This is a genomic window from bacterium (assembly GCA_021108215.1).
Classification (GTDB): domain Bacteria; phylum Oederibacteriota; class JAAXVQ01; order JAAXVQ01; family JAUVAV01; genus JAIORK01.
The window spans coordinates 1-42,832 of the sequence record JAIORK010000022.1 but is presented as its reverse complement, the minus strand read 5'-3'; the positions used below and the strand labels follow the sequence as shown (position 1 = coordinate 42,832).

General features: G+C 46.3%; 30 protein-coding genes and 1 pseudogene. All 31 read left to right on the top strand.

The window, feature by feature from the left end:
• Window positions 1-372: 372 nt before the first annotated feature.
• A complete protein-coding gene (locus K8S19_04370; GenBank protein ID MCD4812907.1) occupies window positions 373-1,389 on the top strand; it encodes a HEAT repeat domain-containing protein in 1,017 nt (338 codons plus the stop codon).
• 1 nt (window position 1,390) lies between these two features.
• Window positions 1,391-2,716 carry an amidase domain-containing protein gene (locus K8S19_04365; GenBank protein ID MCD4812906.1) on the top strand — a complete coding sequence of 442 codons (1,326 nt, stop codon included), beginning with the start codon at window positions 1,391-1,393 and terminating at the stop codon, window positions 2,714-2,716.
• Between the two features lie 32 nt (window positions 2,717-2,748).
• Window positions 2,749-3,684, top strand: a complete 936-nt coding sequence (locus K8S19_04360) for a PorV/PorQ family protein (GenBank protein ID MCD4812905.1) — start codon at window positions 2,749-2,751, stop codon at window positions 3,682-3,684.
• 14 nt (window positions 3,685-3,698) lie between these two features.
• Window positions 3,699-4,364, top strand: coding sequence for a hypothetical protein (locus K8S19_04355; protein MCD4812904.1), 666 nt, complete (start codon window positions 3,699-3,701; stop codon window positions 4,362-4,364).
• A 649-nt stretch (window positions 4,365-5,013) separates the two neighbouring features.
• Complete coding sequence (locus K8S19_04350) at window positions 5,014-7,296, top strand: integrin alpha (protein MCD4812903.1); 2,283 nt, start codon at window positions 5,014-5,016, stop codon at window positions 7,294-7,296.
• Complete coding sequence (locus K8S19_04345) at window positions 7,247-9,133, top strand: FG-GAP-like repeat-containing protein (GenBank protein ID MCD4812902.1); 1,887 nt, start codon at window positions 7,247-7,249, stop codon at window positions 9,131-9,133. Before K8S19_04350 ends, K8S19_04345 begins: the two co-directional genes overlap by 50 nt.
• 84 nt (window positions 9,134-9,217) lie before the next feature.
• Window positions 9,218-9,649: a YbaN family protein gene (locus K8S19_04340; protein ID MCD4812901.1), complete on the top strand. Its 432-nt coding sequence runs from the start codon at window positions 9,218-9,220 to the stop codon at window positions 9,647-9,649.
• Window positions 9,650-9,892: 243 nt separating this feature from the next.
• Window positions 9,893-11,842: a glycosyltransferase family 39 protein gene (locus K8S19_04335; GenBank protein ID MCD4812900.1), complete on the top strand. Its 1,950-nt coding sequence runs from the start codon at window positions 9,893-9,895 to the stop codon at window positions 11,840-11,842.
• A 79-nt stretch (window positions 11,843-11,921) separates the two neighbouring features.
• Window positions 11,922-13,400: a flippase gene (locus K8S19_04330; GenBank protein ID MCD4812899.1), complete on the top strand. Its 1,479-nt coding sequence runs from the start codon at window positions 11,922-11,924 to the stop codon at window positions 13,398-13,400.
• On the top strand, window positions 13,397-14,419 hold the full coding sequence (locus tag K8S19_04325) for a glycosyltransferase family 2 protein (protein ID MCD4812898.1): 1,023 nt from the start codon (window positions 13,397-13,399) through the stop codon (window positions 14,417-14,419). Before K8S19_04330 ends, K8S19_04325 begins: the two co-directional genes overlap by 4 nt.
• A complete protein-coding gene (locus K8S19_04320) occupies window positions 14,416-15,372 on the top strand; it encodes a glycosyltransferase family 2 protein (GenBank protein ID MCD4812897.1) in 957 nt (318 codons plus the stop codon). Before K8S19_04325 ends, K8S19_04320 begins: the two co-directional genes overlap by 4 nt.
• Window positions 15,369-16,493, top strand: coding sequence for a glycosyltransferase (locus K8S19_04315; protein ID MCD4812896.1), 1,125 nt, complete (start codon window positions 15,369-15,371; stop codon window positions 16,491-16,493). Before K8S19_04320 ends, K8S19_04315 begins: the two co-directional genes overlap by 4 nt.
• Window positions 16,493-17,662, top strand: a complete 1,170-nt coding sequence (locus K8S19_04310; protein ID MCD4812895.1) for a glycosyltransferase — start codon at window positions 16,493-16,495, stop codon at window positions 17,660-17,662. The genes K8S19_04315 and K8S19_04310 overlap by 1 nt, the downstream gene beginning before the upstream one ends.
• Window positions 17,662-19,137: a B12-binding domain-containing radical SAM protein gene (locus K8S19_04305; protein MCD4812894.1), complete on the top strand. Its 1,476-nt coding sequence runs from the start codon at window positions 17,662-17,664 to the stop codon at window positions 19,135-19,137. Before K8S19_04310 ends, K8S19_04305 begins: the two co-directional genes overlap by 1 nt.
• Entirely contained in the window at window positions 19,134-20,282 is a 1,149-nt protein-coding gene (locus tag K8S19_04300) for a glycosyltransferase family 4 protein (GenBank protein MCD4812893.1), read from the top strand. Before K8S19_04305 ends, K8S19_04300 begins: the two co-directional genes overlap by 4 nt.
• 31 nt (window positions 20,283-20,313) lie before the next feature.
• The gene (locus tag K8S19_04295) at window positions 20,314-20,778 is read left to right on the top strand and encodes a cyclic nucleotide-binding domain-containing protein (protein ID MCD4812892.1); all 465 of its coding nucleotides are present in this window, start codon (window positions 20,314-20,316) and stop codon (window positions 20,776-20,778) included.
• Window positions 20,779-20,924: 146 nt separating this feature from the next.
• On the top strand, window positions 20,925-22,670 hold the full coding sequence (dnaX, locus tag K8S19_04290) for a DNA polymerase III subunit gamma/tau (protein ID MCD4812891.1): 1,746 nt from the start codon (window positions 20,925-20,927) through the stop codon (window positions 22,668-22,670).
• Entirely contained in the window at window positions 22,667-22,978 is a 312-nt protein-coding gene (locus K8S19_04285; GenBank protein MCD4812890.1) for a YbaB/EbfC family nucleoid-associated protein, read from the top strand. The genes dnaX and K8S19_04285 overlap by 4 nt, the downstream gene beginning before the upstream one ends.
• Window positions 22,979-22,989: 11 nt before the next feature.
• Window positions 22,990-23,583, top strand: a complete 594-nt coding sequence (gene recR, locus K8S19_04280) for a recombination mediator RecR (protein ID MCD4812889.1) — start codon at window positions 22,990-22,992, stop codon at window positions 23,581-23,583.
• 363 nt (window positions 23,584-23,946) lie between these two features.
• Window positions 23,947-27,468: a pyruvate:ferredoxin (flavodoxin) oxidoreductase gene (nifJ, locus tag K8S19_04275; protein MCD4812888.1), complete on the top strand. Its 3,522-nt coding sequence runs from the start codon at window positions 23,947-23,949 to the stop codon at window positions 27,466-27,468.
• A gap of 397 nt (window positions 27,469-27,865) precedes the next feature.
• Window positions 27,866-28,168 (top strand): nucleotidyltransferase domain-containing protein, encoded by a 303-nt coding sequence (locus K8S19_04270; GenBank protein MCD4812887.1) that lies wholly within the window; start codon window positions 27,866-27,868, stop codon window positions 28,166-28,168.
• On the top strand, window positions 28,158-28,544 hold the full coding sequence (locus tag K8S19_04265) for a HEPN domain-containing protein (GenBank protein ID MCD4812886.1): 387 nt from the start codon (window positions 28,158-28,160) through the stop codon (window positions 28,542-28,544). Before K8S19_04270 ends, K8S19_04265 begins: the two co-directional genes overlap by 11 nt.
• Before the next feature lie 693 nt (window positions 28,545-29,237).
• Entirely contained in the window at window positions 29,238-29,594 is a 357-nt protein-coding gene (locus tag K8S19_04260; protein MCD4812885.1) for a helix-turn-helix domain-containing protein, read from the top strand.
• A 1,282-nt stretch (window positions 29,595-30,876) separates the two neighbouring features.
• Window positions 30,877-33,129, top strand: coding sequence for a helix-turn-helix domain-containing protein (locus tag K8S19_04255; protein MCD4812884.1), 2,253 nt, complete (start codon window positions 30,877-30,879; stop codon window positions 33,127-33,129).
• Between the two features lie 145 nt (window positions 33,130-33,274).
• Window positions 33,275-34,027, top strand: a complete 753-nt coding sequence (locus tag K8S19_04250; protein MCD4812883.1) for a Fic family protein — start codon at window positions 33,275-33,277, stop codon at window positions 34,025-34,027.
• A gap of 144 nt (window positions 34,028-34,171) precedes the next feature.
• Entirely contained in the window at window positions 34,172-35,356 is a 1,185-nt protein-coding gene (locus K8S19_04245) for an ATP-binding protein (protein ID MCD4812882.1), read from the top strand.
• A gap of 221 nt (window positions 35,357-35,577) precedes the next feature.
• Window positions 35,578-36,342 (top strand): class I SAM-dependent methyltransferase, encoded by a 765-nt coding sequence (locus K8S19_04240; GenBank protein MCD4812881.1) that lies wholly within the window; start codon window positions 35,578-35,580, stop codon window positions 36,340-36,342.
• 21 nt (window positions 36,343-36,363) lie between these two features.
• Window positions 36,364-36,636, top strand: a complete 273-nt coding sequence (locus tag K8S19_04235) for a hypothetical protein (GenBank protein ID MCD4812880.1) — start codon at window positions 36,364-36,366, stop codon at window positions 36,634-36,636.
• Between the two features lie 953 nt (window positions 36,637-37,589).
• Window positions 37,590-38,402: an SDR family oxidoreductase gene (locus tag K8S19_04230; protein ID MCD4812879.1), complete on the top strand. Its 813-nt coding sequence runs from the start codon at window positions 37,590-37,592 to the stop codon at window positions 38,400-38,402.
• A 400-nt stretch (window positions 38,403-38,802) separates the two neighbouring features.
• A pseudogene (locus tag K8S19_04225) lies at window positions 38,803-39,882 on the top strand (IS630 family transposase).
• A gap of 432 nt (window positions 39,883-40,314) precedes the next feature.
• Entirely contained in the window at window positions 40,315-42,780 is a 2,466-nt protein-coding gene (locus K8S19_04220; protein MCD4812878.1) for a hypothetical protein, read from the top strand.
• Window positions 42,781-42,832 lie beyond the last annotated feature (52 nt).

Below are 42,832 nucleotides of genomic sequence, written 5' to 3'. Positions count from 1 at the left end.
GATACGCTGCTCAAAAAGCCACGGAAGGACTTGGTGACATTAGTCACGTTAGTAAATGAGCGCCAAGCAAGCTGGTGCCTGATTAGGCAGTTGCATGAATCCGGGTGATCGCTATGAAAGTCATATATCATATCTGTGATAAAATATTAAAAAAAACGCATGGATTTTGATGAAAATTAGTCAAAAGAAATAGGAGAAAAAGCGTCACGCTAAGCTGTGAAGTAAAAAATGAAAAAGTAAAAGGGTAGTCTATGAACGGACACGAAAAGACGTGAATAATGCAAGGGTATAAAATGTTGGCGGGTGAGCGATTTTTGACGAAAAATAGGACGAGTGTCACTGGATTGAATATTTTTTAAAAGGAGCATAATTGTGAAATCAAAAAAAACCACAAAAGTAATCCTCTATAGCGTGTTGGTGTTTGTTCTGGCATTGGCAGTCTATGCTTTTGCCGGACAGAAAATGTCGTTTGAAGAGGCGATTCAGAAAAAAAATCGTACAGTAGTCAAAAAACAAAAAAACCATATTCAAAATGCGAGTATAAAAGCAATGTCCAGGGAGGAGCGACAAAAGCAGTATATACAAACATTGCGAAGGAAAGCTGAACAGACGGCAAATGGGAATTATGCATATCTAAAACAAAAGTATGAACTGGGAACACTTCATATGTTTGATGCTGAAACCATTATGCAGCTTGGTTTTGCACGAAGCATGAAATCAGTTTCGTTACTTTGTAATATGTTGACAACTTATCATGGCGCCGAGATTCGGATTGCTTCAGCAAAAGCTCTGGGAAGCATCGGAGATTTGAAAGCGATTCCTGTATTGATTGAAGCACTTGCGCACGAAGACTACCTAACACGGGTGGCCGCAGCCGGTGCTTTGGTCAAACTTGGCAAATCGGACGAAGCTTTTGCAGTATTGGCTGAAGTAGCACAGAAACAGAACGTTGAAAAATGGAAAATTGATGTTGAAGACAGAGTGGAACAATATTCCGGAAAAATCAAAGAACAAAAAAGGGAAGAATATGCAAGTAGTTTTCGCAATGCATCTTTGCCAAGAAAAGCGATCACGCATTTGGGAAAAATCGGGAGCGAACAGGCTTTGGATGCAGTTGAACCGGCATTATATGATGTGGATGAATTTGTGCGCTTAAGAGCAGGTGGTGTATTGATGGAATCAGAAAGGAAGGGGAAAGCGATCCCGGTGCTGGAAGCTATTGTTTCTAATCCCATGATTACAAAATCAGTCCGTTCGGCAGCGTTGTCTGCCATAGCGAGCGGAAAAGGAAAAAAGGAACGGGCAATACTTGAAAAATATAAAAAATCTTCCAATCGCTATTTATCCGGAAAAGCTGAGAAATTAATAAAAAAAATAGCGGGCAAATAGAATGATATTTTTTTGGATCAAGAAAAAGTATTTTCGAAAATCACTATCAATTCTATTGCTGATATTATTTTTGACACCACTCGCAAATGCATATAATTTCGAGGAAGCTGTGTATTATGCAAATAAATGGTGGGATGGAAGAAATACAAGAGATTACGCGGACTATTCAAATGTAGGCGGTGACTGTGCGAATTTTGTATCACAATGCTTAATTGATGGTGGGATGGATTTGGTTCAAGACGGAAATATACCTTCGGGTCATATTGGTATAGGTGGAACGATAACCTGGTGTGATTCTCTTCATGCGCATTTAAAGAATTTCCAACATGCTGAAGTTACTTTTGGGGAAAATGCGGGTCAAGCACCCTTCAATTTATCGCCGGGGGATGTCGTGATTTTTGGCCGTGATGACGATATATATAGTCACGCTGCAATTGTTGCAACCGGAAATGGTGGAAATGTCTTGTTGGCAGCTCATTCTGGAGATCATAATGACCTTACAATTGATGGGTATCTGAGCTGGCTAAGGAATAAGTTTGGAAGTGGTCATATAACATTTTACCATTTTCCCACATACTCAGAAATTGGTCGGGAACAAGTCTTTTATGGAACCAGTAATTATGTTGGGGAAAAATCACTCATCTCTGTTGTGTATCAATCCGGTACCAATTACGAAGGCTATATTGTCGATTCAACAGATGATAGTGATCAGGATTTGGTGGTGGGTGATAGCACCACCGCTTTAAATGGCTGCGCGCATTATATCAGTGCCTATTGCACGGATGCGCATAAAGGTATTCCGAGTGACGGCCAGACTTTCGGGCAGCCCTGGACTAGTGAGACATCTAATCATTGGGCATATTGGGTACGAAAGGGTATTCAATATGCCAATCAACATGACTATTCCAGTTTGGATGTTTTAAGTGCTGTTTGGTACATCACTGACCGTACCGGGTATTACAATTCCATTCTTTCGGGAATCGCTTATCCGCTTAACGGACCTACGAAAAATGCGGCGAATGCTCAAACTGCGATTGGAAATAATTCCTTGCGGCTTGTACATAATGAATGTCATCCCATAAAAGGGGAAGAAGTGACTATTTTATATAATATTGCTTCTCCCGGGAAGATCAGTATCAAAATATATACTGTGGATGGTGTGTTGGTCAGAACAGTCGTTGATGGTTCCAGACAGGCGGGCGGTGCGCATGTTGAAACCTGGGATGGCAGAAATACGCGAGGAACGTTTGTGGCCAGTGGCATATACCTGCTGCATCTTGAAGCTCCGGGATGGCGGCAAACTAAAAAAATATGTATTATCAAATGAGGGATTGCTACACTTTGCTGAAAGGGAAAGTCATGAGATGCAAATTTTCACGAAAATATATTCTGTTAACATATTTTTCACTCGTTTGTGTATTTTTTGGGATTTTGAATGTTTGGGGAAGCGACCAGGGAGAAAGCGGCGCACGAGTATTAACCCAGGGGATGAGTGCGAGGGCATTGGGTATGGGTGAAGCTTATGTAGCTGTGGCGGATGATATGCAGACACTTTATTACAATCCGGCTGGGCTGGGACGTTTGGTGCATCAGGAAACAGGTCTCATGTACAACCGGAGCCTGATGGATACTTATTACGGTTATCTCGGTTATGTTAGTCCGCTTTTTCAGGGAACGCTGGGCGCAAGTTTGGCAACTTTTCAGGGTGGGGAAATTGAACTCATTGCCGATGACGGAAGCTCTCGCATATCAAACGCGGAACAGGATTTTGTGTTTTCATTGGGATATGGTTTGGATTTAAAGGAACTGTTTTTAGGCGTTGTAACGAAAATGGTTTACTCGACCTTGATCGAGGAATATCATGCACGAGCTTTCGCTATAGATGTTGGTGGTTTATTTGTGTCTCCGAATGAAAAATTCACCTTGGGAGTTGTGGTTCAAAATATCGGGACGCAATTGAAATACTCAGAGGTAGGTGATTCATTGCCGTTATCTGTTGGAATCGGAGGGACATACCAAGTTAAATGGAATGGTGATTATTGTTTGCTGACGTCCTTGGATATTGTGAATATTAATATTTTGCAGATGCATTCCGGTATTGAAATTGCTTGGGGAGAAATAATGAAGGGGCGAATCGGATATAAATATGGGTATGATTTAGAATCTTTTTCTTTTGGTTTAGGTGCGCGTTTGGGCGCGTTTCAACTGGATTACGCTCTTGGACTGATGGGAGAATTGGGAATGAAGCATTATCTTTCGCTCAATATTCATGGACCGGAGAACAAGAAAAGATAAGGAATGGTGAAAGCATGAAAAAAATAATTTGGATTATATGTTTGTTAATTATGCCAAGTATGACCGGTGCGGAACATTTGATTCTAAAAGACGGGTTATATATTCGTGATGTTAAAATCATTGTTAATAAAAAAGGAATCATCCAATTCCGTCATGGCGGATCTGACAAAATGTGGGGTTTGGATTCCCGGCGGATTCAAAACGTATCCGATAGTATGCCTGCGAAGGGAAGGGAGATTCAACCAGTTGAGCGGAAGGAATATTTTACGGAAATAAAAAAAACAGGAGAAAAACAGCGGGAGGCGGAGCGGACGGTTTCTTTAAACAATTTAAGCGAAGCTTGCCGTCTCTACTCTGCGAACAGGAAAGAACCCATGCTGGCGATGAGTTGCGCGGCACTTTTGCCTTCTTCCGGTCATGCTTATGCAGGTGATTGGGGACGGGGATTTTTTTTCATGGTTCCGGAAATATTGTGTCTTGTGGTTGCTTTTGCACCTATAGAAGGAATTGATCCGACATTGAAGTCATTGTCGCTGTTTCCGGCTTTTTTAATTGTTAAAGGAATTGAAATGTACGATGCTGCGATGACGACGGAAGATTCAAATGAGCAATTACGTAAAAAACTGAAAATGGATCTGGGCGTGGATGAACGTGGAATACGCTTGGATCTGAAATTTTGATATGTTAACCGTAATTGGAACCTAGGAGACTGAGCAATTAGTCTGTTTCTGGTATTATTCGTCACCCCGGTGAAAACCGGGGTCCAGACGCTGAATAGGGCCCCCCGGGCTTGCCCGGGGGGAACCACAAAAAGCTTTGAAATTCAGATTTCTGGATACCGGCTTCCGTTGGTATGACGGCAAAATACAAATAATTCGACTAAATGCTCACACTACACTAATCAACGTCCCGGATTACAAAAAACGTTTCTCACAATGACAAATGTAAAATTATTCAAGCGACACTACACTAATAAACGTCCCGGATCACGGACAATTAAAGAATGAATTTTATTTTGACAAATCGTTTGTGAGGAGAGAAGATGCAAAAAAGAGATGTTTGAATATATTGAAATATTTCATAATCGACAAAGGTTGCACCAATCACTAAACTATTTCATGCCTGAAGAGGCAGAGAAAAAGCCGGTTGCAGCGTAATTAAAGTGTCTGTCAAACCAGGGGCATCCCAGGTCTTGAAATATTGATCCTAAATACGAGCGACCTTATTTATTGTTCCGTCGGTCGGATCCGGTGGCGTTGCCAAAGACGGAATGAAAGGCAAAGATGGCATTGCTTGCCATGATTAATTTAAATCCCGGAGGAAAAGCAAATGTCTGTAAACATTAAACGAATTATAACCATCATCATCATGGTGAGTGTGGTTGGTCTGATCAGTTTGGGCGCCTATATGGTGGTGCAAAAAAGCGATCACAGGCCACAAGATTCCAAGCAGTTAAGCGAGCCTGCGATTGATCCAAAAGCCGTGGCTGGCGGAGCAGATAAAGCGTGGCTCAGTCAAGCCATGGAAAAGATCAAAGCGCAGGAATATGAGCTCAGCAAAAATAAACAAGGCCTGCTCCAGGCGCCGAATCGAAAGCATAATTTCCGGATGACTGTGCATGAGAACAAGGTGGGATTTGAGCCGCGAACAATATCCTCTGAAAAAGAAGAGAAATCCAAAACCAAAAAATGGCAGTGGCAATGGGAGACTGATCAAATGGGCCGGCTGGGGAACATGGAATCAGTCGATAAGGGCGAAAGAAGCGTACAAGGGAATATGGTTACCTATGATCGCAAGCAGATGAAAGAGTGGTATGAGAACAAACCCGAAGGCATAGAGCAAGGATTTGTCATTTATAAAAAGCCGGTTGCAGGTCCCAAAAAGTCTTCCGGCAGCGATCCTTGGGTAATGATTCAGTCCTGCAGGATAGAGGGCTTGTGCTTGCGAATGGCAGCAGATCACAGCAGCATTGATTTTGTAGATGAGCATCAGGCAGTTATCATGAGATATGGGCAATTAAAAGTCAAAGATGCAACAGACAAGTTATTGCCCTCGGAAATAAGAGTGGAAGAAAACACGATCATTGTAGCGTACCAGGATGCCAATGCAAAATATCCGATAGTCATTGATCCCTTGATGACCAATCCCGGATGGACAGCAGAGAGTGATCAAGCGAATGCATCTTTTGGTTATTCAGTAGCAAGCGCCGGAGATGTAAATGGGGATGGTTATGGTGATGTGATCGTGGGAGCGTATGAATATGACAATGGTCATACAGATGAAGGCCGTGCTTATGTGTATCATGGCAGCAGCTCAGGATTAGCCGCTACAGATGCCTGGACCGCAGAGAGTGATCAAGCGAATGCATCTTTTGGTTATTCAGTGGCAAGCGCCGGAGATGTAAATGGAGATGGGTATAGTGATGTGATCGTGGGAGCGCCCTTTTATGATGATGATCATACAGATGAAGGCCGTGCGTATGTGTATCATGGCAGCAGCTCAGGGCTGGTCGCCATAGCATATTGGACAGCAGAGGGTAATCAAACATATGCATATTTTGGTTGTTCAGTGGCAAGCGCCGGAGATGTGAATGGAGATGGTTATAGTGAAGTGATCGTGGGAGCGTATGGTTATGACAATGGCGAGACAGATGAAGGCCGTGCTTATGTGTATCATGGTAGCAGTGGAGGGCTGGTAAATCCAGCTGCCTGGACAGCCGAGGGCGATCAAGCGAATGCTTATTTTGGCAGATCTGTGGCAAGTAGCGGAGATGTAAATGGGGATGGTTATAGTGATGTGATAGTGGGAGCGCATTTATATGACAATGGCGCGGATGATGAAGGCCGTGTTTTTGTGTATCAAGGCAGCAGCTTTGGGCTGGCAAGTACAGCTGCCTGGACAGCCGAGAGTGATCAAACATATGCCGAGTTTGGCATATCTGTGGCTAGTGCCGGCGATGTGAATGGAGATGGTTATAGTGATGTGATCGTGGGAGCGTATGGTTATAACAATGGAGAGCAGAATGAAGGCCGTGTTTTTGTGTATCAAGGCAGCAGCTTAGGGTTGGCAAATACAGCTGCCTGGACAGCAGAGAGTGATCAAACTCTCGCATATTTTGGCATATCTGTGGCAAGTGCGGGCGATGTGAATGGGGATGGTTATAGTGATGTGATCGTGGGAGCTTACTATTATGACAATGGCCAGACAAATGAAGGCCGTGCTTATGTGTATCAAGGCAGCAGCTCAGGGCTGGCAAATACAGCGGATTGGACAGCAGAGAGTGATCAAATTAGCGCAGAGTTTGGCAGATCTGTGGCCAGTGCCGGAGATGTGAATGGAGATGGGTATAGCGATGTAATCGTGGGAGCGCGTCGATATGACAATGGCCAGACAAATGAAGGCCGTGCCTATGTGTATCATGGCAGCAGCACAGGGCTGGCAAATACAGCCGCCTGGACAGCCGAGAGTGATCAAACGAGTGCATATTTTGGCCTATCTGTGGCCAGTGCCGGAGATGTGAATGGAGATGGTTATAGTGATGTAATCGTGGGAGCGTTTTGTTATGACAATGGCGAGAGTAATGAAGGCCGTGCTTTTATTTGGGTATGGTGATGTGATCGTGGGAGCGCGTTATTATCAAAATGGAGAGGCAGGTGAAGGTCGTGCTTATGTGTATCATGGCAGCAGCTCAGGTTTAGCTGCTACAGCAAATTGGACAGCCGAGAGTGATCAAGTGGATGCATATTTTGGCCTATCTGTGGCCAGTGCCGGCGATGTGAATGGGGATGGGTATAGTGATGTAATCGTGGGAGCGTTTTGTTATGACAATGGCGAGAGTAATGAAGGCCGTGCTTTTATTTATCATGGCAGCATCTCAGGGTTAGCTGCTACAGCAAATTGGATAGCCGAGAGTAATCAAGCGAATGCAGAGTTTGGTTATTCTGTAGCCAGTGCCGGCGATGTGAATGGCGATGGTTATAGTGATGTGATCGTGGGGGCGTATAGATATGACAATGGTGAGCCAGATGAAGGCCGTGCTTATGTGTATCATGGGAGCAGCTCAGGTTTAGCTGCTACAGCAAATTGGACCGCAGAGAGTGATCAAATTAGCGCAGAGTTTGGTTGTTCTGTGGCAAGCGCAGGTGATGTGAATGGAGACGGTTATAGTGATGTGATAGTGGGAGCGTATGGTTATGACAATGGCGAGAATAATGAAGGCCGTGCCTATGCGTATTATGGCAGCAGCTCAGGATTAACTGCTACAGCAAATTGGACAGCCGAGAGTGATCAAACGAGTGCATATTTTGGCAATTCTGTGGCAAGTAGCGGCGATGTGAATGGAGATGGCTATGGTGATGTGATCGTGGGAGCGCGTTATTATCAAAATGGAGAGGCAGGTGAAGGTCGTGCTTATGTGTATCATGGCAGCAGCTCAGGTTTAGCTGCTACAGCAAATTGGACAGCCGAGAGTGATCAAGTGGATGCATATTTTGGCATATCTGTTGCAGGTGCCGGCGATGTGAATGGAGATGGCTATAGTGATGTGATAGTGGGGTCGAATCGATATGACAATGGCGAGAGTAATGAAGGCCGTGCTTTTGTGTACTATGGTAATGATACTGTTGGTCTGTCAGTTATCCCTCGTCAGGCCAGAGCCGATGGTTCGCAATTAATCATGCCTGTGGGAATGGCTTCAGATTTGTTAAGCAATACAGCTTTTCGTGTACGTCTCTTTGGCCGTTCGACCCAGGGTCGTATACGCGCCAGATTGCAGGTACAAATCGCTGAGTCAGGGCAGTCCCTGGTATCGGGAACAATGCACACGCAGGCAGGGTATACGGATTTGGGTGTTCCCGGCGCTGAAATGGAATATCAAGTCAGTGGACTCAATGCACTTCAAGCCTATTATTGGCGAGCTCGGCTGCTGTATGATCCAGCCCAAGTAAACAATGGTCAACTACACAGTCCGTGGTTCAGGATTTCCAAAGGCAACCTGGAAGGAAACGCCGATATGCGAACCGGCCCAGAACCCCCTCTAACAGCTACCTCGACTATGAGTCCGACAGTCACGCTAACAGCAACAATAACACCTACTTTGACTGTTAGTCCGACAGCCACACCAACAGCAACTATCACGTTAACACCAACTGTGACCCAAACCTCAGGTTTGGCCAACATAGACCTGAAAGGCAAGGCAGTGCTGGCCTATCCCAATCCCGCGCAAAAGCAGATGAAATTTTTAATGCACCTGGACAAAGCCACAGATGTAGAAATAAATATATATAATCTGACTGGTGAACGTATTGCCAAGCTCAAGGAAAGCATGCCGGCCGGTCGAGGACAAGTACTTATCTGGAATTGCGCGGATATCGCGCCGGGGATTTATCTGGCCAAAGTTTATTTTAACAGTAAAGAGAAGCAGACGATCAAGCTGGCTGTGATGAGATAAAAAAAGTTTGAGGGGCGGTGTTAGGTAGTAAGGAAAATAAATTGAAAAAAATGCAGGAAAATCAGAAGAAATGCTATGAAAAAAATGAATACGATAAAAAAATATTTACTTATCAGCCTGGGGTTTGTTTCCCTGGGGCTGGGGATTGTCGGGATATTTCTACCGATTCTGCCTACGGCGCCTTTTTTAATACTGACGGCGTTTTGTTTTATGCAAACGTCGCAGCGGTTACATCATTGGTTGATTCACAATAAGATTGTCGGCAGTTATATTTTGGATTATTTTAAATATAGGGCGATTACCGGAAAAACAAAAATAATCGCTTTAATATGGTTGTGGGGGTCGATGGGGATTTCAATGTACTTGGTACCTCGTTTTTATATCAAACTATTACTGGCAGCAATCGCTGCGGGTGTCAGCTTCCATATTTTATCCTTGCGGTCCCGTCATGATGAAAAAATCAGCAATCCGGAGGTCGCGCCCGAGGCGTTGGATGACTGCGGCGGCAGGGATTGATCAAGTTAACAGTTTCAGAAATCCGGATTGAAAAAGACGGTTCTTAAGGGAATGAAAAAGTGCGTTGAAGGATTTTAAAATTTTGCAACATGTCCTCTTTTTTTTATCTTCAAATTCGTTTATAGTGGGAAATCCGGCAGTGACAATGGATAATTTGATGGCTGTTTTTTGAAATAACGGGAATGATTTTTTGAAGAATGAGTTGACAAAATAGGGGTTGGAGTATTGGGGAAGGAATCCTGAATGACTATTTCATATGGCATCATGGTACTCGCAGCGTTGGCGTGGCTGTTTATTCTTTTTGCCGCTGCCCATGGCTGCGGTACGTGGGTCCTCAAACGACTGTGCTTGCAAAAAAAGGATTCGCCGGGTGATGCTGTTATAGCCATCGGTATCGGTATGGCGGTTTTTTCCTATATGATATTTTTATTGGCGGCCCTGGGGCTGTTGTCTAAACCGGTTTTATTCGGCGCCGCTGCACTCTGGTCGCTGTGGCTGGTGCCGGAATTGTTGGGAAGGTTGCGCAGGGGCACGGCATGTTTGGACACGAACGGTAGGGGCACGGCACGCCGTGCCCCTACTTATATTGGCTGGTCGCTGTTTGCCCTGCTCGCGCTGCTTAATTTTATTCCTGCATTTGTGCCGGAGACCGGTTGGGACGGCATGGCCTATCATTTGGCACTGCCCAAACTCTATCTTCAGGCTGGAGGCTTTGTTTTCCGGCCGGATATTTTTCACAACCTCTTTCCTCAGTTTACCGAGATGTTTTATTTAGCGGGAATGATTTTTCCTTATGGCATGGCAGCCAAGGGAGTCCATTTTGCATTTGGTGGTTTGGTGGTTTTTATATTGTATTGTTTGGGTAAAGAGTTGGAAAATCCGCTTGCCGGGTTATTGGCCGGTCTGATATTTTATGCGCAGTATGTTGTACATATGGAATCCACCACCGCATTTATTGATTTGACCGTGGCAGCTTATGCTGCGCTGGGGTTACTTGCGGTGTTTAAATTTATTCAAAGCCGTGATATGCGCTGGCTGTATATGACAGCTTTTTTTCTGGGGATTATCGCTGCAAATAAATGGCATGGTCTCATCGTGCTGGTCTTGGCAGGCGGCGCAATCCTGCTGATGATTTGGAACCGGAAATCCTTGCGCCTGCAAGAGAAATTACGGCAGTCCGCCGGGGTGATGGGATGGGGCAGTCTGCCGGTGTTGCCGTACATGATTCGGGCCTGGATGATGGGAGGCAATCCGGCTTGGCCGCTCTTGTATCCGGTTTTTGGAGGGAAGTACTGGGATGCCCGGATTGCCGATCAGGTCCAAAAGCTGCATGCCTCATTTGCCGGGGGTGATCATGGATTTTTGGGGCTGATTCAATTACCCTATGATCTCATTGTCCGGGGTTCGTTGTTTGGGCTGGGGGGGGCGGAATTGCGCTGGCCCTTGGTGGGCATGCTTTTTATTGTGATTTGTACATTGTTTTTTTTGCGGTGGGATTATCAAGCCTCACCCTACCGGCTGCAAGGTATTCAAAAAATCACTTTGCCGGGAATTATGGGATTGTTTGTTATTATTTGGTTTTTTAGTTCACCTCAGATTAGGTTTCTCATGCCGCTGTTTCCTGTTGCAGCATGGCTGGCAGGATTGGTATTGGTTGCCTTGTGGAAGCAGGGGACGACGGTCAATCGTCTTTTGGCTGTGTCCATTGGGATGCTCTTTTTTCTTTTTCATCCTCCGATTCATCACGATACAGGCCGGCAGGTCAAAGTCCTCGCCAACCGGGTGCCGCCGGATATTTATTGTCATCAAAAAATTGATCATTATGCGGCAATGCGTTTTTTGAATAAAAATGTGCGTGCGGGTGAGAAGGTCCTGCTCTTTGGAGAAAATCGGGGATTTTACCTGGAGGTGGACTATCTTTGGGGAGACCCGATGATGCAAATGGTGATTGATTACCGAAAGTTTGAATCAGCAGGGGAGGCCGGCAGGTCGCCCCTGCTGCGCGAATTGCATAATCACAATGTAAGGTGGGTGCTGTTCCGTACAGACTTGTATGCTGAAACCTATCTCGATCCCAAGATTGTGACAATGATGGAGGCCGTGCTGACATCAGCCGGTGAAAAACAATTTGAAGACGGACCAGTCAGTGTGTATAAAATTTATGCGGACCGGCAGTTGGCATTAATCAGGTAGGGAATGGTCGCGACCATTCCCTACTAAAGCATGCTATAATATTGCGGTTTAAAGGATTATTTGATTTTCGGGGGCATGTGTGAGCACAGAGGAAAAAAAACCACAAATCAACAGTACCGCCCGGGTGGCCAAAAATTCACTGGTGCAGATGGCTGCGGGGGTGATTAATAAAATATTGGGCGTGGCGCTGATTATTTATGCCGCCCGCCAATTGGGGACGGAAGGGTTCGGGCAATATACGTTTGTGCTTTCATTGCACGCAATTTTTTATATTTTCACAGATTTTGGATTGGGGACGTTGACAACCCGCGATCTGGCCAAACACCCGGAAAAAGAGTCGACCTATTTTACAAATATTGCGGCGTTGCGGCTGTTCCTTTCGTTGTTTGCCGGAATTGCCATGATAGGCAGCGTGGCAATACTGGGACATCCACCGGAAATCATCAAGCTGACCGTCGTATTGGCGCTCTCCTTATTTTTTAACAGCAATATTGATACAGCATCGTCCATTTTTTATGCGCATCAACGGATGGAAATTACGTCCTCGGTTTCTGTAGTGGCCAATACCTTCCGTATCGGTGTTTCATTGGGCGCGTTGGCAGTCGGCGAGGGTGTTTTGGCATTGATTTGGATCCATTTTTTCTACTCGGTTTTGCACATGACGGTCCTGGTCGGGATTTTATTTTATTTCATCCGGCCGGAATTTAAATTGGATACCGGATTTTGGAAACAGATGCTTAAACAGGCCTATCCGCTGGCATTGGCAAATTTTTTCTCAATTATATATTTTCGGGTGGATACCGTGATGCTGGCTTCCATGAAAGGGCAGGAAGCGGTGGGACTTTATAATGCGGCGTTTCGTCTGCTGGAACTTACCCTGTTGCTGCCGGCTTATTATGGGGGAGCGATTTTTCCGGTAATTTCGCAGAGCTATAGTAATCATCAACAGCGTTTTTTGCTTATTTACCGGCGTTCCATGAAATATATGTTTTTGTTGTCTCTCCCATTGGCTGCCGGTGCAGCCCTGCTGGCACCGCAGTTTATTGACATCCTCTATAAGCAGGACTATGCCGCGAGTGTGCCGGTGCTCACAGTGCTGATGTGGTGTTTGGTTTTAATTGCGGTCAATAGCATCAATGCGCCTTACTTAATTGTCATGGGACGGCAAAAAATTGTCACCCGCCTGGTGATGATCGGCATGCTGCTCAACATTGGATTGAATGCCTATGCCATTCCGCGCTATGGCATGCTGGGTGCGGCCTGGGTAACCCTGATTTCCGAAGGGGTTACTATTGCGATGTTCATGCTGGCGTTGCGTCGCTCTCTGGAAATGCGTTTTCGTATGCTGCGTCATTTTTTGAAACCGGTTCTGGCCATGGCGGTGATGGCAGGGCTGCTGATTGTATTTCAATCCTGGGATATGGGATATAAAATTGTCATCGGCGGCATGGTTTATTTAAGTCTGCTTTGGGGTCTAAAAGTATTCGATGAGGTGGATATCGAGATTTTTACACGGATTATCCGCCCAACCAAAAGTGGAGGAATGAAATTGACATGAGACGGCCCAAAGTAAGCATGATTGTTTTAACCTACAACGGATGGAAATTGTTGGACGAGTGTTTGCAAAATGTTTTGCGCCAGGATTATTTGGACTTGGAAGTCTTGGTCGTGGACAATGGTTCGAATGACGGGACGCTGGAAAAAATGCAGCAGGTGCACCCGGACATCCGGGTGCTGGCACTGGAGAAGAATTCAGGCTTTGCCGGCGCCAACAATGCCGGTGTCCTGCATACACAAGGTGAGTATGTGGCCTTGGTTTCAAATGATGTGTATCTGCCGATCAATTTTGTCAGCAATCTGGTTGCGGCATTGGAAGCGGACCCGCAGGCAGCGCTCGCCGGGCCGGGTGTGTATAATTTGAAAATGAATATGGCGCATTATCCGTATGTGGGCAGCATGGGTTTGACAGGGACGATTATTCAGCATGTTTTTAAGGACACCACGCTCTCATTCGGTGCTGCCGGGTGTTCGCTCATGTTCCGGCGGTCCATGATTCCACTCCCCTTTGATGAAGATTATGGATTTTTTCATGAGGAAGTTTATTTGGCGTGGAAAGCCCGTTTGCAGGGATACAAGGTGCTGCGTCTTCCGGAAACAGTGGTGAAGCATATCGGCGGGGCCACGGTCGGCGGTATTGGTGATGAGAACCGTTTTTTAATTGAGCGCAACCGTTGGCTGAATTATTTGACCTTGTTTTCGGAGACAACCCGGAAGAAAATTTCGCCGCTGATGCAATTGTCACAATGGGTGGAAAGCTTGGCTGACCGCCGCGCAGGCCGGTCGCGCGCGCCGGTCAAAAAAGCGCATCACTGGATCAAGCAAAACCGTTCCTTGATTCAGGAAAAATTTATCGCCCTGCAAAAATTACGAAAAGTCAAGGATGAGGATATTATTGCCTGGATGAGCTATAAAATAACCACGCAGGATTCCCCGGCAGGCAGATTTATTAACTGCCTGGCATGGCGGTGGTGCCGGATCAGCGGGCTGAAACCACGGGAAATACTGGAAAAAAAATGACACAGACCGATCACTATCAACTTTCCCTGATTATTGTCAATTGGAATACCAAGGATATGCTGCTTGCGTGCCTGGCATCACTTGTGGCGCAATTAGGCAGTGAGGCTTTTGAGTGTATTGTGGTGGACAATGCTTCGCAGGATGGGAGCGTCGCAGCGGTGGCAGAGCAGTATCCGGCAGTGAAAGTGATTGCCAATCAAAGCAATCGCGGTTTTGCCGCTGCGACCAACCAAGGCATTGCGATTGCCACCGCACCGTTGGTGGGATTGCTGAATCCGGATACTCAGATCAAAGAGGATGCATTGACCTTTATGATCCGGGCGATGCTTGTCGATGAAACCCTTTTGGCGGTTGGGCCGCAATTGCTCAATAGTGACGGCAGTCTGCAACCCTCCGGCCGGCGGTTTCCCGGTTTTTTTCGGACCTTGCTGGAAGGATTGCTGCCGGAATTCGTGAAACAATCGCGCGGGTGGCGCAAAGCGGCTTTCGGGCGGACTGATTTTTATCAACCCGCAAAAGTCGATGAACTGTCCGGCGCCTGTTTTATCACGCGCCGTGAGGTGTTGGATAAAATCGGTTTGTTGGATGAAGGGTATTTTATTTATTTTGAAGAAATTGATTGGTTTCGGAGACTGCGGAAAATACCCGGATATGTTTTATACCAACCGGCGGCCCAGGTGGTGCATCATTGGGCTGCCAGTTTGTCGCAGTGCGGGGACCAGGCCTGGCGCTGGCACTATGACGCATTGTTTAGATATTGGCGTAAACATCATGGGTGGTTTTGGACAGTGGGCATTCGCAAGGTGGTTTTTTTTCACGCGCTGGTATGGAGCCTAGTGCAGCTGCTCAAGACAGTTTTTTTTCACAGCGCCTGGCGCAGTTTGCCGGGAAAGCTTAAACGCAATGGTCTGATTATGAGGATGGCCTTGAAAGGCGGGGAGGGTACAGCATGAAAATTGCCATGCTTACAACCTGGAGTGAACCTTGCGGTATTGCGGATTATGCCAAAGGTTTGGTGGCGGCACTCAAGCCGCAAGCTGCCGTGGATGTCATTGAAATAAAACACGGCCGGCACAAGCGTGATTATTTTCGCAAGCTTGGGCAGGCATGTGTCGGCTATGATCTGGTGCACATTCAGCATGAATATGTTTTTTTCGGCGGGCGCGATCCCTGGAATGCCGATTGGAAGGAATTGATACGCCACATAAAAGTCCCCTACATTGTGACCGTGCATACCTGGCTCAGACCTTTTTCCGGCGGGGGGTGGATCAAGCGTTCAGTGCGTGCGCTGCGTCTGGGCGTGTATACTCTGATCGGCTGGCAGCGCTATCTTGAGGCCGGACAATTTAAAGGGGCGGTAAAAGTAATCGTGCATACGCAGGCGTTTGCACAGGCGTTGATGAAAAAAGGAATTGCCCGGGAAAAAGTTCAGGTTATGGACCAGGGGATACCCGGTGCGCCTCAGTTTGCATCAGGGCTGCGGGCCAAAGCGCGCTGGGGGCTTGCCGGTCAGGTTGTGACGCTTTTTGGGTTTTTAATTCCGTCCAAAGGGCATCTGCTGGCCCTGGAAGCCTGGCAGCAAGCACCGGAAAATACCACCCTGATGATTGTCGGGAAACCCTTTTCCAAAGTAGATACGCTGTATGCAGAAAAAGTCAAAACGCAGGCAAATACTTTTCCGGGGACAGTAAAAATGACCGGTTATTTAGAGCCGGACGATTTGGCAGACCTTTTGCTGGCATCTGATCTTGTTATTTTGCCCTATACTGCGGGGACCGCCTCGTATTCACTCTCAGTGGTTTTGGCGCATGGCTGTGTTGCTTTGACCTCGGATATAGAATGCTTTCAGGAATTATCGCGGAATACCGCGATGCTTGAAACCTTCCCGAACCGGAACGCGGCTGCGCTTGCAACGCAGCTGAAGGGGTTGCTGCAAGACAGTGTGCGGCGTCAAAAGCTCCGGGAAAATGCCGCCAACTGGGTGCAGGCGCACCAATGGGAGATGATTGCATCCCTGCTGATTCATGTGTATACTGAAGTTATGCAGACACTGCAAAGCGACGATCACGTATAATGGATACAATGCCACGCTCGATTTTAATCATTTCAGGAACTTGGCCGCCCATGCGGTGCGGGGTGGGGGATTATACTTCGCGGCTCAGCGAGCATTTGGCTGCTTTGGCAGTCAAGGTACATGTCTTGACCTCGCGCGGCGCCAGAGCTGATTTTAGAATCGGCGGTGGGGCGGTGGTTGATGTTATACCGGTCATTGATCAATGGGACTGCGGGGCCTTGATCAAAATCGGAGAAACCGTTGCGGACATAAAACCGGATTTGGTCCTGTTGCAATGGCCGACCGCAGTTTACGGCCGTTTCATGGCAGTCAACCGGATCACCCTATTTTTGAAAAAAACATTTCCGGATCTTCCGGTGATCACCACACTGCATGAATACCGTTATTTTAACTGGTTTGGTCAATGGCGCGCACGCCGCTTGATCTCCGGTGCCGACCGGACAATTTTGGTGGACCCGCAGGACCTGGCATTGCTCCGGAAAAAAAGCGGTCAGGGAAATGAAGACCTGCAGCATATTCCCATTGGATCAAATATTCCAAGACAGGCCGGGACCTTTGACCGCGCGGCGAAGCGGAAACAGCTGGGATTTGAGGCGGGCCATTTTGTTGTGGTGTTTTTTGGCTTTGTCAATGAACCCAAAGGCGTGGAGACCCTGTTACATGCGGTTTCTCAATTGTCAGGAAATCACTGTGGACTGCGTTTGCTGTTTTTGGCCCAGCTGGATGAAAAAAACACCTACCACCGGAAAATTTCGGCATTGATGCGACAGTTGGATCTGGATAAAATAATGGTCCGGCCAAAATGGGAAGCCCCGCGCGAGGTTGCCGGGATGCTGGCAGCTGCTGATTGTGCGGTGCTGCCGTATACCGATGGGATTTCAATGAAGCGGGGTACGCTATTGGCCTGCCTTGAGCAATCCTTGTCGATCATTTCAACCCTGCCGGAGGCGGCCGGGCAAGTTCCTTTTATTGATGGACAAAATATGCTGCTGGTCCCGGCAAAAAACATATCAACCCTGAAGGCTGCGCTGGAAAAATATCTGCAAAACCCTGAGGTGCTTGCTGCGTTTTCCAAAGCAGCCGGTGATTTACGAGAGGCCTTTTCCTGGGAACGTATTGCGGAGCAGCATCTGGCCTTGTTTGAAGACGTTATTGAGGAGTATTGCTGATGCAGGACCATTTCAGTTCTGTGAGTTGGGATATTGCATTGATTGATCCGGATGGATTTGCGCAAGGCATGAAAAGGACCCGGCCTGGAAAAAAACTGTTTCCTCATATTGGTTTGGCCTATTTGGCGGCGAGCCTGGAGAAAAACGGAGATCGGGTTTCTGTCTTGGATGCCGGGATTGCCACGCAGCGCGAGATTCAGCGTTTTTTATCCCAGCCTTATAATATTGTCGGTATCACAGCAACCAGTTTTACATTTCGCGAGGCGTTAATAGTTGCCCGGGAAATTAAGAAACGGTATCCCTCGGTCCCGGTTTTGGTGGGCGGCCCGCATACATCCATTGATCCGCAGGGGTGTCTGGCTGATCCCGTGATTGATTTTGCCATCCGCGGGGAAGGCGAGGTGGCGGCAGTAGATTTTATCGAAGTTCTCAAGCATGCCGGTTGTGTTTCCCGTGAGTTGCTCGACCAGATTCCCGGTATTGTTTTTCGTGAGCACGGCACAGTCTATGCTGGTCAGCCGGCAGCCCGTATCCGCCAACTGGATGCGCTCCCGTATCCAGCCTGGCATTTGTTTCCCATGCGGCGTTACAAACAGCATGTGTTGCTCAGCAGTCGCGGCTGTCCCATGGATTGTTCGTTTTGTGCGATTAAAACCATTTGGGGTGTTCAATGGATTCGCCGAAATCCGAAAGAGGTTGTTGCGGAAATGGCCTGGATGGTCCAAAAGTGGGGGAGAAAATTGGTCCATATCAACGATGATAACCTCACTATGAATGCTGTTCATATTGAATCTTTTTGTGATGAAATCATCAAGCGCCGGCTCCAGGTTCAGTGGGTTGCCCAGGGCATGCGGGCGGATGCGGCCAGGATGGATAGTTTAAAAAAAATGCGGCGTGCCGGTTGCCATCGTGTTTCTTTGGGTATAGAATCAATTGATTCGGGTGTCTTGGATGCAGTGGGGAAAAAAGAGACGCCCGAAGACATGGCCCAGGCGATTGATTTGTGCAAACAAGTCGGGATTCAGGTGCTCGGCATGTTTATGATCGGCAATCAGAATGATACGCTGGAAACTGTTCGGAAATCAATTGTTTTTGCAAAGGAAAAAAAAATTGATCTTCCGGCTTTTTATATGGCGTTACCCTATCCCGGGACACGTTTATGGGAGTATGTGAAAACGCAGGGGAAATTCGTCAATGAAGATTATTTATCTTTTGACCATATGAGCACAGAACCGGTTTTTGAAACACGCGTGTTTACTTTGGAGCAAAGGCGGCAGGTCTACCGGGAAACAGAGCGCTTTTGCCGTGTTCAGCTGCTGAAATATCATTTGTTTTTTTGGTGGCTGCCAAGGGTGATCAAAAGAAATGCGTATGAAATCAGAACGGAGATTACTTTGTATTTAAAGGCGTTTTTTGCTCCTCTTAGACTGCTGCGCATGCTTTTCCAGCGTTGGACGCCTGGAGGAACAAAATGAAGCAATCCATCATGATTGACGGGAGACCGGCCCAAGGGAAGCTGCGGGGTGTCGGGGTCTATACGTCGCGTTTGATACGCGCTTTGGCTTCCATTGTGGATAAACCGGTTGATATTCATGTGGCCCTCAACCGGAAAAGCGGCGGGGACCCGTGGGAAGATCTGCCTGATTTGGTACGGGTATGGGGTACGGCCGGAAATCAGGCCCGCTGGGAGCAAGTCATTTTGCCCAGATTGGCACATCAGGCCAAAGCCGACTTGTTGCACTGTACTGCCAATAGTTCCCCCTTGCATTGTAAAATTCCGCATGTGGTCACAGTGCATGATGCCATTTTTATCAGACGGCTGCTTCAAATTTCAGGCACGATTTATCCGAAGCAGGTTTTGGCGCATTACTACCATCAATGGACCATTGGCAGGGGAGCCCGGCGGGCTGACTGCGTCATCACCGACTCGCAGTTTTCCAAATCGGAACTCATAAAGAAAATTCGACTGGATCCTGAAAAGGTTGATGTGATTCCCCTGGCGGATCCCCACCAGACACCGCCCTTGCCGGAAAGCAAGGTGAAGGAAATTATTGAACAGCATAAAATCAGACGTCCCTATCTGCTGGGATTCGGTGCCATTGATTTGAGAAAAAATACCGCCAATCTGGTGCGGGCGTTTGCGCGTTTGCCGCGATCGGCAGCCGATATGCTGGTGCTAACAGGATTTGAAAAACACGAGAAATCATTGGTGCCGAATTTGATAAAACAATTCGGCATGCATAACCGGATTAAAATTTTGGGGTATATCAGTGAAAAAGAACTGACCGCTTTGTTTCAGGCGGCGGCAGCGTTTGTGTATCCCTCCAAGATGGAAGGATTTGGGCTCCCGATTCTTCAGGCTTTTCGTCTGGGCGTTCCTGTGATTACCACGAATGCAGGGTCGATTCCCGAAGTCGCGGGGAATGCCGTCCGTTTGGTGGAGCCGGATGATCCCCGGAGTATCTGTCAGGCAATTCTCACGGTTTTAATTGATTCCAATGAGGCGCATCGCCTGGCGCTGACGGGCTACCTTCAGGCCAAGAAGTTCACCTGGGAAAAGACCGCCCAAAGTACCCTGGAGGTCTATGCCAGGGTATTGCACTACAGAAAAAAGGAATAGCCGGTTTAGGTTTTTTTTGAAGGAGTCTGTCATGGAAATGATGATTCGGATTCTCAAGACGCATGCCATGTTTGAGGAATTTTCTGATGAAGAATTTTTGCTGATTATGAACATGTGTGAACGGCAGGAATATAAAAAAGGCGACCGGGTATTTGAAGAAGCGCAAGCGGATCACGGAGTCTATTTTATTGAAGAGGGAATTGTGAGAATCACCAAGATCAATTCAGGCAAAGAAAAAGTTATTGCCATGTTTGGGATGGGGAATATTTTTGGTGAAATGTCTTTTTTGGATATGCACCCCCGTTCCGCCACCGTCACGGTGGATGAAGATGCGGTTTTATTCTGCCTCCGGCCTGAGCAGTTGACCAGTTTGGAGAAAAACACCCCCCGTACCGCCGTGAAACTTTTAAGGGTTTTTATTGAAAAATTGACCGCGCGTCTCAGGCAGACCGATGACGCGCTGGTGGAACAGGCAGATAGGATTATTATTACTTGAGCGGCGGTTTCTGTAAAAGCCCGGTTGGTTGCGGTTTTCCCGCCCGGACAGTCCTTGACGCAGCCAGGTGCCCGTAGTAGAATAACGGCCCGTCTGAAACCCTATTGAATACGACAGTTGAGATTCCAATTTTTGAGGTAACCAAGATGTCCTATGTAGTGATGGCAAGAAAATGGCGGCCCCGCACGTTTGATACCGTGGTAGGCCAGGATCATGTTGTGCGCACATTAAAGAATGCCATTTCGGCAAACCGAATTTCCCATGCCTACCTGTTTACCGGTCCGCGCGGCGTGGGCAAAACCTCTTCGGCCCGGCTGTTGGCCAAGGCGGTCAACTGTCTTTCGCCCGAGAGTGGAGAGCCTTGCAATCATTGCGTGCGTTGTGAAGAGATTATGAGCAACAGTACGACGGATGTGATTGAGATTGACGCCGCTTCCAATGGCTTGGTGGATGATGCCAGGGAATTGCGGGAAAAGGTGCGCTATGCACCCGCAACATGCCGGTACAAGGTCATTATCATTGATGAAGTTCATATGATGAGCAATGCTGCGTTCAACGCACTGCTGAAAACCCTGGAAGAACCTCCCGCGCATACAATTTTTATTTTGGCCACAACGGAATCACACAAAGTGCCGGCCACCATTATGAGCCGCTGTCAGCGTTTTGATTTTCGGCGTATCCCGGAAAAAGAAATTGCTGAACGGTTGGCGGTCATGGCGGCGGCGGAAAAAATCACGGTTGAGGAAGAAGCGCTGCATGTGATCGCCCGGGGTGCCGACGGCAGTCTGCGGGACGGGCAGAGTCTTTTTGACCAAATTGTCAGTTTTAGCGGCAATGATGTGACAACCGAGGATGTTATCACCGTGCTGGGGCTGGTTGATGCGCAGGTTTTTGTTGCCTTGGTGGATGCGATTGCGCAAAAAGTACCTGCGGACGCCATGGAAGCGGTGGACCGCCTGGTGAATAACGGCGCGGACCTTCGGCTGTTTATGAAAGATTGGGTTGAATACTGGCGTTCTTTGGTCATGCTGCGTGTTGTGGGGCGGAAACCGCCGACGGCGCATGAACCGGCCACCACGGTTGAGCAAGAGGCGCAGCGTCAGTCAGGGCTTTTCTCTCTGGAAGAGCTGCTCAATTTAGCGAAAATTGCGGTGAACACGGACGATCAACTCCGCCGGACACAGCATCCCAGGTTATTGCTGGAATTGCTTTTACTCCAATTGTGTTCAGCGGACCGTTTGGTCTCTTTGGAATCGCTATGGCGGCAACTGCAAGCCATGGAAACACGGGTGGCGCAAATGCCGGAAACAGCAGTACTTTCGTCAGGTGCCGGTACGGTGCCGGATCAGCAGCCGGTTGTCCCGGCAGCAGCGGTCAGCGAAGAAGCGCTCGGTATTGAAAAGGAGCCGAAAGAATCCCAATCGTCGATTGAAGGTGAGCGGACTTTGGTGGTGGATGCACTGGAAGATGCTGCGGAACTTTCCTATCATGATAAAGTTAAAGAAAACTGGGATGCGATTATGCAATTGGTCGGGCAGGAGAACCGGCGCGTGCAGGCATTGCTGCGTGATGCGACACTGACCGGGGCGGAAGAGGGGCTGGTTGAACTTACCTGTGCATCCGTATATCACCGGACCGGCCTGGAAAAAGAGGATGCCCGCAAGGTGATTGAAACGGTCCTGGAATCGGAGCTGGGTCGGCGTACGCGTATTCAGTTGAAATGTGAGGAAGACGTCAAAAACGAGAAGGGACCTGCCCAAGCCACGGAAAAAGATAAGGAAAAAGAATTTGAGGACATTACCCGCAATGAACCCCTGGTCCGGAAAACCCTGGAAATGTTCGGTGGTAAGATTGTGGATATTATACAAAAACCCGCAGGAGGGAAAAAATGAGTTTTCTGGATATGGCGAAGCAGTTAAAAAATATGCAGGGTGAAATGAAAAAGGCCCGCACCGTGCTGGCAGCTCAGACAGTGATTGGTAAGGCCGGCCGGGAGGATGTGGTGATTGAATTGAGCGGTGCCATGGAAGTTAAAAACGTAAAAATTAAGCCTGATCTGATTGAAAAAAATGATGTGTCCCAGTTGGAGAAATTGGTGAAAGAGGCGATGGCGGACAGTATTCATCGCGCGCAAAAACTGGCTTCCTCCCAGATCGGTTCGATGACCGGCTTGGGCGGCAAAAATCCTTTCGGCGGTTAAGTCTTATGACGCTGTATACCGGTGCGCTGGCACGTATGATTGATGAGCTGGGGCGGATGCCCGGTGTGGGTCCCAAGACCGCCCAGCGATTGGCATTTCATCTGCTTAGACAGGATCGCGCAGCAGTGGAGCGACTGGCCCATACGCTGGTGGAAGCCAAGGATAAAATTCAGTACTGTGCAACGTGTTTTTCACTGTGCGAAGAAGAAATCTGCAGTGTCTGCCGGCATCCCCGGCGGGATGTGTCGATTATTTGTGTGGTGGAAGAACCCAACGATGTTTTTGCCCTGGAGCGTACCAAGGCATTTCAGGGGAAATATCATGTTCTGATGGGGACCTTGTCTCCCATCGAAGGCATTGGGCCGGATGATCTCAAAATAACCGAGTTGCTCAAACGGCTTGAATCGAACGAGGTCAAAGAAGTTGTGATTGCCACCAATCCGGATGTTGAGGGCGAGGCCACGGCATTGTATCTGGCCAAATTGATTAAACCGCTCGGGGTGCGCGTCTCGCGCCTGGCCAGCGGTCTTCCGGCAGGCGGGGACCTGGAATATGCTGATGATGTCACAATCAGTCAGGCGATCAGCGGCAGGCGGGAATTGTAGGGACGGGGGGCAGTCCTGAAAACAATGATAAATGGAATGATGGGCGCGGCTTGTCCCGCGCATGCGGGATGCCGTGCCTTTACATATAAAAATTGTGATTCCGTTCTTGCCTTTTTTTGACAAACGCGTATAATTTTAGCCCGATAGATGGTTGTGATAGGGAAAAAAGTAATCAAGTCTTCGTGAAACCTCATGACGATAAAAAGTATTTTTACGCTTTAGCGAAGAGGTTTCAGTCCGATCATTTTCCTGAAAGAGCATTCATGCCGGAATGAACAGGATCAATCAATTGGAATGGGTCAAGGATGAGGGCGCTTCCAATGAAAAATACTTGTAAAATATAAATAAAAGAAGGGATTTATTATGTCTGAAAAAAAGATGGTTACAATTGATGGAAATACCGCGGCGGCGCATGTTGCTTATGCATTTAGCGAAGTGGCGGCAATCTATCCCATTACCCCCAGTTCGCCCATGGGTGAAAGTTCTGATGAATGGGCCAGCCAGGGCAGGGAAAATGTATTTGGCAAGAAAGTCGATGTCATCGAAATGCAGTCGGAAGCCGGGGCAGCCGGGGCAGTGCACGGCGCGTTGAGCGGCGGCGCGCTGACCACGACATTTACCGCCTCTCAGGGCTTGTTGCTCATGATTCCCAATATGCATAAAATCGCGGGTGAAATGCTCGCCACTGTATTTCATGTATCTGCCAGATCGCTGGCGTGTCAAAGTTTGTCGATTTTTGGGGACCATTCGGATGTTATGTCCGTCAGAAATACCGGGTTTGCCATGACAGCAGCAACCTCTATTCAGGAAACCATGGATATGTCCGTGGTCGCTCACTTGGCAACTTTAAAAGCGCAAGTGCCTTTTTTAAACTTTTTTGATGGTTTCAGAACATCGCATGAAGTCCAGAAAGTGGAAGAAATATCTTATGACGATATCGCGTCATTGATTGAACCGGAGTATATTGAACAATTTAGAAACAGAGCCATGCGGCCGGAAGCACCGATTATTAAGGTTTCCGCCCAGAACCCGGATGTTTATTTTCAGGGCCGCGAGACAGTCAATAAATACTATGATGCCATCCCTGCCATTGTTCAGGAGTATATGGACAAGCTGGCCGCGGTGATCGGCAGACAGTATCATCTTTTTGATTATATCGGTGCACCGGATGCAGAAAAAGTCATTATCGCGATGGGCAGCGGCTGCGATACCATTGAACACACCGTCAACTATCTGGTTGGCAAGGGTGAAAAAGTCGGGGCGATTAAAGTGAGGCTCTACCGGCCTTTTTCAGTCAAAGCGTTTATTGATGCCGTCCCAACCAGCTGCAAAAAAATCGCAGTACTGGATAGAACCAAAGAACCCGGCGCCATCGGTGAACCGCTGTTTCTGGATGTTGTCGCATCTTTGGCAGGCAAGGATATCAAGATCATCGGCGGCCGCTATGGTCTTTCCAGCAAAGAATTCACACCTTCTCATGTGAAGGCGGTTTTTGATCACCTGGAGGGTAAAGCTTTTCACAATTTCACTGTGGGCATCAATGATGATGTCACCAACCTTTCGCTGGAGATCAAAGAAAAAGTCCGTTTGGCACCTGAAGATGTGGTGAACTGCATGTTCTGGGGTCTGGGGGCGGATGGCACGGTTGGCGCTGCCAAAAACTCGATTAAAATTATTGGTGAAAATACCGATAAAAATGCACAGGCCTACTTTGTCTATGATTCCAAAAAATCAGGCGGTGTTACCGTATCCCATCTGAGATTTGGCGACAGCTCGGTCAACATGCCATGGCTGATTGATGAGGCTGACTTTGTGGCTTGTCACAATCAGGCTTATATTGGGAAATATGATATGCTGGGTCCGATTAAAGAGGGCGGGACATTTATTCTCAACTCTCACATCCATGCGACAGAAGCGTTTGAACATCTCACTCAAGAGATGCAGGAAGAAATTATTGACCGCAAGATCAAGTTTTATACCATTGATGCTCTGAAAATCGCGGAAGAAACCGGATTGGGCATCAGAATTAATACGGTTATGCAGGCAGCCTTTTTTAAAGTTTCCGGGATTCTTCCGGAAGCGGAAGCCATTGAGTTGATTAAAAAAGCGATCAAGAAGACCTTTGCCACCAAGGGTGATGATATTGTTAAAATGAACTGGGCCTCTGTTGATAAAGCGGCAGAAGCCTTGGAAAAAGTTGAGATTCCGGCAAGCATTACCAAATCATTTGCAGCTCCGGAACTGATTCCGGCATCAGCCGGCGATTTTGCCAGGGATGTGATTGAACCTGTCATGCGCCTGCAAGGGGATGATATCCCCGTATCCAAGATGTCTTTTGACGGCACACTGCCATTAGGAACAGCTGTTTTGGAAAAACGCGGTGTTGCCCCGGTGGTTGCGTCCTGGGTGTCGGAAAATTGTATTCAGTGCAACCAATGTGTGATGGCATGTCCGCATGCAGCGATCCGGGCGAAACAGATTGCGCCGGCTGATCTTAAAAATGCGCCGGAAACCTTTACCATCCTTAAATCAACCACTAAAAATGAAAAAGATTTGCAGTTTAAGATTCAGGTGTATACGGACGACTGTCAGGGTTGCGGTGTTTGTGTGGATGTCTGTCCCTCCAAAGTAAAATCGCTGTATATGAGTCCGATAGAAACCGAACGGGAAAAAGGCGAGCAAGCCAACTATGAGTTTTTTGATAAACTTCCGCATAATGTGCTGGATGGCACCACCCCGGCCCAAATCAAGGGTGCCCAGTTCAAAACTCCGTTGTTTGAATTCTCAGGTGCATGTGCCGGCTGCGGAGAAACGCCTTATGTCAAACTTATTTCTCAACTCTACGGCGACAATATGCTCGCTTCGAATGCGACCGGTTGCTCATCCATTTACGGCGGGACATTCCCGACCATTCCTTACTGTAAAACAGAGGATGGCAGAGGTCCGGCCTGGGGTAATTCACTGTTTGAGGATAACGCAGAGTATGGTTTTGGGATGAGACTGGCAGTCGACAGCAACCGGACATTGCTGAAAATCAATATCGACAAACTGCTGGCTTTGGGCACCACCAAAGATTTGGAAGTGGCGCTCAAGAAAAATATTGAACTGTGGGAAGTCAAAGGGGAAGAAGCTATTGTTGCCCAGACCGCGACCGGTCTGCTTTTGCAACCGGCCTTAAGAGATGCCACCGGTGAGGCAAAGAAAATTCTTTCCAAGATGACCGAACTCAAAGACTACTTTACCGACAAGAGTGTCTGGATCATTGGTGGTGACGGCTGGGCGTATGACATCGGCTTTGGCGGTCTGGACCATGTTGTTGCATCCGGTAAAAATGTCAATATCCTGGTTTTGGATACAGAAGTTTATTCCAATACAGGCGGTCAGGCTTCCAAAGCCACGCCGATAGCCGCAGTCGCGAAATTTGCCAATGCCGGGATGCGTTTTGGTAAAAAGAATCTGGGCATGATGTGCATGAGTTACGGTTATGTTTATGTTGCCTCCATTTCCATGGGTGCCAACCGCATGCAGACCCAGAAGGCGATCATGGAAGCCGAAGCCTACAATGGTCCTTCCATCATCTTTGCCTACAGTCCGTGTATCGCGCATGGTATCGATATGAGCAAATCGCAGCTGGAGCAAAAAAGAGCGGTTGAATCCGGTTATTGGCCTTTGTACCGCTTCAATCCCACTGCCGAAGAAGGCAAGCGGTTCACCTGGGAAAGCCGGGAACCCAAACTTGATTTCCAGGAATTCATCAGAGGGGAGAAACGGTTTTCTTCCCTCAAGAAAACCGCGCCCGAAGAAGCTGAAGCGCTTTTCAAAGAGTGTGAAACCGATACCAAGAAACGGATGGAATTCTACAAAAAACTCGGCGCGATCATGTAACCGGGTTTATAACCGTAAAACCCCCGGGGCGGCTGAGCAATCAGCTGCCCCTTTTTTTTGTTGAAAAACCCGTAGGGGCGCGACCTGTCCGGTGGATGCCGGATCATCGCGCCCGGAAGACCGTGTAGAGACGTTGCGTTCGTGTAGAGACGTTGCGTTCGTGTAGAGACGTTGCATGCAACGTCTCTACAACCTGGTACACAGCACAAAAAAACCTTCCTCCGAAAATTTTGCATGGAAAAGGGGAATAGAGGGGGAGATGTCAAAGTAGCAGAATCGCAGGACCGGCAGAGCACACGGAGAAAATCTGATAGAGTAAAGGTAAAAGCAATAATCCCCCTTTGAAAAAGGGCAGGAAAAAGTTATAATAAATAAAAATGAATTAAAAGGATCAGTCATGACAGCGCAAGAGAAACTAAACATTAAAAATGAACTCATTGATTGCTTGAAATATGAAAATGAAATTCAGAAAATTATTATTTTTGGGTCATTTATGCATGCAGAGGAACCGAATGATTTAGATATTGCGATTTTGCAGAGCAGTAATGAGAAGTATTTATCATTGGCAATGAAGTATCGGAAAAAAATCCGGGCAATATCAAAACGTATACCTGTTGATGTGATTCCCTTTAATTCATTCCAAGGTTCGAATTCCTTTTTTTCTCAAATTTCATCCGGGGAAATAATTTATGAAAAATGATGTTCTTATTTGGATGGATTATGCTCGAGAAAATTTAGCGTCCGCTGAAATTTTAATGGAAAAAGAACTTTTCAATCCTTGCTTGCAAAATATTCAACAAGCGATCGAAAAAGCATTGAAAGCTGTTCTGGTTTACAAAGATCTGTCTGTCAAGAAAACGCATAGTATTCAGGAATTGATTGGTTTACTGGAAAAAGAAAATATTCGATTAGATATAAGTGAAGAAAAAATTGAATTTATTGATTCTATTTACCTGCCTTCGAAATATCCTCTTGGGAGTGTTTTGCCGAATTTTGAACCGGCGCGTGAAGAGTGCAGCCAAGGTTTGGCAATCGCCATGGAAATCCATGATAAGGTGAAATCTATTTTAGCTTGAGGATTACTTTTTCCATTATTAGTTGAATATTTAAACTCCGCGCCAGACATAACCGTAAACCCCCCGGGGCGGCTGAGCAATCAGCTGCCCCTTTTTTATATTCAATCAAAAGCAAAGATTCACCACGGAGCGCACGGAGTACACGGAGAAAAGCTAAATAGGGTTAAAAAGCATCACGCCAAGCCGCAAAGGAACAAAGAACGCAAAGGGAAAGAAGATAAAAGTCTAAAAAGCTTTTCTTTGCGACTTAGCCGGTCCTGGGAATCATCTGATTTAATATCAAAGAGCAGGGCGTGAGGGAAGCTTTTCGATGTGAGGGGGATTTGAGAATACGGGTGGCGGAAACTTTTTTTAAGTGAATCATCAAGAAAACTGCATGGAATTTTTCGGAAATCTGTCTAATCAATTAGGCTGTAAAATAGTATTTGCCAAGTACTCCAGAATGGGGTAAAGTCAATATGGAATATAAAGTAACCATTAAGCGTAAATGGCTGAGGCGGTTAGTCAAATGTCCTGAGTGGGTGGAGAAACGATTTTATTATTTGGTTCAGGACTTGGAAGAAAAGGGTCCGATACTGAATCACTGGAAAAATTTCAGTCCCCTTGGCAAAGATTGTTATCACTGCCATTTGGGATATTCCTGGGTTGCTTGCTGGAAGCGTGAGCGAAATCAAATAACCATTGAGGTGTATTATGTTGGCAGTCGTGAAAATGCTCCATACTGATTTTACGGTCAAAGGGGACATCCCTTCAAAATTGCTGGATTTTCTCCACCATGAATACGGGAAAGCCTTGCATATTCATGAGGAAGAGGCGGTCCCGGTGAAGTCGACACAGTGGTATCAAAGCATGAAAAAAAAGGTCCGGCCCGGCGATGCGGTTCGTATCTATCGTCTGAATCGGGGCTGGACGCAGGAAGTGCTGGGAAAGAAAATCGGGGTTTCCAAATACAGGGTTTCCGATTATGAGAATCACCGCCGGTCGATAAGCAAGGAACTGGCAAAACGCCTCGCGAAGCTGTTTGATGAACCATTGGACAGGTTTGTGTGATTCGGGATACACCTGCACACCCCCGGGGCGGCTGAGCAATCAGCTGCCCCTTTTTTTATGCTGCTGTATTTGGGACAGCGCCGATGGGGGTGACGATTTCCTGGGCATGAATCGTGTGAATTGGTGGATTGGAATCGGTATCCGGCACCAAACATTATGACCGTGTAGAGACGTTGCATGCAACGTCTCTACGATACGGCGCACCGCACAAAAAACATTGCAATTTATGGAATTAGGGGTATGATATGCTCATAATTCAAAAGATCCAGGAAATGGTGATTTATCGATAAGTACTCCCTAAATAAATAAATTCGGATGGAGATAACCATGCTCACAAAAAATCCGGAAAGCATAGCAGAAGAGAGACAACCAAGACGCGCATAGAAATATGTGCGTCTTTTTTATTTTGAGGGGTGGGGATATGGTGGTTTGCTTAAACTGACAAACTGACTCCGATCCCTAATAGTGCCCAGGAATTCAGCGTTTTTTTGGGAAAGGCCGATGTGGCTAAAGTTTGAAGTTAGACATGTCCCGTAGGATGATGCTGCGTTGAAAACTGAGGATAGTCAATATTCATCATTGCAAGAATACCTTTCAACGTGTAATTTTGCGATTGTGTAATCGGTGCCGGAGTTTTGCGCCAGGCCAAGTCTGGACAAAGGGAATGAGGTGGGAAGTAAACTCTGAAACTTTGTAATGAAACCTAGTGGGTAACCAATCCCGCCCGGCAAAGCCTAGCCAGCAGCCGGAAGCGAGTCTTGCGTAGTGGAAGGGTGACTTTCTAAGACGAAGCGTAGACAGCGAGTACATAGGCCGTGTGACCGAGCCCCGAAATCACCAATGCGAAAGCCGACGTGTTGACTCCATCGGAAGGCAGCATCAAAGTATCGTCAAGGCCAGATACAGAGATTTCGCCGGGGTCGTAAGAGCAGGGCATGTGTACAGGAGGTTTTCCAGGAACCTGGGAGAATCTGTTGATCTCCATCTGATAATAGCGGTCAAGGGGAGCCCGGTGGAAAACCGAAATCTCCAGGTTTTTGTCAGCTAGTGCCAGGCAGACGGAAAATGATCCGGGACGTTGATTAGTATATCAGTATAGCCCTCACGCCATCCTCTTGTACCCGTTGTTTGGGTATCTCCACAGAGTGGAAAGGATCCATATTTGAAATAAGGAAATTGAGGAAGCGTCTTAGTCTTTAAATCCATTTTATAAAATGTTACACTCGCTCTTCATCAACTTAGCATAACTGATAGTGCTTAAATAAATTGAAGGTTCAAGTATATGAATAACAATGGTGTTGATACAGATAAAAGAGAAGATCCTATAACCGATCTTATATCAAAATTTATAAACAATACAAATGGTAATATTTTCCTCACAGGACGGGCAGGAACCGGAAAAACGACCTTTCTGAGAAGTATTGTAGAGACGACACATAAGAAAGCTATTGTTGCAGCGCCTACCGGTATTGCTGCTATCAATGCCGGCGGCGTAACACTTCACTCATTGTTTCAATTGCCCTTTGGCGCATTTATTCCAGAGGAAGTGAATCAGAGTTCAACCTCAATTACGACCTCGCTTAGCACACCCAAATCATTGGTAAGCTCCTATAAGATGCATAAAACCAAACGCCTTTTACTTAGAGAGATGGAATTACTTATTATTGATGAGGTAAGTATGCTGCGGGCAGATTTGCTCGATGCCATTGATGTTGTGTTAAGGCACGTAAGACGCAATAAGGCCAAGCCATTTGGAGGCGTGCAGGTACTGTTTATCGGCGATTTATTTCAGCTGGCACCAGTGGTTAAAGAGGACGAATGGCAATACCTTAAACCTTACTATTCAGGCATATACTTTTTTAACGCCCAGGTATTAACCGAATTTCAACCGCTCGTTATTGAATTAGATAAAATCTATAGGCAGCGTGATGCTCGGTTTATTCAATTGCTTAACAATTTGCGGAATAATGAGATTACAGAAGAGGATTCGCAGTTACTAAATCAACATTATTTTCCTGATATTGAGAAAAAGAACGAAGATGGCTACATATTGTTGACCACGCATAATCGGATGGTGGACGCTAAAAATAAGAAGGCACTTGAGAAAATTAGCGAACCTTCTTTTTTTTATGAGGCTGAGCTGGCAGGAGAGTTCAACGATTATATGTACCCCATAGAAGCCAACTTGGAGCTCAAAAAAGGCGCTCGCGTTATGTTTGTGAAAAATGATTATTCAGGTGAACAGCGTTATTTTAATGGCAAAATCGGCACCATAAGTTCGCTTAAAAAAGATGAAATCGAAGTTGGTTTTTTAGATGGTCAAGTTCCAGTAGTGGTAGAACCTTATACCTGGGAGAATAAGAAGTACACACTTGCCAGAGAAACCAATGAGATCGAGGAAAAAGTAGTAGGCACCTTTAAGCATTATCCTTTAAAACTAGCTTGGGCTGTTACCATTCATAAGAGCCAGGGATTAACCTTTGATAAAGCTATTATTGATGTTGGGAAGGCATTTGCACCTGGTCAAATTTATGTTGCGCTCTCACGACTGACGTCACTGGATGGTTTGATCCTTTCATCAACTATTCCTAGATTAGGATTAAATCCAGATAAATCACTGGCGGTTTTTTCTCAGACCAAACAAGATCCTTCTAAACTGGCGGGACTCTTTGAGGAAGAATCGAAAAAATATTTTAATAGCTTTGTTTTAAATGCTTTTGATTTTAGTAACATGATCCAAGCATTAAGCTATCACACCATAACTTATAATAAAGATGTGAGAAAATCAGTTAAACAGAAATACAAATCATGGGCCATCGAACTATTGGACCGGAGCAGACCCTTGAAAAAAACCGGCGATGCTTTTCAAAATCAGATGCAGACTATAATTAGTGGATCAAAAGAATACGAGCATCAATTACAAGATAGGTTACTGGCAGCGATAGGTTATTTTGAACCATTGATGCAAACCTTGTCTGATAAAGTGACTAGCAGCATAAAAGAATTGGAAGGTCAAAAGGGGATAAAAGCCTATTTAAACGAGCTGCATGATCTGGATAATCTTTATTACAGTCAATTACAAAAGATGTATAAGGCCGAATCTATGATTGATGCCATTGTTAAGAATAGTTCTTTCTCAAAAGAGACCATAAAAAAACCAGCCATGGCCGAAACGCGCCAAAAGGAAGTTGTCAAAGAAAGATTAAAAACTAAAAAAAGTGGTAAGAAAAAGGCTGAAAAAGGCGATACCAAAGAAATCAGTTATAAACTTTATCAAGCGGGCAAGACCATTGAGCAAATCGCCGAGGAGCGCTCTTTAGTAGTAAGTACTATCGAAGGACACATGGCCCATTATGTAAGTGAAGGTCTGATAGATGTCAAACAACTGGTGGAAGCGAGCAAACTTCAGCAAATTATGGATAAGGTAGAAGAACTAAAAACCAGCAAATTCCAGCCTTTGAAAACGGCATTGGGTAGTGAATTCACCTATGGTGAAATCCGATTAGTCGTTTCCAGTATGATGTCTAAGCGTTGATGGGGATGGCGTCAGGTTGTCAGTTTAAGCGATTAGGCCTGATTGGTTCCGGAAGTCAAATATTAATGAAGTCAGTATAGTATTCTTAGAATCAAATATCGCAATAAATCATTGAGAATGTGATATTATCCGGTTTGGAGGCGAAATGTTCAAACCTTACTACCGTACGACAGACTTTTTTTTATCCTGTATCGAAAAAATTGACGCAGTTCAAGTACTGGATAGCGAAATGAAATTGAAAAAACAAAGTTTTCGAGATCTGCCCAAAGAGCTGTTGGTCAAACATACTCGCTTGGCAATCGCCATGGGCGAGCAGTCATCTGGTTCTCAGCAGGAGACTGCGTTGTCTGGATATGGCAGATGTGAGACGGAAAATTATAAACGCGCCTTGCGCTGGATCATGGAGCATGATGACAGATACATCACGGAACATGATGTGCTGTATTTACATCGTGTGCTGACTTTAGGATTGGTTGAAAATCTTAAAAATGGTCGTTATCGAAAAATTCACAATCGTGATCATACCGGAAAAAAAACAAAGGGTTATAAACCGCCGTCAACATCAGCGATTCCTAAATTAACCCGGGCTTTGGTAGACTGGGCCGAACGCAAAGAGGCTTGTCATGCAATTGTTCTGAGTGCGGTTTTTCATTTGCAATTAATACTGATTCAGCCGTTTGCGGTAGCCAACGGCAGGCTTGGCAGAGCCATGGGGTTATGGATATTGTTTCGGAAAAACTACAATGCCAAGCATGTACTTGCGTTGGAAGATTATTTCGCAGCTGATAAAGAAAAATATTTTATGAAAATCCAACAAGTCAAGCAAGCGGATGATGATTTTACGGAATGGATTGATTATATTGCGCAAGGGGTTCTTGAGTCAATGGGGCTGTCATAATTACTACGGGACGTTACTACGGGACGTAGTTCGGTAATGTGATCGGTGCCGGAGTGGTCGGCACCAAGTAAACTATTGACATTATCTAGTTTGATTGAGATAATTAACTAGTTAAAACTAGATAATAATAAATGAGGGAAACAGATGTATAAAAGAAATGTATTTCGCATCGCCCTGTCACGCCTGAACGAGCAAAGAAAATTTATTCAGGTTCTGGCAGGACCACGTCAAGTGGGAAAGACTACTGTGGCGCAGCAGGTTGAAAAAGCATTAAAGCACCCAACCCGATACGCATCGGCCGATGAGCCCACCTTGCAAAATCAATCATGGATTGAAGAACAATGGGAGGCAGCCCGGCAGCTGTGTGATAAGCGCAAACAAGGTGCGGTTTTATTTCTGGACGAAATTCAGAAAATGCCGGGGTGGTCGGAAAGTGTTAAGCGTCTGTGGGATGAAGACAGCCGTAAGGGAATCCGGTTAAAGCTGGTGCTTATGGGATCATCACCCTGGTTGATCCAAAAAGGTCTGACCGAGAGCTTGGCGGGACGTTTCGAAATAATTCCGGTTACCCATTGGAGTTATGCAGAAATGCACGCAGCTTTTGGTTGGGATCTGGAAACGTATATCTATTATGGGGGCTATCCGGGTTCTGCGGAATTGATCAAAGAAGAAGGCCGCTGGCAACGTTATATCCGGGATGCAATCATTGAAACCAGTATTTCGAGAGACATCATGCTATTAAATCCCGTACAGAAACCGGTTTTGTTGCGAAGGATGTTCCAATTGGGCTGCGAATATTCCGGGAAAATATTAACCTATCAAAAAATGCTGGGGCAATTGCAGGATAAAGGTAATACAACCACTCTGGCACATTATCTTGAAATGCTGGCCGGTGCAGGCATGATAACCGGGTTGCAAAAATATGCTGTGCAAAAGGTGAGGCAACGGAATTCGAGTCCGAAACTCCAGGTGTTGAACAATGCACTCATCAGTGCACAAACCGGCTATACTCTGGAAAGCGCAAAACAGAATAAAGAGTATTGGGGTCAACTGGTTGAGTCGGCAATCGGCGCTCATCTGCTCAATTCCTCAAAGGACTTATCGTGTGAAGTGTTTTATTGGCGGGAAGGGGACCGGGAAGTGGATTTTGTATTGGGGCGTGGGAAATCAGCAACTGCTATTGAGGTGAAGAGCAGTACAAAAAAAAAGATACTGACAGGGATGGATGCTTTTGACAAAGCATTCAAACCCCGACGTAAGATTCTCGTTGGAGGAGAGGGTATTCCACTGGAAACATTTATGCTCAAACCTGCGTCGGAGTGGTTATAAACATGGAGTTTTGCAGCAGAATCATATGTCGGCAATTGCCTTATATGTTGAATGAAATAGAAAGCAAATGATCCGGGACGTTGATTAGTATATCAGTACGTAAAGGATGCTGGAGTTAGAATATTAGATTAACACAACCTTATTCTATTATTCTAACTCCGGCACCAAGCAAAATCCAGTTCGTAATAATGAGGGCAAACGTATAAGGAGAATTGACAATTATGGATATGGATAACCCAAGGTTTCAGGAAATTTTTTTGGAAGTATACGATGATATGCCGCAGTTTGGACCGGGCAGTGCCGGCAGTCTGAATAAAGCATTGGCTAGGGTGCCGAGTTTGCCGGAAAAACCGTTCATTGCTGATTTGGGTGCGGGTAATGGTATTGCAACCTTTCAGTTGGCTGAGTTTTTTCAAGGTGCTCAAATTAAAGCAATAGATAATCATAAGCCTTTTATGGATAAGTTTAATCAAAAAGTCAAAGAGTTGGGATTGGATCATCGGCTTCAGGGAATTGCCGGTGATATGCTTGAACCGCCATTGGAAATCCATAGTGCTGATATGATTATTTGCGAAAGCGCTATTTATAACGTCGGTTTTGAAAAAGGGATGCGCGCCTGGCGTCGGTTTATCAAAGCAGAGGGGTTGGTTGTTGTTTCTGAGGTTGTATGGCTTACCACTGATCCTCCGGCTGAAATAAAAGCAATGTGGGATCAGGAATATCCAGCCATTACCTCTATTGATCGCAATTTGGAAATGATTGAGCTGGCCGGTTATGCATGTCTCAATCATTTTACATTACCTCGTCGTGATTGGTGGGATGAATACTATGTGCCGCTGCAAAAGCGTCTTGCGGTGCTGAAGGATAAGTATGAAAAAGATGAATTTGCATTAGAAGTATTAGGTAGTTTTGACCATGAAGTTGCCATGTTTGAGAAATATGGTGATAGCTACAGTTACGAATATTTTATTTGTAAGCAGCAATGATTCGTGCCGGAGTTCAAATGTTTGAAAAAAGGAATGATTATGCATAAATTGCTTGGAAATAGATTCATTAATGCGTTGGGCTTGCTTATGCTTTTTTCGGCAGCCTTTCATATGGTTTTGGTTGTTATTTACGCGATCAAAGAGAAAGATATTAATCATCTGAATTTTTTTAATATCCTGGAGATTGACCGCTATGTCCCGGGGATTATCGAAGGACAGTATAGTATTGTTGTCGCCACAGGATGCATGCTTGCAATTTATATCGTGTTTTATTTATTATTGAAGAAAAAGTGATGCCGTAATTCAGTGATGTGGTGATGGATGGAATGGATTGTAGAGACGTTGCATGCAACGTCTCTACGGATGCAACGTTTCTACTAAATAAATTCGGATGGAGATAACCATGCTCACAAGAAATCCGGAAAGTATAGAAAAAGAGAGATAACCAGGGCGCGCATAGAAATATGTGCGTTTTTTTGTTTAGGAGAAGGGGATGAGGTTGGTTTGCTTAAATTGACAAATTGACTCCGGTCCGTGTGCCACGAAGTTTCGTAAGAGATGAAGGGATCGGTCCTTCGGCATCGGCTTGCACGAGCAGGTGCCAAACCGCCTTGAGCTGCTGTGTTCAAAAGGCATGGTGGTGAGCGTCAAGGTTAGGTGAGAACAGAGAAGATGAACGAAAGTGAACCACTGTTTAAGTGTCGAAGGCAGTAATGATGATGTCAAAACCAGGGTATGGACGGAATCCTGGGATAAGTACAGCGGAAACGTGTTTACTGGCTGTGCGGCATCCGGCATAGAGGTGGTATGAGCTCTGTTCGCGGGCTTTTACGGAGAACGTGGGAACCTATATCATGATGTTAAGGGAGCCATGCAAGCATCGCAGCACGGTGTTAGTATGTGAGTACCAAGGCGTGATATAGGGGCGGATCGGTTCGTAGTAGTGAGGAAGCTTCCGTAATGGAAGTGGAGCGAAGGGACCGAACTGTTTAGCTTGGTGACTATTGTCAACTGTCGAAAGACCGGAGGAACTTCAGTCATGAAGCAAGTCATTATGTTAATCATAATGGCCGAACAGTAAGAGCCGTATGAATCGAGAGATTCAAGTACGGTTCTGTGAGAGCCTGGGGGTGAGATTCCTCTGGGCTACTCGACCCAATATCCCCCAACATTACGGATGCCGGATTTCAATAAATCTCTGACAAAAAAGGACCGACAGACGTTTTTATAAACAAAGGAGTGACATTATGAGTTCAACCAATGTGACAAAAAATGAGTTAGCACTATCTTTAGAACATCAAAAAATCCTTATTACTGGAGTAAGTCGTCCGCTTGGTATTGGGACGGCCATTGCCAGACGATGTATCGAGGCAGGGGCCGACATAGCTGTCCATGGTTTTCCTGACTATGATTTGGAATTGAATTATCCGGACGCAGCAAATGATTTTCCCAATGATTTCGTCAAAGAGCTATTAGCCAAAGGATATACTATAGAAGTACTGTCTCCGTCGGATCTGTCTATTCCAAATGAACCGGCGCGTGTTATTGAGGAAGCAGCGAAAAAGTTGGATGGGCTTGATGGTCTGGTGCTCAACCATGCCTATTCCGTCAGTTCTGATCTTGAAGAATGGACGGCTGAAAACATAGATGCGCATTTTTCTGCAAATGTTCGTGCCACTATGTTGCTGATCCAATCCTTCGCGAAACAGATTGACCAGGAACGCGGAGGTGTTATTACCTTATTTACCAGCGGACAGTATCTTGGTCCAATGGTCAAAGAAATAGCTTATGCTACATCAAAAGAAGCGATTCGGGGGCTCTGTAAACAAGTTGCGCCAGCACTTGCTCCGAAAAATATCCGCGTTAATTGTATAAATCCCGGACCAACCGATACCGGTTATCTGGAGGGTTCAGCTTATGACGAAGTTGCCAGTATGTTTCCTTCCGGACGTTGGGGAACTGTTGATGATGCTGCTAAATTGGTTCAATTTCTTCATAGCAAGCATGCCCACTGGATTACAGGTCAAGTGATTGCAAGTGAAGGAGGATTCAGACGATGAACAATCTTTTTGAAAGTAACGCAGGGAGCGCCAAATTGTATATTTTGATTTTGGCGGAACACTTGTGGAAGAGAGTGCTCCCAAACTGCATCCTTTGCCGGAATCTATCATTGCCCAGATCGGTTTGGATGAAAAGACATTATTCAATTGTCTACTGTCAATTATTGACAGCTTAATGAAAGAAAACGCAAGACAGTCCGAAGATCAAATACCGGCTCCAGTGATGATAAAATAGTGGGTGGAAAAATCACCGTTTAATATGTCTGTGGAAATGTTGGGAAATGCTGCGTGGCATATGTTGGGAGCGGATACTACCACCTATCTAAAGCTCTTACTAATCTAGTGTAGTGTCCCATAAATAAGTTTGCATATAATCAAAAATGGTGTAATATGTTTTATTATGAAAATCAGTCAACCTATCCGTCTAACCCCCGAAGAACGTGTTGCTTTGCAAACTTGGGCTCATGGCCGCAAATATCCTCTGCGTTTGGTTCAACGAGCTCAAATTATTCTTATGGCTGCCGACAGTCAACAAAATCAAGTGATCGCCAGTCGTATGAAAATTTCCCGTCCAACGGTTCAACTTTGGCGCGAACGGTTCCTATCACTGCGCCTCACAGGCTTAGAAAAAGATGCGCCCCGACCAGGACGGTTGTCCAAAATTTCAAATGCAAAAGTAAAAGCTGTGATTAACGCCACGCTTCATACTACTCCGTCCAATGCTACGCACTGGAGCATTCGAACTATGGCTCAAGCCCAAGGACTCAGTCGCATGACCGTCCAACGCATTTGGCAACAGTACCAACTTAAACCTCATTTGATAAAAACTTTCAAATTGAGCCGTGATGCGCACTTCACAGAAAAGCTGACAGATGTTGTAGGACTATATCTGAATCCACCTGATAAATCTTTAGTATTATGTGTCGACGAAAAAAGTCAAATTTAAGCGCTTGATCGCAGCCAACCGGGTTTGCCGATAAAAAAGGGGCGCTGCGAAACCATGACTCACGATTACAAACGCAATGGCACAACCACTTTATTTGCAGCTCTGAACATGGCTGATGGCAAAGTCATCGGAGATTGCCTGCCACGTCATCGGCATAGCGAATTCATTCGCTTCTTAAAAAAAATCGTCGCTGAGACTCCTCCACAGATGGCTCTGCATTTAATTGTCGACAACTATGGCACGCACAAACATTCCCGTGTCAAAACTTGGCTGAAACGTCATCCGAGATTTCATTTACACTTTATTCCCACTTTATGTTCTTGGCTAAACCTGGTCGAACGTTGGTTTCGCGAGTTAACCGAAAAACGTTTGCGCCGAGGATCTTTTGAAAATGTGAAAACCTTGACCACGGCAATTTATGATTATTTAAATAATCATAACCAGAATCCAAAAGTATTTGTTTGGACTGCGCCTGTTGAACGTATCATGGCTAAAATTGCCAAAAGTAAAGAAGCGTTAGGGACACTACACTAGCCTATGAAAGTGTACTGCTGTATATGCGCAAGGCGCTGTAGTAGGGGAACTCCGGATCATAGGTTCATAAGGCAGTGCAATTCGCAAGAAAAATGCTGTGGATGTAATAATATTAATGGGATGTGCAGCGACACCTGGCGGAAATATATTCTATAAAAAGTGATGCCATAATACGGTGATGTTGGGTGTTGGAGTCCAAATAATTAAGTATGGTGTCACCGGAATTTGAGCTATTTGCCGGCATTTTCCGCCGTGGATATTGGTTTTGTCCGAGCTGCCATAAAAATATAGGGGCTTGACCGGTTTTTTGTGGACGTTCCGGCAAGTTCGTCTTAAAATATGCAAGATTTGAGAATGTTTTTTTCCTCGCTTGGCGATTTAATTGATTTCCACTCCCACCAACAATATTATCCTTCCAGGAGGGTTTTTCTCATGCGAAAATGGACATTAGGCGCAATTTTGTTTGGCAGTATGCTTTTGGGCGCGTTTTATATAAATGCCCAGGCCGCCACTTTCACAGTCACGAGTCATGCCGACAGCGGGCCCAACACCCTGCGGGACGCCATCACTCAAGCCAATGGCACCACGGAAACAGACATTATTGTTTTAGCCGTAAGTAATTCGATTACAGTCCATTCGGAATTGGCTGTTAATCAACCCGTAGTGCTTGAGGGCCAGGGCGCGACGCTGGGTGCTACGGGAAACAGTATTTTAAGATTGGCGAGCGGAAGCGATGCCAGTGTTATACGAAACATTGCGATTATTGACGGCTATGGCGGAATTATAATCTATTCCAACAATAATCAAATCCTGGGCTGCGCCATTGGTACGGATTGGTCTGATGCGACCGGCCAAGGCAATGATTTCTACGGTCTTCAGGTCTATGGCGACAGTAATATGGTCGGCGGCCCGGACTCCTCTAGCCGCAATATAATATCCGGCAATAATGGTGGAATTTGGCTGAGCGGCATTGGCAATACGGTCCAGGGTAATTATATCGGCCTAACCAGCGATGGCTTAACCATTTTAGGCAATGTCAACAATGGCATTTACAGCCGAAGTTCCTTCCAATGCCTGATTGGTGGAGATCAAACTCAAGGCGAGGGCAATATCATTTCCGGGAACTCTAAGGGTATTGTTTCATACGATACGATACAATTGAATATCCGGGGCAATCGTCTGGGGACCGCCCCTGACGGTCTGAGCGCCTTGCCCAATGGTCAGGCCATTGTCCTGGCGGGCGCAACCACGCAATGCCTGGTTGGCGGCAATGCTCTGGCCGGCCAAGGCAACTTGATTTCCGGCAATTCCTTCTCCGGAATTACCATTTCCGGCGCTTCGCACGGGAATAGTGTTTGCGGAAATGTTATTGGCCTAAATGCCGGCCAAAATGCCGTTCTTCCCAATAATGGGAATGGTATTTCCCTCGATAACTTTGTTACCAGGAATGTCATTGGCCTGCCGCAGCCCGGTTGGGGGAACGTCATTTCCGGGAACACCGGGCATGGTATTAATTTTAGCCAGGCATCTGAAAGCGTTGTTCAGAATAACATTATCGGCCTCTCCAGCAGTGGCCTGAGTTTTGGCAATCATATGGGGATTTGCCTCGCAGCGAGTTCTCCTTATCAATTGATCGGCGGGGTTCGCAATGACGGCCGTTTTGAACGCAATGTCATTTCCGCCAATATAATGGCGATTTCCGTACGTAGCGACAACAATAGCATCTGCGGCAATTATATTGGAACCAATTCCAGCGGCACTGTTGGTATCAGCAACACGAGCTATACGCTTTATTTAGCCGCTGAAAGTGAAAACAATTTAATCGGCGGGGCCAATACGGATGGCGGTGATTGGTATGGAAACATCATTGTCGGCGATACTTTCAGCGGTATTACGAATGATGGCAGTAGTGGCAATACCATAACCGGCAACTGGATCGGTTTGCTGGCCGATCACAGTGCGCCCTTGACGGCCTTTACCAACGGCATACACTTGTCCAACAATTCCCGCGACAATGTCATTGGCAGTTTTGGCGACGGGCAAGGCAATCTTATTGCCAATAGCCTCATTGGCGTTAATTTAGCCGGGGAGGACACGGATTTTAATCGTATATGGGGAAACACAATCAGCGCATTTTCCGTTGAAGGCATTGTTTTGGGAGCTGGCTGCAACGAGGACAAACCCGCTCCGCTGGTAGGTATGGCGGATATGGGACTTGTCTCCGGCACGGCCCAGGCCTTTGATTATATCGAGGTCTTCAAAGCTGAAGCGCGGCCCGGCGCGCAAGGCGGTAGTCTTATCTTTGTCAACTCCACTTTTGCCGATGTTGACGGATACTGGGAACTCTATCCCGCGGGCCTGCTGGCCAATGGGGATTACGCTTGCGCCCTTGCCACGGATGGCAATAACAACACCTCGGCTTTTTCGTATAATGTCCTGGTCACAGCTTTAATTCCGACGCCTACACCGACCTTCACGCCCACGATTACGCCCACACATTCGCCGACCGCTACAATCACCTCGACCCTGACCATATCGGTCACATCCACGATTTCGCCGACCAGTACTGTCACGCCCACCATGACTCCCACGCCTACTATGACCCCGACCACCGCCCTGGGCGGCGTGGATTTAGGCGGCCGGCAAGTCCTGGCTTATCCCAACCCGGCCCAGGAACAGATGACCTTTGTCTTCCATCTGGACCAGGCAGCAGAAGTGAAAATATTGATTTACAATTTGGTGGGTGAACTCGCGGCAGAGCTCTCCGGAGATTTTACGGCTGGACACGGACAGACTCTGGTGTGGGACTGCGGCGACATAGCACCGGGTATATATCTGGCACGGTATACCGTCGCTGGAGACGTGAAAGAAACAGTCAAAATCGCAGTCGTGAAGTGAGCGCCAAGCAAGCTGTTGCCATACCAGTCAGTTGATCTTGCGCCACAAACAG

Excerpts from the sequence above, each read along its gene's own strand:
- K8S19_04365 (MCD4812906.1), top strand. The coding sequence starts at position 1,391 with ATGATATTTTTTTGGATCAAGAAAAAGTATTTTCGAAAATCACTATCA.
- K8S19_04360 (MCD4812905.1), top strand. The coding sequence starts at position 2,749 with ATGAGATGCAAATTTTCACGAAAATATATTCTGTTAACATATTTTTCA.
- K8S19_04355 (MCD4812904.1), top strand. The coding sequence starts at position 3,699 with ATGAAAAAAATAATTTGGATTATATGTTTGTTAATTATGCCAAGTATG.
- K8S19_04350 (MCD4812903.1), top strand. The coding sequence starts at position 5,014 with ATGTCTGTAAACATTAAACGAATTATAACCATCATCATCATGGTGAGT.
- K8S19_04345 (MCD4812902.1), top strand. The coding sequence starts at position 7,247 with ATGACAATGGCGAGAGTAATGAAGGCCGTGCTTTTATTTGGGTATGGT.
- K8S19_04340 (MCD4812901.1), top strand. The coding sequence starts at position 9,218 with ATGAATACGATAAAAAAATATTTACTTATCAGCCTGGGGTTTGTTTCC.
- K8S19_04335 (MCD4812900.1), top strand. The coding sequence starts at position 9,893 with ATGACTATTTCATATGGCATCATGGTACTCGCAGCGTTGGCGTGGCTG.
- K8S19_04325 (MCD4812898.1), top strand. The coding sequence starts at position 13,397 with ATGAGACGGCCCAAAGTAAGCATGATTGTTTTAACCTACAACGGATGG.
- K8S19_04320 (MCD4812897.1), top strand. The coding sequence starts at position 14,416 with ATGACACAGACCGATCACTATCAACTTTCCCTGATTATTGTCAATTGG.
- K8S19_04315 (MCD4812896.1), top strand. The coding sequence starts at position 15,369 with ATGAAAATTGCCATGCTTACAACCTGGAGTGAACCTTGCGGTATTGCG.
- K8S19_04310 (MCD4812895.1), top strand. The coding sequence starts at position 16,493 with ATGGATACAATGCCACGCTCGATTTTAATCATTTCAGGAACTTGGCCG.
- K8S19_04305 (MCD4812894.1), top strand. The coding sequence starts at position 17,662 with ATGCAGGACCATTTCAGTTCTGTGAGTTGGGATATTGCATTGATTGAT.
- K8S19_04300 (MCD4812893.1), top strand. The coding sequence starts at position 19,134 with ATGAAGCAATCCATCATGATTGACGGGAGACCGGCCCAAGGGAAGCTG.
- K8S19_04295 (MCD4812892.1), top strand. The coding sequence starts at position 20,314 with ATGGAAATGATGATTCGGATTCTCAAGACGCATGCCATGTTTGAGGAA.
- dnaX (MCD4812891.1), top strand. The coding sequence starts at position 20,925 with ATGTCCTATGTAGTGATGGCAAGAAAATGGCGGCCCCGCACGTTTGAT.
- K8S19_04285 (MCD4812890.1), top strand. The coding sequence starts at position 22,667 with ATGAGTTTTCTGGATATGGCGAAGCAGTTAAAAAATATGCAGGGTGAA.
- nifJ (MCD4812888.1), top strand. The coding sequence starts at position 23,947 with ATGTCTGAAAAAAAGATGGTTACAATTGATGGAAATACCGCGGCGGCG.
- K8S19_04270 (MCD4812887.1), top strand. The coding sequence starts at position 27,866 with ATGACAGCGCAAGAGAAACTAAACATTAAAAATGAACTCATTGATTGC.
- K8S19_04265 (MCD4812886.1), top strand. The coding sequence starts at position 28,158 with ATGAAAAATGATGTTCTTATTTGGATGGATTATGCTCGAGAAAATTTA.
- K8S19_04260 (MCD4812885.1), top strand. The coding sequence starts at position 29,238 with ATGTTGGCAGTCGTGAAAATGCTCCATACTGATTTTACGGTCAAAGGG.
- K8S19_04255 (MCD4812884.1), top strand. The coding sequence starts at position 30,877 with ATGAATAACAATGGTGTTGATACAGATAAAAGAGAAGATCCTATAACC.
- K8S19_04250 (MCD4812883.1), top strand. The coding sequence starts at position 33,275 with ATGTTCAAACCTTACTACCGTACGACAGACTTTTTTTTATCCTGTATC.
- K8S19_04245 (MCD4812882.1), top strand. The coding sequence starts at position 34,172 with ATGTATAAAAGAAATGTATTTCGCATCGCCCTGTCACGCCTGAACGAG.
- K8S19_04240 (MCD4812881.1), top strand. The coding sequence starts at position 35,578 with ATGGATATGGATAACCCAAGGTTTCAGGAAATTTTTTTGGAAGTATAC.
- K8S19_04230 (MCD4812879.1), top strand. The coding sequence starts at position 37,590 with ATGAGTTCAACCAATGTGACAAAAAATGAGTTAGCACTATCTTTAGAA.
- K8S19_04220 (MCD4812878.1), top strand. The coding sequence starts at position 40,315 with ATGCGAAAATGGACATTAGGCGCAATTTTGTTTGGCAGTATGCTTTTG.